Here is a 57,671-nt window from a genome sequence, read left to right as displayed (position 1 = left end):
GTACCGCGCAAAAAATACTGCGTCCCTGCAAATTTGCAGGGGCGTTTTTTATTTTTAAGGAGGAAAAAATAATGAATTTATTAGAGGATTTAAAATGGAGAGGCGTTATTTACCAGCAGACAGATGAAGAGGGGTTAAAGGAAACACTTGAAAAAGAGAAAATATCCTTATACTGCGGAATGGACCCAACTGGCGACAGCATGCACATTGGCCATCTGCTTCCATTCCTTACCCTGAGAAGATTTCAAAACTATGGCCACCGTCCAATCGTGCTTGTCGGCGGAGCTACAGGACTGATCGGCGATCCAAAAATGACCGAAGAAAGAACGCTGCAGACCATTGAAACTGTTCAGCACAACGTTGATTGCCTGACAAAACAATTAAAAAGAATTTTTGATTTTGAGGGTGAAAACGGAGCGACGATGGTGAACAACTATGATTGGACTGCTCCAATGAATATAATCACCTTCCTAAGAGATTATGGCAAGCATATCGGTGTTAACTACATGCTTGCCAAGGATACGATTGCTAAGCGTCTGGATTCCGGTATTTCGTTTACTGAATTCACCTATACCATTATGCAGGGGATGGATTTTAAGCTTTTATACGAAAATTATCAATGTAAGCTTCAGATTGGCGGAAGCGATCAATGGGGAAACATCACAACAGGTCTTGAGCTAATCCGTAAAATGGTTGGCGAAGGTTCAAAGGCATACGGGTTAACCATTCCTCTTGTGACAAAAGCAGATGGAACCAAATTTGGAAAGACAGAGGGAGGAGCTGTTTGGCTTGACCCTGAAAAAACTACACCTTATGAATTCTATCAATTCTGGATTAACACAGCAGATGCGGATGTTGTTAAATATCTAAAATACTTCACATTCCTTTCAAAGGAAGAAATTGAAGGTCTTGAAAAATCTGTAGAAGAAGAACCGCATTTACGCAAGGCACAAAAAGCGCTGGCAGAAGAAATTACTCGCCTTATTCATGGCCAGGAAGCATTGGACCAAGCGATTAAAATTACTGAGGCTCTCTTTAGCGGGGATGTAAAAAACCTTTCAGCAGCTGAGATTAAGCAGGGCTTTAAGGATGTTCCATCCTATGAACATGCTGCAGGTGAGGAAATCAGCATTATCGATTTGCTTGTAGCTGCCAAAATTAGCCCGTCCAAGCGCCAGGCTCGCGAAGATGTTGGAAATGGGGCGGTCTCCGTTAATGGTGAACGAATAACTGATCTCGAATATGTTTTGTCTGATCAGGATAAAATTGAAGGGCAGTTTACAGTCATTCGCCGCGGCAAGAAAAAATACTTCCTGATTAAATACATGTAAGAGAGGTCATTGTTTTGAAAAAGTCCGATATTGAATACCAAATTCAGGAGTTGAAGTCCGATTATATCAGGCTGCAGAATGATTTGGAAAAAATGGAATCAGTCGGGGGCAATATTGCCCCTTTAGAAAGGCAGCTTGAAGAGATTGAAAAACAGTTAGCTGAATTAAGGAAACAATTATAAAAGAAAAAGGCTGCCATTTGGCAGCCTTTCCTTATTAACGAGAGTAGAACTCAATAACATTATAAACCCTTGATACATCAATGTTTACGGGGCATTTATAAATGATTAGCCCCAAAATCAGCCCCATTTGCCTCTAAAACCTGGTTAAAAAGGGCAACAGATTTTGATTCGGATTCCTTCAAAATATGGCCATATACACTATAAATCATTTGTGCGGTGTTCCCTAATCTTTCAGCGATAACCTTTACATTTTGACCACTATTTAATAGGATTGTACAATGTGTATGTCGTAACCCATGTATGGTGACACCATGAAGATTTGCTTGTTTCAGTACGCGTCTAACAGCATATAACACGCCATTATCTGTAACGGGTTCACCGGTCTGATGTGAAGTGAAAACAAAAGAATCGTTTTGTAATTTATGGCCAAAGGATAGCATGGTTTCCATACACCATTTACGATAGTTTTTTAATTGCTGGATAAGCAGCTCATCAATTAAAATGGTTCGATAGCTGTTTTTCGTCTTGGGTGTCCGTACCCCTTTATTATCACGTGTTCTTTCAATGGTGATGGTTTTATTCCTGAAGTCGATGTTTCTCCATTGGATTCCCAGGGCTTCCCCTTTTCGCATGCCCGTATAAGCCACCGTTAAGATAAAACTGTAATTCGTGATGTTTTCAACTTGTTTAGCGGTAGATAGAAACTTTACTAATTGGTCAGGGGTGAAATAGTTTAGCTTTTCATCCTTTTGCATTTCATCTTCATTATAGATACTAATTTTCGTGAAACGATTCCGAGACAGGATTTCATCATCCACCGCAGCATTAATGGCGATTTTAAATAAATTATGGAACAATTGAACGGTACTCGGTTTATATTTCTTTTTAAGCACATTGATATAATCACGTACATATGTGGTTTTATCTAACTTTTGAAGCTTGTAATTCCCGAGTAATGGCTTCATTTGTAATCGAATGGCCATTTCTCGCTGTTTCCTAGACGTTTCTTTCCAGCTATTCTTATTTGTTTCATACCAAATGTCTAACCATTGACCAACATTTAGCTGGTCATACTCAATTTGTTTGGTATGTCCTTGCAGCGTTTGAGCTTTCACCTCTAATAAGGCTTTGATCGCTGCTTTATCTGTTTCAAACCCGCTTTTCTTCTTCTCTTTCCGCTTTCCCAGTGCGTCATAATATTTATGGCGAAACATCCAACGTTTTTCCCCTTGAGTATTGGAATAAGAATAAACCTCCGCTTCCTTTGGATGCTTTTTTAATTTCACCTATACCATTCCTTTCATTGCTGGCGAGCGTGTGCATAGGAACGGGTAAGTAGTTGTTATTCCTCTCCTTCCTTGTTGGCTTCTCTTTTGGTAATGAGATAGCCCACATAATTCAAGAGTTCTTTTCTTTCATCCATTGTTATCTTTTTTCCCTTATAAGAAAATTCGTATATTTCATCTAGCAAATGCAGTTCCAGATCAATGTAATGCTTAGAGGTTTTTCCGTCTTGCCATTCGTAGCCTATCCCGAACTTGTTCAAATCTGAAGCGAAAGCCGCACGAGCCTCATGATCTAAATAACCCGCTTTATTAAGTAATTCCAAATACTCCACACCGTAATGGTCAGCAAGTTTTTTAAGCACATCAAAGCTGGGCTTTCGTTCTTTGTTTGTTCTTGGATCGAATCCTCTTTCTAATGTACCTAAATAGGAATGGCTTATCCTGGTGGCCTCTGCTACATCCCTTAATGAATTTTTACCCCTTAATTTTTTCAGATAGTCTCCAAATTCACTCATTTTATCACCTCTGGTGTTGCTAATTTCTATTAACATTGTATATCATGGTTGACAACTATGCAAGTTGTGATATACAATCATAATCAAACGGAGGTGTATATCATGATGGACAATCGTTTAAAGGAAATTAGGATACAAAGAGGAATGACAATATCAGAACTGGCAAGACGTTCTGAGTTGAGTCGTATTACAATCAGTAATATCGAAAACAAAAAGAGTAATCCTACGCAATCAACAATCGTGGCTATAAGTTCGGCATTAGGTAAAAATCCAACTGAAATTTTTTTTGGTGTTTTGTATACCATGATATACAGTGGTAAAGGAGGGTAAGGAGAAATGGACATACTGAATGCTCAAAACTTTAACAAGATGGCTTATGAACAGATTGAAAAGCGGTTAGATGCTGTTATTCATGAAACATTGCTCCTCATTGATGTAAAAAGTTTGGCCAAAAGATTATCCATGTCAGAGCGATTTATTGAAGATGAATTTCTAAAAGATCCGAGGGTCAGACAGCACGAGGTTCGCAAAAACAAAAAGAGATGGTATTGGTACAAACCAACGATTAAAGCGATTGAAGAAATTATAAAAACGGAATGGTACTAAAAATAAAGCTGGCGGGCGTGTGCAAAGTACCAAAAAAGGAAGAATGGTAGTTTCGTAAAATTGTGTGGGCAGATAGGGTTAAAGAGGTTAATAAATTGAAGGAAGGAGCAGCAAAACATGGGTAAATTTCCAGCAGCAAAACATTTATCAGATGGGGAATATAGGCTTTTATTAACGGTTTATGCCGATCATAACAGTTCTATGGGACTGGAGGAGCGTAAAAACTATACCTTGTCCGATATTGTGAAAGTGAAGCGGAATCCGGAGGAAAATTGCTTAGATGTGCATTATCAAAATGGGGAATGGTGGCATTATTACGGTAATGGTACATGGGGTTAAGATTGATTGCTAACAAATCAGAATAGGAGAATGCTAGATGATTGCATGGTTATTTATTTCAACATTTACATTCTTGGTGGGATTATTTATTGGTATGGATAAAAGCGGTGCTTTAGATGAGGAAACAAAATCATAATCGTATTCATTTCGTTGTTGAGCAGATCAAAAATCGTATTGATATAAGAGAAATTGCAGAAGAGCACCTTAATTTGAACAGACAAGGAATGGCTTGTTGCCCGTTCCATTCAGAGAAAACACCGTCTTTTTCTGTTAGTTCTAAAAAGAAGCGGTTTAAATGTTTTGGTTGTGGTATTGGTGGTGATGTTATTGATTTATATGCAAAACTGAATAACCTATCGAATGGGCAGGCTATTGGCTATTTAGGGCAGCGTTTAGGGTTGTCTAGTAACAAACCTATACCGAAATCAATAGAACGAAAATATGCCGAAAAAACCAAGGATAAGAAGCTGGAACAGCGCTTCTTACAGGCATACAAACAAGTGTTTTATAACTTATGTTCCGTTCGGGATGTAATGAATGATTTAGCCAGGCAATATGAATTCATGGAAGATATGGAACTGGATGATTTATTGGTACAGTATTACCACGAACGGGCTTATCATGAACATTTACTAGAATGGCTGCTTGCTGGAATACTAGAAGAAATCAGTTTCAAACAACAAATAGACGTATTTTTGGAATAAGGACAAGGAGAATATCCACTCTCAAGTATTCTTTTTCCGCAAAAAAGGCTTTTCTTGCTCATACCTTGCATGGGTGAGAAAGCCTTTTTATTTTGCTGCAAATCCTGGATATTTAATTTCTAAAAATATGTTTTAAATCAAGTTCCAGTCCTCTTATGGTTTGAACTTGTATCATATCATCTTTTGTAAACACACCGAATGATTCAAATTTATTTTCATCAAATAAGAATACTTCTATAAACTCATTCATAGCGTCCACAATCCAGTATTCCTTAACTCCGACTTTCTCATATAAGTAATATTTTTCCCATTTATCTAATTTGATAGAGGAAGGTGAAAGTATCTCGATAATCATATCTGGTGTCCCTTGGCATCCTCTTTCGTCTAATTTACTTTTATCATAGATGACTGTAATATCTGGCTGCACAACATTATACACTTCATCATTGTCTTTATTTTCAGCTTGTAAACGCACATCAAATGGAGCGCAATATGCTTCACCTTCACTTGAATTTTCACGAAGAAAAAGTGTGAATTCAATCAAAAGTTCCCTTAAGATTTGTTGGTGTCTTCGGGAGTGAGGGGGAGCCAATTTAAAAATCTCCCCATTAATAATTTCAATTTTCTCTTTTTCATTATCCGACAGATAATCTTCATATGAATATCTTCTTTCACCCTGGTTAAAAACCATATATCATTCCCCCAACATTAGGAATAATTTTTCAAAAAAAGGGATTGGTAAAAACCGCTCTTTCCTAAATAACAGGTCGTCCATCAATTATTAAATAATATGTCAATCAAAAGGAAAAAATGTTATAATTAGTTTTTTTAGAAGGCATGAAAGACCTTTTTACTAATTATGATAATACGCTTCGAAATTTAGCGAATAGGTAGTTGCATGACCAGATTTTTAACCAAAAAAGAAGTTATTTTCATCAACGCCTTAGTAATTAAACGATATACACCAAAGGAACAAGCAGAAGTGAAAGACTATTCATTTGGAGAAGAAGCTTATCCGACTTTTTGGTTAAAGGCTGCTGCATTTTATGCGAGCATTCACAAAATCACGCTTTTCATAATGCAAATAAACGGACTGGATTTTCGGCTATGAAACAATTTCTTTGGGTGAATGGCTATACCTTAAAAGCATCCGAACAAGATGCAGAGGATTATACGTTGGGGGTGGTAAGGGAAAAGCCGCCCATTAAGGAAATAGCCGCTTGGATAGAAGAAAATGCGGTGGAAAGACTTCAAGAAAAATGATAGAATAACAACAACATAGAAAATTGTTTGAAGGACTTTTATTCTATGGTCTAACACTCGAAAGAAGCCCAATTCTGATAAGGAAGCAGGGCTTCTTTCATTTTGAAGAGAAGGTGCGTTGTTCCAGAAAAGGGCCATTTTCTGCAATACGGAAGGGGGTATTAAGGTGGTGGATTTTTCAAAGGTTTTTTTGTTACTTAGTATCTTGCTGATACTATTGGTTGGTTGTAATAATGTCAACAAAAACACTTCTACCAGTAACCCTACTCCAAAAGAATATTTGAAATATGATAATGCTGATATTTTTTTCCTTAATGAGCATGTGTTTTCAAATGCACAAAATATTGAATGGGTAACAGAGTTGGAATATGAATTAGGTGAGCAAATAGGCGAAATAAAAAAACTAACAGATAAGGCATCTAAATTTAAGAACGGGACGGCAAATAAATTACCAATTGGAACAAAGATATTTGAAACAGATACACCAGTATACATCGCAATTGTTGATGGAAGAGAGATACCATATTTAGAAATGATAGAAGGTTAGTACCTTATTCAATTATAGGGCCATTTTCTTGTTAGATTTATAACGAAAAGAGGGATTGTATATGAAGCAGTTATACTCATCGTTGCAAAAGGCAGGTTTGATTTTCACAAGTAAACTTTTTGATGAAGAAGAGACGTTTATTCTCATTGAAACAAGGAAAGATGGTTCATCACAAGTTGATATCCCCACATTCGAATCCATTTTTGGAGATGTAAAAGAGAATCCGACATATGAAGCCTTATCTGGTTCCCACACTTTTAAATTAGATGGAAAGCAATATACGATGACTGCTGAGGAAATGGGTTATCAAAAGTATTTCGACCAATGGAAAGAGCAAGGAATATTTAACTTCTGATCAACAAACGGGCGCTTTAATGTAGTAAGACAGTTGTTTTATTTGAGGACATGAACCATTTTTCGACAGAGCGTTGATAATCGAAACGTGGGTGTGAATGGCTTCATAAGGCGGTTTCGGAACCATCACGAAGAAATTCGGAGGTTCCGAGCCGTTTTTTGTTTGATTATAAAGAAATTTTAAAAGCGGAAGAGAGGTTTTTTCCAACGGTTAGCAAAAACCAAAAGAAGGCAGACCAAAAGAGAAAAAATAATTTCCGTCACCGATTGATCAAAAAAAGGCAACAAAAAACGCTTGTTTTCAAAATCGGAGAGCTAGGTATCGAGAAGTTGTAGTTTTTCCACTTTTTCCAAGAACGGAGAATTGTTACTTGCCTATTCCTATACACACGCCGCCATGATTATTTTTATCGTTTTGGGGATCGCCCCAATCTTGCCCCACTTTGCCCCAATTCCATTCAATTTTATGCTATATTTTGCATAGTGAAATAAAATAAAAAAGCCCGAGAACCTTGATATGACAAGGTTTCTAGGGCTTTTAATGTTATACTTTGCAAGGCGCAAAGATTAACGAGAGTAGAACTCAACGATTAGAGATTCGTTAATTTCAGCTGGAAGTTCAGAACGCTCTGGTAAACGAGTGAAAGTTCCTTCTAACTTGTCTGCATCGAAAGTTAAGAAATCAGGAACAAAGTTGTTTACTTCGATTGCTTCTTTGATGATATCAAGGTTGCGTGATTTTTCACGAACGCTGATTGTTTGTCCAGCAGCTAAACGGTATGATGGGATATCCACACGAGCACCGTCTACAAGGATATGACCATGGTTAACTAGCTGACGAGCCTGACGGCGAGTACGAGCTAAGCCAAGACGATAAACAACGTTGTCAAGACGTGATTCTAAAAGAACCATGAAGTTTTCACCGTGTTTACCAGCCATTTTACCTGCTTTATCGAATAAATTACGGAATTGGCGCTCATTTACTCCATACATATGACGAAGTTTTTGCTTTTCCTGTAATTGTAATCCGTATTCAGATAATTTTTTGCGTTGGTTTGGACCATGTTGTCCAGGAGCGTAAGGACGCTTTTCTAATTCTTTACCTGTACCGCTTAGAGAGATTCCAAGACGGCGAGATAATTTCCAGCTTGGGCCAGTATAACGAGCCATTGAAGACTCCTCCTTCATGTTTTTATTTTGGTAAAATAAAAACAGATGTGTACAACAATCATGTCCATTTTGTTTTCTAGTATCTTCGCCCTCGCAGCTGAGGGTTACACAATACCCCATCATCAGAAATCCCTGATTGAGGAACAAAATGAGTGCATCAGAGTGTTCACATAGGCTGCGATATTTTACACAAAGAATATTATATAATTTATCTGCTAGTAAAGTCAATCATTAAAAAGTTGTTTTTTTAGTTAAATCCCTATAGTATTCATAAATTATCCTATCTTTGTATGATATAATATGGGAAAGAAAAAGAATATTTGAGTGATAGCAGTGAAAGAAACGCTAAAAGAGAAACGAATCCGATTTATGCTAATCGGTTTTTTTGTTCTAATAACAGTATCTGCTTTCTTTATCCGTCAAGAAAAGGTGCAGCACGAGTGGCATGCACCAAGGGCAGCGGTTCTGCATGAAAGCATAGATGAACAGGATCATGCGATTGTAGCACTATATGAATATAAAGAAAAGCAGCATGTGTTAGGTATTTATGAAATGGATCGAACTAATCAATATAAATTTAATGCTATAACCATTTTATCACTGGACAAGTCTCCAGATGAACTCCGGCCAGATAAGAAAGGCATGGGGGTTTGGGTGCTTGCGGGAGATAAGTGGAGTTATTATACGAAACAGCTTGAACTGAAAAAGAAGGCTCTAAAAGCGGAAAATGTTGTTGATGATAAGGAGCCCTTTGTCTTTGATCAAAATAATTCAGCCATTATATTGAAAAGTGGGCAGTCAATTGCTCTTTCAGAGAAAGAACATCCAATTGAAGTGCATGCATTGTCGGCAGACTCCTCCCTCCTGCTTATTGTTACAGATGATGGCATAAAGATTGCTGCCAATAATTAATAATTTTTTGATTATTATGAATGTCTAGGGTGATGATAATGATGGGACCTAACGAGCATCAATTAATATTAACACTAAAAAGCCGCTTTTTAGATATTCTTGATGTAGAAGATGGCTTATTATCGTATGGAAATTTATTGTTTGAAATGCTCGAAGCCATCAGGGAAAAAGCGGATTCCAAGGCAGCTGCTTTTTACAGCTATCATAATTGTAAAAAACAATTAATCCTTGAATTGGCAACAGGAGATCAGGGCTATTTTTCAACTGTCCCTTCTGCCAGCTTTAGAGAAGACCTCGGGAGGATTAGGAAGGAAGGACAAGGCTTTATCCAAAGAGACTTCGCACTATCATTGGATAAAGGGGATTTAGGTTTTATCGTGCTGAAATCTCCAGGAAATGCAAGCATGATTTCAGAAAGCCTTGCAGAATCGCTCAGTATAGAAAGTGTTAAATTTATTGCTAAAGCAAAATATTTAGCGCGGACTATTTTAGAAGAAAAAAGGTATAAACAGCTTTTTCGGGTCACTGAAAAGTTCCATTCAACGATGAATATGGATGATGTGCTTGGAGAAATCATTGATACCCTAAAAGAGGTCTTTCCTTCCTTTACCTACTATTTGCTGCTTTCACATGACAGCCGAAATCTGGGGGGGCTGCCGATAAAAGATTTAGAGTATGACAGTGAAAATCTTGCTGCTATGCAGGCATATGTAACTGGTTCTGTTCAATTCGAAGACTCCCTGCAGGAGAAAAGGTCCATCATGTATGCGCCCCTAAAAGGAAAGCAGGGAGTTTATGGGGTTTTGCAAGTTATAGCGCCGAATACTATTACCTTTCCAAACAATGAGATAGAATATATTACGCTTCTTGCCAAAACAGCAGGAAGCGCATTGGAAAATGCGCAGCTTTACCAGCAATCAAGAAGATTTATTGCTGATTTAAAGCTGATCAACGAAACATCTCATCAATTAAATTTAAATTTAAGGCTGACAGATACGACAAACTATATGACAAAACAGATTGTCGCTTCTTTTGATGCGGAAGAAGTGGGGTTTATCCTGTTTTCTGAGGAATTTCAAATAACTACTGTTTTACATGGAAGCACTGAATTTTTCTTCAAAAAGGAAGCAGAGAAATATATAAAATTTGTTAAGAAAAAAATAACCGAGAATAATGAATCCATTTTCATTGGCGACTTTTCGCCGAATAATGGTTTAGAGTACAAATATAAATCCATCATTGCTGTACCGATGTCTCAGTCTGGGGTTTTAAGGGGATTTGCAATTGTCATGGGAATCGAAGCCTACCATTTTTCATTCGAATCTTTTAAGCTTCTTCAATCTCTTATTCATCATTCCACCCTGGCCTTTACCAATTCTATGCTGAGGGAAGAACTTGAGAAGATGGTGATTACCGACCATCTCACAAAATTGTATTCAAGAAGCTTCCTTGATGAGCGGATTCATCAGTCAATGAATCAGGATCGTGAAGGGACCTTTATTTTAATTGACATTGATGATTTTAAATCAGTCAATGATACGTTTGGACATCAGGTAGGAGATGAAGTAATCATTCAAGTGGCAAAAATTATTCAAGGAAATATCCGCGGAACAGATATTGGGGCAAGATGGGGCGGAGAAGAACTGGCAATCTATTTGCCTGGCGTATCCTTATCTGATGGTTTATTTATTGCCGATCGTATTGTTAATAAGGTAAATGAAAATACAGATCCGCATGTGACAATTTCATGCGGTGTATCCCATTGGAAAAAAGGTGCCAATGTTTCCTATTCCGTGTTATTTAGGTCAGCTGATCATGCACTATACACTGCAAAACAAACGGGAAAAAATAAAGTAGTTGTACAGGAAAAGGTCTTGTCGAATAGATAAATCGGCAAGGCCTTTTCTTATTAAACAAAAAAGGCTTGAAATCATATCCTATATAAAATGCAATCATTGCTAGCGGTTCTAAAAAAAGGGGAGATCATTGTGAAGGGGAAAACATCGGGGGAATTTGAAACAAAGCTGATTCATGGAGGCTATGATTCTTTCAAATATGATGGAAGCCTTGTTCCGCCTATTTTTCAATCATCCACATTTACGTTTGAGAATGCGCTTCAGGGGGAAAGACGTTTTGCCGGTGAAGAAGGGGGCTATATTTATTCAAGGCTGGGGAATCCAACGGTAAAGGTTCTTGAAGATCGGATGGCAGAATTGGAAAATGCGGAGGCAGCGTTAGCGTTTGGATCTGGCATGGCCGCTGTATCAGCTGTATTGTTTGCATTAACGAAATCTGGTGATCATATTCTTTGTTCGCAGGGGGTGTATGGCTGCACCTTTGGATTGCTCGAAATGATGAACGAAAAATATCATATTAGCCACGATTTTTCTTTAATGGAATCGAAAGAACAGCTGCTAGAAGCAATTAAGCCAGAGACAGCCTGTATCTATATAGAAACGCCCATTAACCCGACTATGAAGCTTGTGGATCTCGAGATGGCAGCAGAGGTCGGCAGGGAAAAAGGAATTCCAGTTATCGTTGATAACACCTTCTGTTCGCCATATTTACAAAATCCTATTTCCTTAGGCTGTGATGTTGTTATCCATAGCGCGACCAAATACATTTGCGGGCACGGGGATGTAATTGCAGGGATTGCTGCGGGTAAGAAGGAGTTTATGGATTCTGTCGCTAAGACAACTTTAAAGGATATTGGAGGCATCATTTCTCCATTTGATGCCTGGCTGCTCCTTCGCGGTTTAAAAACCCTTGCTGTAAGGATGGACCGTCATTGTGAGAACACCGAAAAAATTGCGGAATTTCTAATCCAACATCCAAAAGTAGAAAAGGTCTATTATCCAGGAGATAAAAACAGTCCTGAATACCATATTGCTAAAAAGCAAATGCGAAAACCTGGGGGCTTAATTTCCTTCTCTCTTAAAGGGGATAAAAAAACGGCCCAATCTTTTATGGACGATCTAAATTTAATTAAAATAGCTGTAAGCTTGGGTGATGCCGAAACATTAATCCAGCATCCGGCGACAATGACGCATGCAGTGGTTCCAAAGCAATCAAGAGAGAAAATGGGGATTGATGACAGTCTATTAAGGCTTTCGATCGGATTGGAAAGCTGGGAGGATATTCGGAATGATCTGAAACAGGCTTTAGATATTCTTTAGGAGAAGGGGCTGTCAAAGTGACAGCCCCTAAAACTGCTCAATTCAGAAGGCTTCTGGAGCCTTCTGAAACCTTGCAAATTATAAATAAGACACAAGGATTCTTACGAAATCTTCCAGTTCTCTTTTGTCCAGCTCATCGAAGCGGCTTTTTTCCGGCGAGTCAATGTCGAGCACACCAATCAGAACCTGATCTTTAACAATTGGCACGACAATCTCTGATTGAGATGCCGCATCACAGGCAATATGGCCTGGGAATTGGCTGACGTCCTCTACTAGCTGTGTTTCCACTTGTTTGGCAGCAGTGCCGCATACACCCTTTCCAAATGGAATTCGGACACAGGCTGGAAGTCCCTGGAAGGGCCCCAGAACAAGTTCATTATCTTCGGCTAAATAAAACCCCACCCAATTAATTCGGTCAAGGAATTGATTCAACAGTGCACTGGCGTTGCTTAGATTAGCTATACGGTTCGGTTCACCGTCAAGAAGTGCAGCCAATTGCTTTTTGACGAGTGAATATTTTTCTTCCCGTGTTCCCTGATAGGAATCGACTTTAAACAATGCTATTCACCTTTTTTCTTAAGAAATTACCTATTATTTTAGCAAAATCACAGGAAATGCCCATCATTTTGTCGAGAAATATATAAAGGATAAGGTGATTTTAACAAGAATATTTTAATGTAACAAGAAATCCGTTTGTTTTTGTCTAAAGATTTGGGGGAAATTCTAAGGGGGTGTCAAAAAATGAAAAAGACTTCTAAGGAGTTAATTGTTGAAGCGGCCGTTTCGTTGTTTAATTCAAAAGGATTTAATGGAACCTCTATCCGGGATATTGCAGAAAAGGCAAAGGTCAATGCGGCAAATATTGCTTATTATTTTAAAAACAAACAGGGGCTCCTGGAACACTGCTTTACCATGTATTTTGAGGGATATGTTGAGGAAATTGAAAAGGGATTTGAACTGATTGATGAGGGTGCGCCTGGCTGCCTAAAAAAGATTGCCGAAAATATTATGAATTATCATTACCATAACATTGCTTTAACTAGATTCGTTTTGCGTGAAATTTCCATAGATTCCCAATTTGTCCGCGAAATTATGTCTACTTATTTGATGAAGGAAAGGTACTATATTAGCAAGGTCGTTGAGAAGGGTGTGAAGACAAGGGAGTTTCGCCATTTAATGACCGATTATGTGATTCTTCAGCTCAAAGGCCTATTAAACATGCCATTTTTAAACGCCCAATATATGGCCGAAGTACTGCACGTTTTTCCCCATGAAAAGTATTTTGCCGAAAAATATTTACAGGAAGTTTTTAACTGGGTAGATGGTGTTTTGTGTAAACATGAATACGAAAAGACTGTATTAGCTGTCTACTGAGTTTCAAAATGCTGGAAGGAGGAAGCATAAAGAGTCCTTAAGCTTCCTGAATTTGCATAACATCCCGTCCCTGTCCCAGTTCCTTTATTTGGTGCGCGTCAGATCCATAAATGAGAGGAATCCCCATTATTAAAGCTTTTTCTGCGATCCAGCGGGGTGGATATGGCTCTTTGCAAAGAGGTTTAGAGGTGCCAGCACCATTATAATCAAGTTCGTAGCCCTTATCATTTATGGCACTAAGAATATTTGTTATTTCCTCAGTAAATTCCCTCTGTAAAGGGAATTTTTTTTGGAACTTTTTTACAATGGTCATATGACCTATACGCTTTGGTTTGTATGGGCCAAGGTCACACTCAATTGACTTAAGTAATGTACGGAAATAATTTGTATACACCTTTTCAATGCCCCTGTACTTTTCAATCATTTGCAAGAAGGTATCTGGACTGTAATCCAGGCAGTCATACATGTTATCATATTTCAAAAAATGGACAGATAAAATGGCATCATCCAAATATTTGCCATATTGATTAAGAAATGCTGTTGTCCCCTGCTCAAAGCCCTCAATATAGTCAACCTCAAGGCCAGTATTAATTTCTATTTTACCTTTATATTTTTGTTTAACTTTGGCCACTTCTTCGAAATAGGCTTCAAGTTCCTCTAGCCTCATTGAGCTATCCTTAGCAGGGACAGGGTCTATAAAGCCTTTTGGCAGAGGGGCATGCTCGGTAAAAGTAATTTCCTTAAATCCTAACGAAAGAGCTCTCTGGACATAACCTTCTATTGGGTCTTTTGTCCCGTGCGGGCAAAATGGTGTATGAATATGGCCATCCTTCACGGCGATAACTTCCTTTCCAGCGTAAGTATAGTGAATTAATTGGAAATATTAGGAGATTATTATTCAATTAAGATTACAAACATATTCTTTTCTTATATTTTATATAAAAAATTGAAATAAATAGTCAAAAATTGTCGTTTACATGGTATCATAAAAACATTGAAATGAACATCAATTCAAGTATATAGATCGTCATATTGCTCGGAAGGAACAGGGGGCTTTTAAAAATCATGGAGTACATTATTGGCGCTATCGTCATTGTCATAGGATTATTTATTATAGGTTTTATTTTAAAGAAGAAGAATTTTAAGGAAATTGACCGGCTGGAAAAGTGGAAAATGGATATAATGAATCGCCCTGTTCTTGAAGAAATGTCGAAAGTTAAGCAATTAAACATGACGGGACAGACAGAAGAACTATTTGAGCGCTGGAGAAGCGAATGGGATGATATCGTCACTGTCAAGCTTCCGAATGTGGAAGAATTTTTATTTGACGCAGAGGAATTTATTGATAAATATCGATTCAGAAAGGCCAAAGAAGTTCAAAGAGAAATTGAAAAGTACCTTGCTGATATTGAGGATAAAATTAAGATATTGTTATCTGAATTAAACGAGCTTGTAGGAAGTGAAGAAAAGAACCGGGTAGAAGCAGAAGATTTAAAAGATCATTATCGTGAGAGCAAAAAGCACCTATTGGCTCACCACCATACATATGGCAAAGCAGCAGATCTGCTTGAAAAGGAACTTGAAGGCATCTATAGCAAGTTTGAAGATTTTGATGTAAAAACTGAAATGGGCAATTATTTGGAAGCAAGAGAATTGGTAATGACAATAAAGCTTCAAATGAACGAGCTGGACCAAAAGATGGAAGCAATTCCGAACCTGCTTGCTGAATGTCAGTCGAAGATTCCGGCCCAGTTAAAAGATCTTAAAGAAGGATATAAGGAAATGGCTGAACAAGGCTATATCCTGGATCATATCGAAGTAGAGAAAGAAGCTGAAAAGCTTTTAGGTGAAATGGCTGTTCATTTAGGTGAAATTGAAGAAGCAAATATTTCTAATGCTCTCCCAGGTATTGAGGAAATTAAGGATAGAGTCAACACGCTTTATGACCTTCTGGAAGAGGAAGTACATTCGAAACACTTTATCATCCAGCAGGATCCAGTGACTAGAAATATGCTGTTTGCCAATTTGGACACAAATAGGCAGCTCAAGGAAGAAGTGGCGTTTGTTCAGCAGAGCTACCACATTTCTGAAAAGGATGCTCAAATACAAGCGGAGCTTGATAAAAAGCTTGTCCAGCTGAATAAGCGATTTGAGACTTTAGAATATAAGATCTTAGCAGAAGGCACCGCTTATTCGTTCTTAAAAGCCGAGCTTGAGGAAATTAAAAATCAACTGGAAGAAGTAACAGAAGAGCATGCTAAGTTCCAAGAGAAACTCCAAGCATTAAGAAAAGACGAATTAGCTGCCAGAGAAAGTGTCGCGGAATTGAAAAAGCGCATAGCTGAATGTGTAAGACTTGTTTCAAAAAGCAATGTTCCAGGAATTCCTCAGGATTATCAATATTTGTTAGAAGATGCAAGAGAAAGCATTGGAAATGTGATTGAAAAACTGAATGAAAAACCGCTCGATACGCAAATGGTTCAGCAGTATCTAGAACTTGCAGTATTAACTGTAAACAAGGCTGTGAAATCATCAGAAGAGATGATTGATACCATTATGCTGGCTGAAAAAGTCATTCAGTACGGAAACAGATATCGCAGCAGATATTCTTCGGTTGAAAAGGGTTTGCAGGAAGCCGAGGAATCATTTAGAGGATTTGATTATAAAACAGCGCTTGAACAGGCTGCCGCCGCTATTGAGAAAGTAGATCCAAGTGCTATGAGAAAAATTGAAGCAATTTTAAATGAAGATGATGATAACTAAAAAAGGAGCACCGTTCGAAAACGGTGCTCTTCTTTATATTAATTTGTCTGGATTGTCTTTTCGGATGCGCCCGCTGAAAGGGCAATGAAGTATCCGACAATGGCCCCGGCAATAGCAGGAACAATCCAGCCAATCCCTTGTGAAGATAGCGGAAGGAAACTTAATGCATCCATGATTCCCGACACATTGAGTCCAGCTGTATTTAACGCATCAATCAGACTAATGAATCCTGTTGGAATTATGGCACAGATATAAACTAGTGAGTAGCCTTTAAACCAGTTATGCACAAAAGATAATAAGATCATAACAATCGCAAGCGGATAGATAAAGGTTAGTACAGGAACTGAAAATTGAATCAGCTGTGTTAATCCGGCATTTGCAATGATCATACTAAAGATGGAAAAGGCAATAACAATAGTCTTATATGAATAGCGCGGTAAAAGCTTTGAAAAATATTCCGCACAAGATGATACTAATCCAATCGACGTTGTCAAACAGGCAAAAATAATGGCAAGACCTAAAATGACATTACCGAAAGAGCCGAATAAATGGTAAGCCGCACCCGATAAAATGGCACCGCCGTTTTCCTGAATACCTACAGAATCAGGGCTAGTAGCACCAATATAGGCAAGGGCAAAATACACTAATCCAAGACCGGCTGCAGCAATTAATCCTGCCTGAATACAAATCTTTGTAATGTTCTTTTTATTAGCAACCCCAAGACCTTTAATTGAACTTATAACAATGATCCCAAATACAAGCGCCGCAATGGTATCCATGGTTAAATAACCTTCTACGAATCCCTTAAAGAAAGGACCGCTGACATATGCATCAACTGGTGCTTGTGGTGTGCCTAACGGTGTAATAAAGCTTTTGACAACTAGTATAGCCAGGATAATTAATAAGGCTGGTGTTAGGATTTTCCCAATGGTGTCAACTAGCTTTGTTGGGTTCAATGCAAGCATCGCTGTTATTGCAAAAAAGATTACAGAAAAGATGGCAAGAGACAAATGGCTGTTGGAAGCGTTTTCAGACAAGAAGGGCATAATCCCAATTTCGAATGAAACGGTACCTGTACGTGGAATCGCAAACAGCGGTCCAATAACCAAGTACATAACAACTGTAAAAATAACACCATATACTGGATGCACCCGACTGGCCATTGTTTGAACATCCCCAGTTTTAGCAATGGCAATAATACCTAATAGCGGAAGGCCTACACCAGTAATTAAGAAACCTATAATCGCAGTCCAGACATGTGATCCAGCATTTTGCCCAAGGAATGGAGGAAAAATCATATTTCCTGCTCCAAAGAAAAGAGCAAAAAGCATAAGGCCAACGGCTAAGATCTGCTTAGTAGATAATTTGTTCATAACTATATCCCCCTGAATCGTATCGAATGTTTTGAACATTGACCATATTAACATAGAATTTTTTATCCATGTCGAAAATTATCGAAGTTGTAATATTAAATATATTACAATAATTACCTTTTAACTCCCCATCCCCATTCTATTGTAATTATTTGCAATAATAAAGGGATTTTATTATTGTCAAAATAGAATTACTATTCAAAATGAGGCGCGTTGAAAACTGAAATATATTCCATTGCTTTCATTGAACGTACAAATATGGTAAGATTTTTAGTTGGCAACGGAGGGTTTTCGACAAATGATAAGGAGAAGGCCATGATATATTTTGACAATAGTGCAACAACCAAACCATATAAAGAAGTGCTTGATTCATTTACAAAGGTTTCCACCAGCTTTTTTGGGAATCCATCGTCATTGCATAGCTTTGGAGCGCAATCAGAAAAACTGATTTCACAAGCAAGAGAACAAATGGCTAAGCTTATGAAGGTTCAGTCAAATGAGATATATTTTACTTCAGGCGGAACGGAAAGCAATAATTTAGCAATTAAAGGATCGGCTCTGATGTATAGAAACAGGGGTAAGCACATCATTATTTCTGAAATAGAGCACCCATCAATTAAAGAAGCCGCCTTGCAGCTAAAAGAATTAGGCTTTAAAGTCACCTCTATTCCTGTGGATCAAAACGGACACGTAAATGTAAAGGATATTCAAAAGAAAATAACCGATGAGACCGTCCTTGTATCGATTATGCACGTGAATAATGAGGTTGGATCTATTCAGCCGATTAAAGAAATCGGCGATTTTCTAAAGGACTATCCTAAAATCTTATTCCATGTTGATCACGTACAGGGGATTGGAAAGGTTCCGTTAGATTTCCATAATTGCCATATAGATCTTTGTTCGATATCTGCCCATAAATTCCATGGCTTAAAAGGCGTAGGTGCGCTTTATATTAGAAATGGCGTAAAAATTTCACCGCTTTTATCTGGGGGCGGGCAAGAGAACAGACTTCGAAGTGGGACTGAAAATACAGCAGGAATTATTTCTATGGCAAAAGCACTTAGAATCACTTTGCAGCAGCAGGAAAGTCATCAAAAATTAATGATTAGAATAAAGGATTTTTTAAGGAGTCAATTGGAAAAGATAGAAGGGGTTGTCATTCATACACCTATTTTCCAATCTGCTCCGCATATTTTGAATTTTTCAATCGAAGGCTTTAAAGCGGAAGTTTTTGTTCATGCGCTTGAAGAAAAGAATATTTATGTGTCAACGACAAGTGCATGTTCCTCTAAAAAGGCAAAAGCAAGCTCCACCTTAATGGCAATGGGAGTTAAAGAAGAAACAGCATTAAGTGCAATAAGGGTCAGTCTTGCTTATGAGAATACAATTGAAGAAGCTGATAAATTTATTGAGGCGGTAAATCAAGCTGTTACAGGGCTAAGAAAGGTTATGAATTGAATGAATTATGATCGTATACTTATTCGCTATGGTGAGCTTTCTACAAAAGGCAGAAACCGGAAGCATTTTATTGATAGATTAAGAAGAAATATTAAAAGTATCCTTAGAGATTTCCCTAATGTGAAAATTGAAAGCAATCGGGAAAGAATGTTTGTTTTATTAAATGGTGAGGACAAGGATGCTGTCCTAGACAGCCTTACAAAAGTATTTGGCATTCAAACCTTCAGTCCGGCAATTAAAGTTGAAAAAGATATAGAGAAAATGAAACAGGCAGCGTTAGAGCTTTTTCAGATGAATGATACTGAGGGTATTACCTTCAAAATCACAACAAAACGGTCTGATAAGGAGTTTGAATTTGATACAGGCGAGCTGAACCATATTTTTGGCTCACATTTGCTCAAGAATATTCCAAATCTTAAGGTTGATGTAAAGAATCCGGATATTAATCTTTTAGTTGAGGTGCGTAAAGAAGCTATCTATATGTCTTGTGAGACTGTTCATGGGGCAGGCGGTCTTCCTGTTGGTTCCAGCGGTAAAGCAATGCTTATGCTCTCAGGAGGGATTGACAGCCCTGTAGCTGGCTTTCTATCCATGAAAAGAGGAGTGGAAATAGAGGCTGTTCACTTTTTCAGCCCGCCATTTACAAGTGAGCGTGCGAAACAAAAGGTCATTGATTTATCCGAAAAATTGGCGAATATCGGAGGAACTGTTAAGCTTCATATTGTTCCTTTTACAGAAATTCAGCAGCTCATTCACAAACAAGTTCCAGAGAACTATTCAATGACAACAACAAGACGTCTCATGCTGAAGATTACTGATGAAATTAGAAGAAGAAATGATGGCCTGGCAATTATCACAGGGGAAAGCCTTGGGCAGGTTGCAAGCCAGACGCTTGAAAGTATGTTTGCCATCAATGATGTCACAAACACACCCATCTTGCGACCGCTAATTACAATGGATAAAACAGAAATTATTGAGCTATCACAGAAAATTGATACGTTTGAGATTTCCAGCCGGCCTTATGAGGATTGCTGCACCATCTTCGTGCCAGCCTCACCAAAAACTAAGCCAAAAAGAGATAAAGTAAGATACTATGAAAGCTATACAGACTTTGAACCGTTGATAGCCGAAGCGGTTAACAATACAGAAACGGTTGAAATCAAACCACAGAATAAAAAAGAGGACCAATTCGCGGATTTGTTTTAAAACAGAATCGCCATAAATTAAAAGATGCAAGATTTACCAATAAATTTTTGTATATAGCCATGTGATTCTACACATTCTATACTCACAAGGAGGTGAAGTTCACATGGCAAACAACAACAGCGGTAACTCAAACCAACTTTTAGTTCCTGGCGTAGAGCAAGCTCTAGACCAAATGAAGTATGAAATTGCTAATGAGTTCGGCGTAAACCTTGGTGCAGATACAACTTCCCGTGCAAACGGTTCTGTTGGAGGAGAAATCACAAAGCGTTTAGTGCGTGCAGCACAACAGCAAATGGCTGGTGGTTTCGGAGGCGTTCAATAAAAATAAATAATATGGCTACAAGGAGCAGGAATCTTTCCTGCTCCTTTTTCATGTGCAGCAAACAACTCATAACAATTAATAATTTTAAATTTTTTCATTTTTTAGTATAATTTTATTATCACCATGATTGGCTTGATGGAACTATAAATGATCAGGGGGAGTTAGAATGAAGCGAGAAGATTTATTAGCACCGGAAAAATACAATTTGGTATCTGAGTTTGAACGTTTTACAGGTGATAATGAAAAGCTTGCCATTAGATGGGAAAATGAAATTGGGGATAAAAAGGAAATTACATATAACGAATTAATCGGTAATGCCAATCGTATAGGCAATGTTTTTGCACAATACGGACTGAAAAAGGGCGATACTCTTCTGGTCATTGTTCCTCGGCTTATTGAAGCCTATCAGGTTTATATTGCTGCGTTAAAATCAGGCATTGTAGTCATTCCAAGCTCTGAAATGCTTCGGACAAAGGATCTTCAATATCGAATCTCTCATGGAGATGTAAAAGGAATCATCAGTTACTTCCCATACACAGACCAATTTTTATCAATTAATGAAATCAGTCATTTGCCAAAATTTGTTATTGGAGGACAAAAGGAAAATTGGATTGACTTAGATGAAGAAATGAAGCATGCCTCAGCCCAGTTCCCGTTAGCAGATACCACAAAAGACGACATGGCTTTTCTTTCTTATACTTCAGGGACAACAGGTAATCCTAAAGGTGTTGTCCATACACATGGCTGGGCGTTTGCTCATTTGAGAACTGCAGCCCCGCACTGGATGTGCATTGAAGAGGGAGATACGGTCTGGGCTACTGCGGGCCCTGGCTGGCAAAAGTGGCTTTGGAGTCCGTTTCTGTCTGTTCTTGGCTCAGGTGCAACAGGATTTGTATATAATGGGAAATTTGAACCGAAGAAATATTTGCAGCTTCTTCAGGATTACGATGTAAATGTTTTATGCTGCACACCTACAGAATATCGGATCATGGCAAAGGTGGATAATCTTCACGAATATCAGCTGCCGAACTTAAGAAGCGCTGTTTCCGCTGGAGAGCCCTTAAATCGTGAAGTTATTGATACATTTAGGAAGTACTTTAACATTGATGTTCGTGATGGGTATGGCCAAACAGAAAATACGCTGCTTGTAGGTGTAACAAAAGATATGGAAATCAAGCCTGGTTCCATGGGCAAGCCGACTCCGGGAAATCGTGTGGAAATTATTGATGAAGAGGGAAATCCATGCGGGATTGATGAAATCGGTGATATTGCTGTTCATATTGAGACACCGGCACTTTTCAAAAATTATTATAAAGATCCCGAAAGAACCGCCATGCAATTTAGGGGCGATTATTATGTAACTGGAGATAAAGCAATGAAAGATGAAGAGGGATATTTCTGGTTTGAGGGCCGGGGTGATGATATTATCATTAGCTCAGGCTATACGATTGGACCCTTTGAGGTAGAGGATGCCCTTGTAAAGCATCCTTTTGTGAAGGAATGTGCTGTTGTAGCAAGTCCTGATGAAGTCCGCGGACATATCGTAAAAGCTTTTGTTGTTCTGCAGGATGGAGTCGATGAGAAAGATCCAGATCTTGTTAAAGCACTTCAAGACCATGTCAAAGAACTGACAGCACCCTATAAATATCCAAGAAAGATCGACTTTATTTCAGAACTGCCAAAAACAACTTCTGGAAAAATTAGAAGAATAGAGCTGAGAAATAAGGAAATCGAAAGCGCATCGAAAAAATAACCGCTAAAAGTGCAGGCAACTCGGCCTGCACTTTTCCTGTTAACAGGGCCTAATAAAAAAGGATTGCAGGATTCTTGTCCTTGCCTCTATAATATATTTCGATACTAGAAAGAATTGAGGGAAAGGCTTATGAATCAAAATGAGATACAAAAAGGTGTTATTTATGCAGGCTTTTCCTATTTTTTGTGGGGTTTGCTGCCGATTTACTGGAAACTCCTTCACCATGTGAGGGCTGATGAAATTTTAGCCAATCGAATTTTTTGGTCGTTTTTCTTCATGATCGCCGTTCTTTTAGTAACAAAAAAATGGGGATTATTTATGGAAACCCTCAAGAGTTTTCGAACACAGAAAAAGCTAATGATTGCATTAATCACAGCTTCTTTGCTTGTAAGCTGCAACTGGTTTATTTATATATGGGCAGTCAATAATGACCGCCTTGTTGAGGCTAGTCTTGGCTATTACATTAATCCGCTTGTAAGTGTTCTGCTTGGAATGATTGTCTTCAGAGAAAAATTGTCTATAGCTCAATATGTTTCGTTTGCTCTTGCATTAATTGGGGTTTTGATTATTACAATCTCTTATGGGAGCTTTCCTTGGGTATCTATTTTACTTGCCCTTAGCTTCGGACTTTATGGCTTATCTAAGAAGAAAATTAAACTTGACGCTGATGTTGGCTTAGCCCTGGAAACGTTGGCTGTTACACCTATTGCTTTTCTCTTTATGGTGTTTCTATCATTTAAAGGGGTCGAGTCTCTTTTTGCTGTATCCATTGGAACCGATCTTTTGCTGATAGGAGCAGGCGCCGCTACCGCCATACCGCTGCTTTATTTTTCCAAGGGAGCCCAAAGAATTCCTTTATCAACTCTCGGGTTCTTGCAATTTTTATCACCAACCATTACTTTAATTCTCGGTGTATTTGTTTATCATGAACTGTTTTCGAAGATCCACTTAATATCTTTTATGTTTATTTGGGCTGCAATCACGTTATTTACGATTTCAAAAACGAAATACTTTACACATCATGAAGGTAAGTTTAAAAAGGGAAAAAGCCTGGGAGTGTAATGATCAGTAAAAAAGGAAAAAGCCTTTGATGAGCTTTTTCCTTTTTGCCATTTATGGGAAGATCTTTCCGGGATTCATAATATTTAATGGATCAATTAGGTCTTTTATATCTTTCATCAGATTAAGTGCTTCGCCGTGCTCATGCTCCTGGTATTTCATTTTTCCTAATCCAACCCCATGCTCTCCTGTACAAGTTCCACCGAAGGAAAGAGCAAGATGTACGATTTTCTCATCAATATTCTTGATTGCCTCAATTTGTTTTTGATCATTAGGATCATACATAAAAATAGAGTGGAAATTTCCATCTCCGATATGTCCAAGGACTCCGCCTTCCATCCCTGCTTCATCAATCATTTTCCGCGCTAAAACGACCACTTCAGCAAGCTTTGAAATCGGTACGCAGATATCTGTAATGCCCGCTTTATAGCCCTTATTTTGATGAAGAAAAGCATAGGCTAACTCATGACGGGCCTTCCATAATTGAGCCCGGGCTATAGAATCTGTTTCTGCAACCCAATCGGAGCTGCCAAATTCTTTAACAATGGATTGAACCAGTGAAGCGTCTTCTTCAAGTCCAGCTTGGTTTCCGTGAAATTCAAAAAATAATGACGGTGCAACAGGGTAGGAAGTGCCGCTATATTCATTGACCTTTTCCATGCTGACAGGATCGACTAATTCGATTCTGGCAATTGGCACTCCAGCCATTAAAATTGAATGGGCAGCCTTTACACAAGCTTCTACATCGGGAAACGAGCAGCGGGCGGCTAACATAAATTCGGGAATTCCCTGTAATTTAAGTGTGATTTCTGTGAAAACACCGAGAGTGCCTTCTGAACCGACAAATAAGCTGTTCAGATTATAGCCAGATGAGGACTTTTTCGCCAAGCTGCCTGTTTTTATTATCCTCCCATCCGGAAGTACAGCTTCAATACTCAGTACTTGATCTTTCATCGTTCCATATCTGACTGCAGCTGTGCCGCTTGCATTGGTTGCTGCCATTCCTCCAATGGTTGCATCTGCCCCTGGATCAACAGGGAAAAATAAGCCGTGTGGATTGAGCATGTCATTTAATTGCATGCGGGTGACTCCAGGCTGGACCGTGACAATAAAGTCCTCCGGCTGAAAAGAAATGATTTTATTCATATTTTGAAAGCTGATGCTAATCCCTTTATTAATAGGAATTGCCTGACCTTCAAGGCCAGATCCTGCCCCATAAGGAACAACTGGAATACGATTTTCATTAGCGAATTTCATAATGGCAATGATATCTTCCCTGGATGAAGGAAAAACAACTGCATCAGGTTCAACAGGTGTATGGTATGATTCATCTTTGCTGTGGTGGAAAAGCTGTGATTCGCTTCTGCTGACCTTGTCTTTTCCTAATAATTCGATCAATTTTTCAAACATTTCCCCGCTCCCTCTCACCTCAAAGTATTATTTTTGGTCTCTAAAATTATATTAGCAGGCTTGAAAATAACTGTATACAATCTTTTCAGCAAACAGTACTTGTCAGCAGGTTCTTCCGATGTTTATTTTTCATCTCCTGGAACATACTATTAAGCTGAAAGGTTGTGAATTTTTTGAAGTGGCTGCTTATCATTTTAATTGCTCTTATTGTCTTATTGATTATTGTTATGGCAACAAAGGTACATATTAAATTTCGTTATGACCATCATAATGATAATGATCATCTGAAGGTGGAAATCAAAGCTTTATTTGGTCTATTTAAATATAAGATAGAAATGCCGCTTATTAAAATTGATGAAGATTCGCCAACCATTCAAATAGAACAGGAGAAAACATCCGGCGGCCATGGAAATCCTGTTGAAAAAGAAAATAAACAATACTCACCGGAAGATTTCCTGGATAGGATTAGAGACTTTAAAGAGCTTTTGCAGCATGTCGTCTCATTTTACGTGATTATCAGGAAGTTTTTGCGGAAGGTTTCTATTAAAGAATTTCAATGGCATTCTGTCATTGGCATTGGAGATGCAGCCTATACAGGGATATTTACAGGTGCTCTTTGGGCTATTAAAGGCGGTCTTGTTGGCTTTCTCAGCCAATATATCAGATTTCTTGATCTCCCGGAAATGTCGATTAACCCAAGTTTTCAGCATGCCATCTCACAAACGTCAATTTCGTGTATGTTTCATTTTCGAATCGGACATGCTATGGTGGCAGGATTAAAAATAATCAAATATTGGAAAGGCGGAAAGCCAAAATTAAGATCAAAACCGCTTTCTTCCTTATCTAATGATAAAACAAAAACTGTATAGGAGGCGCGTAGAATGGCAGAACATCCAATACAAGGGCTAATGACGACCGCTATGGAAAGCTTAAAAGAGATGATTGATGTCAATACAATCATTGGTGATCCTGTTGAAACACCGGATGGCAGTGTGATATTGACAGTTTCCAAAGTTGGCTTCGGATTTGCTGCCGGCGGAAGTGAATTTAATGCTAGCGGCGGGTCTGGCGGAGGAGATAAAGGCGGCGGATCTGGCGGTGATGATAAGGGCGGTTCAAAAGGCCTTCCGTTCGGCGGAGGAAGCGGCGGCGGAGTATCTATTACACCAATTGCCTTTTTAATTGTTAATTCCAGAGAAGTAAAGATGGTCCATCTAGATGAAAGCACTCATTTGTATGAACGGATATTAGACCTTGCGCCGCAGGCCGTCGAAAAAATTCAGCAGATGATGAATAAAAAGAACCAAAACTCTGGCAGCCAGAATAATCATAGCGGACAGAATGGCCAAAATCAGCATAGCCAGCAAAATCATGAACAGCCGAAACAAGAATTAGACTTTTAGCCTTATAGCAATGTGAAGGTTAACTTTCCAGAAGTGTGGAGAGTTAACTTTTTTCATGGTCTTAGCCGGTAATTTTTCTAGGACAATATCTTTGCAAAAAAGATTCTGAAAAGTTATTATTTAAACTGTACATATGATATTAAGGAGGAAATTATAATGGCATCTATTACATTTAAAAACAATCCAGTTACCTTATTAGGAAATGAAGTAAAAGTTGGGGAAAAGGCACCTGACTTTAAAGTATTAGCAAATGATTTATCCCCAGTAACATTAGCAGATACAAAAGGGCAAGTACGCTTAATTAGTGTGGTTCCTTCACTTGATACAGGCGTTTGTGACGCACAGACACGCCGTTTCAATGAAGAAGCTTCCAAGTTAGATAATGTAAAGATTCTAACAATCAGTGTTGATCTTCCATTTGCCCAAAAACGCTGGTGTGCAGCAGCAGGCATTGAAAATGTTCAAACATTGTCCGATCACCGCGATCTTTCTTTTGGTAAAGCATACGGAGTGGCCATTGAAGAACTTCGCCTGTTAGCCCGTGCTGTTTTTGTTGTCGATTCTAACGATACAGTAACCTATGCAGAATATGTCAGCGAAGCAACAAATCATCCAAACTATGAAGCGGCAATTGAGGCAGCAAAACAAGCTAATTAATAACGAATAACGAGAAAGGCATTTGCCGGATAATGGGCAAATGCCTTCTTACTTGTTATTGGGTTAAATCCTCGCTAAAATGAAGACTAGAAGTCATGGACGGGAGGAAAATGTATGAAAACCACTCCAGTAGAGGATTTATTTTCGGTTTTTAATGAAACAGCAGTCATGATGCAGGAGGAATTATCCTGTACATATTTAGAGGCATTGGCCGAGACAGGCGAAAATCTCTTTCAGGGAAGCGTTCTTCAGGAGGAGCTTAGCGAATTGACTGTTAAAAGGCTTAAAAAGAGCTACGAAAATATCCGCTTAGACCACTTTACCAATGAGGAAATCCGCAAATCCTTTCAGCTGGCTATCCTCAAAGGAATGAAGGAGCTTATGCAGCCTAATCATCAAATGACGCCAGATTCAGTTGGCTTGCTGCTAGGCTATTTGGTTGGCAAATTTGTTCAGGAGGAAAAGATCCGCCTGCTCGATCCTGCTGTTGGCACAGGGAATTTATTAACAACTGTTATGAATCAGGGAAAAGATAAACAGATTGAGGCCATTGGAATCGATATAGATGATATTTTGATTAGGCTTAGCTATGTAAATGCTAATTTGCAGCAGCATCCAGTTGAGCTTTTTAATCAGGATAGCCTTGAACCATTGTTTATTGAAAAGGCAGACGTGGTTGTTACTGATCTTCCTATCGGCTATTATCCGAATGATCTAAGGGCAGCTGACTATGAAATTAAGGCTGATGAGGGCCATACCTATGCACACCATTTATTTATTGAGCAAAGCATGAGACATACAAGGGATGGCGGCTATTTATTTTTTATTATTCCAAATGGCCTTTTTGAAAGCGAGCAAGCGCCAAAGCTCCATGCCTATATAAAAAAGCACGGACATATCCAAGGGGTATTGCAGCTCCCTCTATCATTATTTAAAAATGAGAAAGCGGCAAAAAGCATATTTATCATGCAAAAGAAAGGTGAAAATATCAAACCTCCAAAGGAAGTGCTCCTTGCTAACCTGCCAAGCCTTTCTAACATAAATGAAGTTGATAACATCTTAAGAAAAATTGAAAAGTGGATCAAAGACAATAAATAAAGTAAAGTATGAAAGAAGCTAGTATAAGGCTTCTTTTTTTCATATTTCCACTATACTCAATATTAATGTAAGTCATTGTGCAAAATAAGAAATGATTTCTTTAAAAGGGGCGAGTGAAATGGCCAAAATCCTTGCAATAAACGCCGGCAGTTCCTCATTAAAGTTTCAGCTTTTTGAGATGCCCAGCGAAGAGGTACTCACAAAAGGCTTGATTGAACGAATTGGACTAGATGATGCCATTTTTAATATCTCCTTTGATGGCCAGAAGAAACAAGAAGCAGCAGCCATCCCTAATCATGAGGCGGCTGTAAAGCTCTTATTGAATAAATTGACATCTGTTGGGGTCGTTCAGTCATTAGATGAAATACAAGGCATTGGCCATCGGGTGGTCCACGGCGGAGAGACATTTACTGATTCCGTTTTGATTACTGATAAAGTATTAAATAAAATAGAGCAGCTATCCGATCTGGCACCTTTGCATAATCCTGCTAACGCAACAGGGATCCGGGCATTTCGTCAAGCCTTGCCCAATGTGCCGGCCATTGCTGTTTTTGACACTGCCTTTCATCAGACTATGCCGGAAAGCTCGTTTTTATATAGTTTGCCATATGAGTATTATACAAAGTATCGGATCCGCAAATATGGCTTCCATGGGATCTCTCATAAATATGTTTCGCAGCGTGCAGCGAAATTGCTTGGCCGCCCCGTTGAGCAATTGCGGCTCATTTCTTGCCATCTTGGCAACGGGGCCAGCATCGCTGCCATTGAAGGCGGCAGGTCTATTGACACCTCCATGGGCTTTACGCCCCTTGCAGGGGTGCCGATGGGAACCCGATCGGGAAATATCGATCCTGCTTTAATTCCGTATATTATGGAAAAGACGAATCAGACAGCTGAAGATGTCATTGAAATTCTTAATAGAAAGAGCGGTTTACTTGCTATTTCAGGCTTTTCCAGTGACCTTAGGGATATTGAAGAGCAGGCTTCGGAAGGAAATAGCCGAGCGCAATTGGCGCTCGAGGTGTTTGCTAATCGCATTCATAAATATTTAGGCTCCTATGCAGCGAGAATGTATGGGGTGGATGCGATTATCTTTACTGCAGGCATTGGGGAAAACAGTGATGTCATCCGTGAACGCGTGCTGCGGGGACTAGAGTTTATGGGTGTCTACTTCGATCCGGCCTTAAACAAAATTCGCGGTAAGGAAGCGTTCATCACTTACCCGCACTCGCCAGTAAAGGTTATAGTCATCCCAACCAATGAAGAAGTCATGATTGCCAGGGATGTTTTTAGACTTACCGAGGTGGGGTCAATTTAACACTTTAAATCAGTGGGGGCCTGTCCCCCGATGGTTTAATGCGCTAAAGGGGGGCTGGAGATGGCCCTCTTTTTTGTTGAAGAATTTGCCATTCTTGTTGTGTTATACTGTAGCAAAAGACGGTTTTGTTTGTGAATGGAGGAGTACATATGGGATTAACGGAACGGGAGAAGATGGTATTAGCAGAGATACGTGAATGGGAAAGTGAGTTATTGAATTATGTTCCCAATGATTTTGAATTAACCTATGAAAAATATTTGGAGCGTACCTTTTCTTTGCTTCCTGAAAGGGTGCAGCAGGAATTTTTTGCTAAATTAGATAATTGGATGTTCCATCTGAATGCACTGATTCAGGGATCACAGCTGCACATGGATGCCAGAGATAGAATATTAACAGCGGCCCGGGTATTCAAATCAGATATTCAAACAGTGGAAGATTTAACGTACTTAACCATTGATCAGCTTAAATATATTGCCCAGCAGCAAATTGCCAGGCACAGGATTTATTCGTTTGTGCAGGGCGGTTTAGCGGGATCAGGCAGTTCAATCATGCTTGGAGCTGATATCCCTGCAATGGCTGTGATTAATTTGCGAATTGTCCAGCTTATTGCTGCTGCCTACGGTGTTGAGGTTAATACCCCGTATGAAATGATGAGCTCCTTAAAGGTTTTTCATGCAGCAACATTGCCGCCAAGGCTGCAGGGGGCTTATTGGGAAGAGCTTAAGCGTGAGGCAAAGTCACAGGATGATTATTACTTTTATGAAGGCAGCGAGGAAGTGGCTGATGTATCCTGGCTGGAGCTACCCATTAAGCATTTATTTAAGGGACTGGCCATTTATATGTTCCGCAATAAATCCTTGCAGGGAATGCCTTTAATCAGCATGGCCATTGGAGCGGGAACCAATTATCAGCTGACAAGAAAAGTCACAGACTTTGCACAAAAGTATTATCAAATGAGATATTTTTATGCAAAAAGAGGTGAAAGCTAATTGAGCCTGACAGAGCATAAAAAAGATGCCCCTAAGCATATTGGATGTAAGGTGATCACGGTCAGTGATACTAGGGATCAGCAGACAGATAAAAGCGGAAAGCTGATGATTGAGCTTTTAGAAGAAGCCGGACACAGGGTTGTCGACTATTGTATCGTTAAGGACGAGGCTGGAGCCATTGAGGCTGCTGTACGATCGGGATGCGATAATGAAGAAGTAGATGTGGTCCTGACAAACGGAGGCACGGGGATTGCTCGGAGAGATGTTACAATCGAAACCGTTTTGGGCCTATTTGAAAAAGAAATAACTGGATTCGGCGAGCTTTTTCGGCTCCTTAGCTATCAGGAGGATATTGGCTCAGCGGCAATTTTATCAAGAGCTGCGGCGGGTGTAGTTGGCGGTAAGGCGGTCTTTTCCACTCCAGGTTCATCAGGGGCTGTCCGTCTCGCTATGAATAAACTCATCCTGCCTGAACTTGGCCATATTGTCAGGGAATTGAAAAAATAGAATATTTTATTATACAAAAAGACACGGGACATCCCGTGTCTTCAATTAAAAATGCGCTTTTTCTGAAACATCCTGATTTGTCCGGTACCATAGCCATAGGTCATTAATAATGGAGGCAAGATCTGCGATGTCGCTGTTAAGTTCACATGACTTTAGAAAGTTATCCTCATTTGACAGCTGGGCTTGTTTTTGATTAATCATATCCTCTAATTCTTTAATTCGGTCAGGAATTCTCCCCCTGATTTTTTCCCAGTGAAATAATATCTCCTGCTGAGTATTTCCTGTATATTGTTCCCATTCCTTTTCAAGTGCCGGGATTGGAATGCCAAGCCTCTTATCAAATAAAAAGTATTCAATTACCATTTGAACTTTCCTCCAAGGATAGGATACTCCCATTCTACTATACTTTTATTTGACCTGCTATTGGGTCTTTTCAAAAGAGCAAAATTGATGTATACCTTAGTTGATCTTCACTGCAGGCACGTAGACTCCTTGGGGATCAGTGTTGAAGTGAGACGTGAGCAGGCGCGTCAGCGCAAGGAGGCACTCAAAACTCCCTCAGGAAAGCGAAGTGCTTAAGTGGAAATCAACGGATACTATACAAAGCTATTCTAATAAATTTATAAACATTTTTCCGAATAAGTATTGATTTCTCTTAAATATGTGGTATCTTATACAATATAAATGAATAAAAACAAATGTTAATGAATATTTATTCGTCATATAGAGGAGGAAATATAAAATGTCAAATCCTAAAGTGGTGTTAGCTTATTCCGGAGGTTTAGATACCTCTGTTGCAATTAAATGGTTAGAACAAAAGGGATATGCAGTTGTTGCCTGCTGCTTAGATGTCGGTGAAGGTAAGGATTTAAACTTCATTAAAGAAAAAGCCATAAAAGTCGGCGCTGTCTCATCCTATGTAATCGATGCTAAAGAAGAGTTTGCCAATGACTATGCATTAATATCTCTTCAGGGTCACACTCTTTACGAAAATAAGTACCCGTTAGTTTCGGCTCTTTCACGTCCGCTTATTGCGAAAAAGCTAGTAGAAGTTGCAGAACAAGAAGGAGCAGTTGCGGTTGCTCACGGATGTACAGGTAAAGGAAACGACCAAGTGCGTTTTGAAGTTTCCATCAATGCATTGAATCCAAATCTTGAAGTTCTTGCACCAGTACGTGATTGGAAATGGTCACGTGAAGAGGAAATTGAATATGCAAAGCAAAACGATATTCCTATTCCGATTAACTTAGATTCTCCTTACTCCATCGACCAAAACTTATGGGGAAGAGCGAATGAGTGCGGTGTTCTTGAAGATCCATGGGCTGCTCCGCCAGAAGATGCATACGACCTTACTGTAAGCATTGAAAAAGCACCTGACACTGCTGATATCGTTGAAATCGACTTTGAACAAGGTGTTCCAGTCAGCTTAAATGGCAAAAAATATCCTTTATCAGAGCTTATTCTAGAATTGAATACCATTGCAGGCAAACATGGTGTTGGACGCATTGACCATGTAGAAAACCGTCTTGTTGGAATCAAATCACGTGAAGTTTATGAGTGCCCTGCTGCGATGACGCTAATTAAAGCACATAAAGAATTAGAGGATTTAACTTTAGTTAAAGAAGTAGCACACTTCAAACCAGTGATTGAGAAGAAAATTTCTGAACTAATTTACGAGGGATTATGGTTCTCTCCATTAAATAATGCCCTTCAGGCTTTCCTTAAAGAAACACAAAAATATGTTACTGGTACTGTAAGAGTCAAGCTGTTTAAAGGACATGCGATTATCGAAGGCAGAAAATCTCCATATTCTTTATATGATGAAAAGCTTGCGACCTATACATCTGATGATGAATTTGACCATAATGCAGCTGTTGGCTTTATTAAACTATGGGGTCTGCCAACAAAAGTACAGAGCATTGCGCAAAAAAATGAGAAGGTGACAGTGTGAAAAAGCTATGGGGCGGAAGATTTACAAAATCCGCTGAAGAATGGGTAGATGAATTTGGAGCATCCATTTCATTTGACCAAGAACTTGTATTGGAAGATATTGAGGGGAGCATTGCGCACGTCACAATGCTTTCCAAATCAAATATAATCACTGAAGAAGATGCAAAGCAGATTAAAGAGGGACTGTTGCAGCTTAAGGGAAAAGCTGAACAGGGACAATTGGATTATCAAGTGAAGCTTGAAGACATCCATTTAAATCTAGAAAGCTTTTTAACAGAATTAGTTGGCCCGGTTGGCGGAAAGCTTCACACAGCAAGAAGCCGAAATGATCAGGTAGCAACCGATATGCATTTATTTTTGCGCAAGCAGGTACATGTGATCATCGAATTAATTGAGGAGATGCAGCAGGCATTGGTTGCGCAGGCAGAGGAAAATGTTGAAACAGTCATGCCTGGCTATACACATTTGCAAAGAGCCCAGCCGATTTCATTTGCCCATCATTTAATGGCCTATTTTTGGATGCTTCAGCGTGATAAGGAACGCTTTGAAGAGAGCGTTAAGCGCATTAATATTTCTCCATTGGGAGCGGGTGCTCTTGCCGGCACTACATTCCCGATCGACCGCCATTTAACTGCCGAATTACTTGAATTTGGCGGGATTTATGAAAATAGTCTTGATGCAGTTTCTGACAGGGACTTTATTTTAGAATTTTTATCAGACTCATCCATCTTAATGATGCATTTATCAAGATTAAGTGAGGAATTTATTCTATGGTCCAGCCAGGAATTTAAATTCATTGAACTTGATGACAGCTTTGCAACAGGAAGCAGCATTATGCCGCAGAAGAAGAACCCTGACATGGCTGAGCTCATTCGTGGGAAAACGGGAAGAGTATATGGAAATCTAATGGGCTTGCTGACCGTTCTAAAGGGCTTGCCGCTAGCCTACAATAAAGACATGCAGGAAGACAAAGAAGGCATGTTCGATACTGTGAAGACTGTTACAGGTTCCTTGAAAATATTCGCTGGAATGATTAAGACAATGACTGTGAATAAAAACCAGATGGATAAAGCAACAAAAAGCGATTTTTCCAATGCAACCGAGCTTGCTGATTATCTGTCAGATAAGGGAATTCCATTCAGACAAGCACATGAGATTGTCGGGAAGCTTGTGCTGACTTGCGTCCAGCAGGGATGTTTCCTTGTTGATCTGCCGCTGGATGAATACAAAAAAGCTAATCCGCTGTTTGAAGAGGATATCTATACAGTGTTAGACCCGGTTACTGCCGTAAAACGACGCAATAGTGCAGGCGGCACAGGGTTTGCCCAGGTTTTGGCTGCCATTGAGAAGGCAAAAACGATTATTCAGAAATAACTGTAAAAACAAAGGGGAATTTCCTTCTAAGAAGAAATATATAGGTAATACATTTCTGTTTAGAGGAGGTTTCCCTATTGAACTATTTTATTGCACTTATGAAAACGCTCGATTCAAAAAAAGATGAAGCGATCCGGAAAGAGCATATTGATTATCTAAATGATTTAATAGAGAAGGGAAAAATTATTGCCAAAGGACCCTTTACAGATCATACAGGCGGACTGATTATTTTTCGTGCTGCCTCATTGGATGAGGCTAAAGAGCTTGCATATAATGACCCTGCTGCAATTGAAAACACGAGAGAATTTATTATAAAAGAGTGGAAAAGTACACTGGACATATAGAAAAGAGTGCCGATATTATTCCGGCACTCTTTTTACATTTATTACTCTGCATCTTTTTCTGTCCGGACAACCAATACATCACAGCTGGAATGGCGGACGATATTTTCAGATACGCTTCCAATTAGAAAACGTTCAACGGCATTCATACCAGTTGCGCCGCAGATGATTAAATCAACTTTATTATCCTTGGAAATTTCTCTTGGAATTCTGTATTTTGGTGAACCGTAATCAACTACGTAATCTACATTGGCTACACCAGCATTGACGGCTTCATTTTTATATTTTTCCATTAACTCTTTTGCGAACATATCTGCTCTTTCAGCAATTGTGCGGTCGTACGCTTCGACTGTGGCAAACGTTCTAGTATCGATGATGTGCGCAAGAATAATATGAGCATCGTTGCGTTTGGCAATTTCGATGGCCTTCTTAAACGCCCATTCAGCCTCTGTTGATCCATCTACTGCAACCAATATGTTTTTATATTTCATCCCCATAAAAAATCCTCCTCCTTTTCCTTTATTATACATCTTTAATTTAAGTATATCTGTGGCGGAAAATCGAACAATATAAAAGGCAAAAAGTAAAATGTAAGGAGAGAAATGACATGGAAAAAAAGGAACCAAATTCACAAATGAACTTGTTTTTTGATGAGGAAGGCACCTCGCAAATCAGCGATCAAATCATGGATGTTTATAACAGCGGTGTTATTGATCAGTCCAATGCCAATTTTGACTTGGACTTAAATGTGGATCAAGATGATTTTAAATGAGAAAAAAGCTGCCCAATATGTGGCAGCTTTTTTTAAAGATGATTATTTAATCTTCTGCAGTTCTTTCGGGAATTTTGTCAGAATTTCTACGCCGTTTGCTGTTACAGCAAGGTCATCCTCAATTCTTACTCCAGCGACTTCCGGTACATAAATCCCCGGTTCAATGGTGAAAACCATGCCTTCTTCAAGCATAAGCGAATTGGTTTCTGTCAATGACGGGTATTCATGAACGCTGATTCCAAGCCCATGGCCTAAGCGGTGCGGAAAATATTCACCATATCCAGCATCGGCAATGATGTTTCTAGCAGTCAAATCAATTTCTGCACATGTGACACCAGGTTTGCATGCTTCAACAGCAGCCTTTTGTGCCTTTAGGACCGTTTCATAAATTTCCAGCTGTTTTTCATTTACCTCTCCGAAAGCGACAGTTCTTGTAATATCAGAACAATAGCCATCAACAATGACCCCAAGGTCAAATAAGACGAAATCGCCTTTTTTAATTTTTGTTAATCCTGGATTGCCATGCGGAGATGCCCCGTTTGCCCCGGTTAAAACCATTGTGGCAAAGGACATTTCAGAAACACCCTTTTGCTTTAAAGCATATTCAACAGCTGCAAGAACCTCAAGCTCTGTTTTCCCTTCTTTAATTTCTGCGCATCCTGTTTCAATAGCGAAATCAGCAAGAGCACACGCCTCACGAATAATGCTTAGCTCTTTTGCATCCTTAATCATTCGCAATTTACGGAGCTTTTCTTCGGCAGAAACAAATTCAGCACCAGAAAACATATCGGCGATAATCTCATATCGTTCGACATTCATATGCTCCTTTTCAATGGCAACCCTTTGGGCTTTGCCGATTCGCCGGCTGATCGCTTTATCTATAAGTTCCCATGGGTTTTCGATATCCGTATGGGAGATAATTTCACTGCTCCATCCAGCATTTTGAGCATCTGTTTTATCAAGGGCCGGACATACAAGAAAAGGCTCTTCCTCCTGAAAAACAGCGAGACAGAGCAGGCGTTCATGAGGGTCACTTAAAAATCCGCTAAAATAAAAAACATTTTCAGGTGATGAAACAAAGCAGACCTGAATATCCTTTTCTTTCATCCAATCAGTTAATTTCTGTAAACGGGCATTCATGATATTTCCTCCAATTTAACAAGACTTGACATAAAGAGCTTAGCAATTCAGTTCTTAAAAGTAAACTTATACAAAAACTAAAATAAGAATATAAAGAGAATGTTTAGCAGGATTATCCATTTACCCGTTGAAGTATTACATAGCAGAAACATAGAAAGGGGAATACATAGTGAAGGTATCTTTTCATGGACATTCATTTGTAAAAATTGAAACTGGCGAAAAAACGATTCTAATCGACCCGTTTATTACAGGCAACGGCATGACAGATTTAAAGCCGGAAGACGTTAAGCCTGACGTTATTATTGTTACCCATGGACACGGAGATCACCTTGGCGACACCGTTGAACTTGCAAAGGAGCATCAGTCTTTAGTTATTTCTAACTTTGAGCTTGCCACCTACCTTGGGTGGCAGGGTGTGAATGCCCATGGCATGAGTATTGGCGGTGCCTATCAATTTGATTTTGGCAAAGTAAAGCTAACCCCAGCCTTTCATGGAACAGGACTAGAGACAGAAAATAATGAAATCATTTATTTAGGAATGCCTGCCGGCGTTCTAGTAACGATTGATGGAAAGACAATTTATCACGCAGGTGATACGGGTCTTTTCTCTGATATGAAATTAATTGGCGACCGTCATCCAATCGATCTTGCCTTCCTTCCTATTGGGGATAATTTCACAATGGGACCTGAGGATGCTGCTTATGCAGCCCAGCTTTTAAGCGCGAAGAAGGTTGTTCCGATTCACTACAATACTTTCCCGCCGATCAAACTGGATCCGCAGAAATTTATTGATATGCTTGATGCAGGTGTGGGCAAGATCCTTGAAGCGGGAGAATCCATTGATTTGTAAACCTTAAAGCACGGGAGCCGCAGAGCAAATCGGCTGCGTTTTTCGTAATGGCAAAATATCAGCATCTCTCGTCTTTTTCTATGCCTGTCCGCATATAGTGATATGAACAGGTTGACGAGGAGGAGATATTTTGAATAAAAATCGCTATCTATTGTGTCTATTAGGATGCGGATTTCTGCTCTACTTTGCTATACCGAGGGTAAATATTTTTGGCGAGGGTCTGGAGGGGATATTTGCTATATCCTGGCTTGCCTTTGCTCTTATCGTTGTTGCGGGAAATCTCTCAGCATTGCTTTATGCACCTAGAAAACGCCGTTCAGGTGCTGCATCGGTCCAGAAATTGAACGAAAGAAAGCGTGCACGTTCTTTTTACAGATAAATATAAATGGAAATGCTTACAATCAGACGGCTCAAACCTTATAATAAGAGTAGGATTATGAAAAAAGGGTGAACGTCGTGGCAACTAAACATGAACAAATATTACAATATATTGATGACCTGCCGATAGGAGAGAAAATTTCTGTCAGACAGATTGCCAAGGAGCTGGCTGTCAGCGAAGGCACTGCTTACCGGGCCATCAAGGATGCAGAAAATAAAGGCTATGTCAGTACCATTGAACGGGTCGGCACCATTAGAATTGAGCGAAAGAAAAAAGAAAATATTGAAAAGCTGACATATGCTGAAGTGGTTAATATTGTTGATGGGCAGGTATTGGGCGGAAGAGAAGGGCTCCATAAAACCTTAAATAAGTTTGTTATCGGGGCTATGAAGCTAGAGGCGATGATGCGCTATACTGGAGCGGGGAATCTATTGATTGTCGGAAACCGCACAAAGGCACATGAGCTTGCCTTAAAAGCAGGTGCAGCTGTCCTTATCACAGGAGGATTTGATACAGAAGATGAAGTGAAAAAGCTCGCTGACGAGCTTGAGCTTCCGATCATTTCAAGCAGCTATGATACTTTTACAGTTGCAACAATGATTAACCGGGCCATCTATGACCAGCTGATTAAAAAAGAAATTATCCTGGTTGAGGATATCCTAACTCCATTGGATAGCGCTGTTTACTTAAAATCAAACCAAAAGGTGTCCGATTACCTTCAGCTGAACCGTGAAACGATGCATAGCCGTTTTCCTGTCGTTGATAAAAACTTAAAGGTTATCGGAATCGTAACCTCAAAGGATATCATGGGACATGAACCTTATACATCGATTGATAAAATTATGACTAAAAGCCCAATGACGGTAGGGAAACAGACAAGTGTCGCCTCATCATCCCATCTGATGGTTTGGGAGGGAATCGAGGTTCTTCCTGTTGTGGATGAATCGAATCGGCTAGAGGGAATCATAAGCAGACAGGACGTGTTAAAAGCGCTGCAGATGATTCAAAGACAGCCGCAGGTCGGTGAAACCATTGATGATATCGTTACCAATCAGCTTGTTTTTGCCAGCGGAAAAAATAAGGGAGATGAAATCTACCGGTGTGAAGTAACACCGCAAATGACTAACCACCTTGGTACCATTTCCTATGGGGTTTTTACAACCATTGTTTCCGAGGCGGCAAGCAGGGTACTAAGAAACTATAAAAAAGGTGATTTAGTCGTTGAAAATATGACGATCTATTTTTTAAAGCCTGTACAGATTGAAAGTATGCTGGAAATTAATCCAAGGGTCCTTGAAGTCGGCAGAAAGTTTGGGAAGGTCGATGTAGAGGTTTTTAACGAGGGAGTCCTCGTTGGCAAAGCGATGATGATGTGCCAGCTGATTGAAAGATAAAATAGCGTAAAGCTAAGGGCTGTCCCACGTACAGGAGACAGCCCTTTAACAATTCAATATTAATAGTTTTTCGCTTCATCGGCAGCCAGCGGCAGATAGTGTTTATAAGCTTTTAGTCCATTAATAGCTGAGAACGCTCCTAACAGAATAAAAATGGCAGCAATGATATAAGTAATGGTATTGCCATTTAAGAACAGTTGATTTAGCCCAAAAAGTCCCACAAATAGCCCTAGAGCTATACTTGATTTAGAAGAAATCCATCTTCGTTCAATGGGACGTTTGCTTCTGACATATTTAATTTTATAGAATAGATAGAACGAAAAAGAAATGGTAATTAAAATAACTAAAACAGGCATGTAAATGACCCTCCAGTTTTAAGTAAATCTCCTACTATTTTAACTTTATTCTCAGGAAAATGCTATAGTGGAGTGAGTGGCTGATGTTTAACGATGCTGATGGGTGCAAATCGCCTGGGGCTGAAATTTTGCAGGCGAAAATGACAGAGATCATTTAAAAAGGAGCAAGACGACAGTGAAACAAAAAATATTAGATACTATTAGGTTGTATGAAACGATCATCATTCATAGACATGTCCGTCCTGATCCGGATGCATACGGCTCGCAGGGAGGGCTTGCAGAAATTCTCAAAGCCTCATTTCCAGAAAAAAATATTTATACAGTTGGGAAAGAAGAGGAAACGCTAAATTATCTCCGCCGGCTTGATCAAATTTCAGATGAAACCTATAAAGGTGCCCTCGTGATTGTTTGTGATACAGCAAATGCAGAAAGAATTTGCGATGATCGCTATCATTTAGGGGAAAAACTGATTAAAATTGATCACCATCCAAATGAAGATCCATATGGAGATTTGTTGTGGGTAGATACAGATGCAAGTTCAGTAAGTGAAATGATTTATGAATTTTACCTTTTTGGCAAGGATCAAGGGCTGAAAATGTCTGATGAGGCGGCAAGGCTTATTTTTGCCGGAATTGTCGGGGATACAGGAAGATTCTTATTCCCTAGCACAACCAATAAAACCTTTGCCTATGCCGGGGAATTAATTCATTATGATTTCTCGAGACCTGAGCTATTCGATAAAATGTATGAACTGTCTCCGAATGTCGTGAAATTAAAGGGCTATGTCCTGCAAAACTTTGACATGAAGAACAATCACGTGGCAGCAATGGTTCTGACAAAGGAACTGTTAAATCAATTTGAGGTGAAAGCGTCTGAGGCCTCTCTCCTGGTAAGTGAGCTGGGAAATATCGCAGGAATCAAGGCCTGGGTATTCTTTATTGAAGAAGAGGATCAAATTCGCGTCCGCCTCCGTTCTAAAGGACCTGTGGTCAACACTGTGGCAAGACAGTACCGCGGCGGCGGCCATCCGCTGGCAGCTGGCGCCTCCATCTATTCCTGGGATCAAATGGAGTCCGTCATCAGTGATCTCGAAAAGGCATGCGAATAAGGCAACGCATTAAAGCAGCGGGGGCCTGTCCCCCTCTGGTTTAACGCGTTAAAGAGATGGGGGCCTGACCCCCGATGCTTTAATGCGCCAAAGGGAATGCTAGAAAAGCTAATCCAGTTTTATGTCTACCTGGATGGAAAGGGTTGTGTAGATGACCATTTCCTTTACTTCGGCACGGTAGCGTTTTTCGTTAATTTTGAACACTTTGTTTTCGATGATTTTTTTGATTAGCTCCCTGCTTTTGTAGACGGTATCTAGATCTTTGGCTTCCATTATATTGATATCTTCTTTAATTTGCTTCTCAATTTCAAAAACACTAAAGGAATCAAGCTTGTACTTGTCACTGTTCTTTACTTTTATCTTAATGTCCTGGATCGTCAGCTGCTTTTGGTTTTTCTTATTCAGTTCTTTATACTCTTCCTGCCAGATTTTTTTATCCTGTATTAGGTCAGCGATGTCCTCTTCCTGTTTCTTAATTTGCTTGCTGTACTTTTCCTGCCATTCTCCAAAAATATATAAAAAGATGAACCAGCTGATTAGTCCGCCAATCGCTACTCCTGCCAGAAAACGCTGCCATGAGCGCTTGCGGTAGTAGGGTGGTATTCTCATGATGTATGCTCACCTGTCAGCATATTAATCAGCAGGGCACCCGTCTGTGCGCCGCCTAGGGCGGCCAGTATTAATAGAAACTGTTTGAAAAGGTCTTTTGTCTGTCCATCAAGAACCCCTCTTTCAAAGCTATAAACGGTATCAAAGGTACCCCCAATAGCGGCAACAATGGCCCATACCCGTATATAATTTGAAATGCGATAGGCTTCAGTCAATGGCGGTTTTCCGGTCAAGAATGCTGCAAGACTTCCAATAATAGCTCCGCCAATTAGTACCCCAAAAGCAATAAAATAACTGTCAATCAAAGATGCAATAAAGGGCTGTACTTTCATCATCATCATCCTTACGCCAGGCACTGGGGCAGTCCAGTCCTGTCAAATTGTCCCTGTACTTCATCATATGGACAAACTTTTCATAATATGTTAATTTGCCAAAAGCAAATTTTTCGTTCCGAAAGGTAAATGGGAACGTATTTTCCTTTTTTCATTGTTTTTTCTATAATAGTCTGTAAGAGAGATAAATTAAAGGCGGGGAGTGTAATGTCATTTATACACCTTCATGTATATAGTGCGTATAGTCTGTTGACGAGCACAGCAACCATCAGGCAATTAGTTGGAGAAGCCAAGAGCAGGGGGTTTGAGGCTCTGGCTTTAACCGATAGAAATGTCATGTACGGTGCTGTGGAGTTCTACAAGGAATGCCTCAAGCAATCAGTAAAGCCAATTTTGGGGCTAACGGCTGATGTTTTAAGCGAGCATAACCAAAAAGAGGCATATCCTCTTGTTTTATTAGCAGAAAATCAGACTGGCTTTGAAAATCTATTAAAAATTACAAGTGTTTTAATGACTCAATCAGAAGAAGGTATTCCGACGAAATGGCTGAAAGCCTACTCGGAAGGACTGTTCGCTCTTAGTCCTGGATTAAACGGGGAAATTGAACAATGTCTTGCAAATGACAGCTACGACAAAGCAAAGGAAATCGCTTTAAGGTATGATGGATTGTTTGAAAAACATCATTTTTACCTGTCACTGCAGGACCATTCTATTGCTGCTGAAAAGAAGGTAAACGAGGGGCTCTTGCGGATATCGGAAGAGACAGGCATAGAATTGGCCGCAACAAACGAAGTATTCTATTTATCCAAAGAAGACGCCTTTGCCCATGAATGTCTGCTGGCAATAAAAAATGGAGAAAAATTGCAGGATGAGACAAGGGTGCGGCTGCAAAGCGGTGAGTACTATTTAAAAACAGCAAAGGAAATGACAGACCAATTATCATCCTATCCTGAGGCACTGGAAAATACGCTGAAAATCGCAAAACGATGCAATGTCATGCTTGAGCTCAATCAGCAAAACCTTCCTAAGTATCCTGTTGAAGAAAACAAAACAGCAGATCAGATGCTTGAGGAGCTCTGCTGGAAAGGCTTTAGTGAAAGGTATGAATCAGCAGAGGAAGAACATCGCAATCGTCTTCTATATGAGCTTAAAATCATTAAAAAAATGAAATTTAGCGATTATTTTTTAATTGTTTGGGATTTTATGAAGTATTCAAGAGAAAACGACATATTGACTGGTCCTGGACGGGGATCGGCAGCAGGTTCGATGGTCTCCTATGTTTTGTATATCACAGATGTTGATCCGATTGAACACCATTTATTATTTGAACGTTTCCTTAACCCGGAGCGGATCACGATGCCAGATATTGATATTGATTTTCCCGATCATCTAAGGGACAAGGTAATCAAATATGTCGCAAATAAATATGGTGAGCTGCATGTTGCCCAAATCATCACATTTGGAACGCTTGCGGCAAAAGCTGCATTAAGGGATGTTGGACGAGCATTTGGACTGAATCCTAAGGAATTAGACAGCTTATCAAGGAAAATTCCTGGAAAATTAGGCATTTCATTATCTCATGCTCTAAAGGAATCAGAAGCATTGAGAATGTTTGTAAAGGAATCAAGCTACAACCAGAAATTATTTGACACCGCTCTTAAGCTGGAAGGGCTTCCGCGCCATACTTCCACACATGCTGCTGGAGTTGTCATAAGCGAAAAACCTTTAGTTCAAGTGATTCCGATTCAAAAGGGCCATGACCATGTTTACTTAACTCAATATTCAATGGAGCATCTAGAGAATGTTGGCTTATTAAAGATGGATTTCCTTGGTTTGAGAAATCTATCATTGATAGAAAATATCCTGGCATCCATTCACAGAAAATCGGGGAAAAAACTTAATATTAAGGCTATTCCATTAGACGATGAAGCTACCTATCAATTATTAAGCAGAGGAGATACAACGGGGATTTTTCAGCTGGAAGCAGACCAGGTGCGGAAGGTACTTACAAAACTGAGGCCGACATGCTTTGAAGACATTGTTGCTGTTAATGCCTTAAACCGGCCTGGACCAATGGAAAATATTCCTCTTTATATTGAGAGAAAGCATGGGATCAGTAAGGTTTCCTACCCTCACCCTGATCTTATCCCTATTCTTAAAGACACGTATGGGATTATTGTCTATCAGGAACAGATTATGCAGATTGCAGCCATTATGGCTGGGTTCTCACTGGGTGAGGCCGATTTGCTTAGAAGGGCTGTAAGCAAGAAGAAGAAAGAAATACTTGACCAGGAACGAAGCCATTTTGTCAGCGGAGCATTAAAAAAAGGCCATGATGAAAAAACGGCAAATGATATTTATGATTTAATAGTCCGCTTTGCCAATTATGGTTTCAACAGAAGCCATTCCGTGGCATACAGCTTTATATCCTATCAGCTAGCCTATTTAAAATGCCATTATCCATTGCACTTTATGGCTGCATTGCTTACATCTGTAATAGGAAATGAAGAAAAGATTTCACAGTACATTAAGGAACTAAAACAGATGGACATAGCTATTCTGCCCCCATCTATTAATCGCAGCGGGTTTTCCTTTACTGTTGAAAGAGATGCCATCAGATATAGTCTGGCGGCTATAAAGGGTATTGGCGCCTCGGCATTAAGGGATATTTTTCAGGCAAGAAAAAATAATCATTTTGATGATCTGTTTGACTTTTGCATCAGGGTTTCATCTAAGACGGTCAATCGAAAGGCTTTAGAGGCGCTGGTTCATTCCGGAAGCTTTGATGAATTTGGCCAAGACCGGGCTGTATTGCTGGCAAGTCTGGACGCTGCCGTTGAGCATGCCAATTTGATGCGGCCAAATGACGAACAAGTAAATTTCTTTACTGAAGGCGACTTTTTTCCAAACCCAAAATATACAGAGGTTGACCCAATACGTATGGAAGATAAGCTGGTTTTTGAAAAAGAGGTGCTGGGACTGTATCTATCAGACCATCCGGTTTCCATTTACGAAGATTCATTGCCGCTGCTAGGGGCCGATCAGCTAATTAATATGAAATCGGAAAGGAAAAGAAAACGAGGACTTGTCTATTTGACGGAAGTAAAAAAAATCCGAACGAAAAAAGGCCAGGCGATGGCATTTTTAACAATCAGCGACCAGTCAGATGAAATGGAGGCTGTTGCTTTTCCTGAAACCTTTAACCGATTTTCTGTATTTTTTAAAAAGGGCACTATTATTGTAATCAATGGAAACATAGAGGAAAGGGATGGCAGGCGCCAATTTATTATTCAATCCTGTGAGGAAGTAAAGTCGGCCATTGAAGCTGCTGAAAAAAAAGATCCGGTTCTTTATTTAAGAATCACTAAGGAAAAGGAAAATCCCGAAATCCTTTACAAGCTAAAAAATATCTTCAACGAACATGGAGGGAAGATACAGGTCCTATTATTTTACGAGAGTACCAATAAAAAAATTCGCTTGGGTGAAGAGGACCTGATAAATCCGACAGAAGAGTTCATGCAAAAGCTGAAAGGACTGCTGGGAGAAAAGAACGTCGTTCTGCAGTAAAATTAATACATTCGTATACTATCAAGTACTTTACATCATCAGCAAATGTGGTATATTGGTAAAAAGAGACTGGTCAGACCACCTGATAAAAGAGAGAAATTACGGATGGCCGATATAATTAATTGACCAGGAACTAAAAAATCATCCCGTAGCGGAAAAGGCAGCGGCGGCATTTCGCCGCATTGTTGAAGAAAAAGGAGAGATAGAGATGACTTTGCGTGAAGAAGCCCTTCATATGCATAGGGTAAATAAAGGAAAACTAGAATCTAAATCAAAGGTTCAGGTTAAGGATGCTAAGGACTTAAGTCTTGCCTATTCCCCGGGGGTAGCTGAACCATGTAAGGAAATTTATGATAAACCTGAAATGGTCTATGAATATACAATGAAAGGAAACATGGTCGCGGTAGTTTCTGATGGAACAGCTGTTTTGGGTCTCGGCAATATCGGTCCTGAGGCTGCTTTGCCAGTTATGGAAGGAAAAGCTGTACTATTTAAGAGTTTTGCCGGTGTTGATGCGTTTCCGATTTGTTTAAATACAACTGACATTGATAAAATTGTTGAAACCGTAAAATTACTTGAGCCATCCTTTGGCGGTGTGAATCTTGAAGATATTGCTGCACCGCATTGTTTTGTAATTGAAGAGCGTTTGAAAAAAGAAGCAAATATTCCTGTATTCCATGACGATCAGCATGGAACTGCGATTGTTACTGTTGCAGGTCTTGTTAACGCATTAAAAGTCACAGGAAAGAAAATGAACGAAATTCGTGTGGTTGCCAGTGGTGCTGGGGCAGCAGGCATTGCGATTATTAAGCTTCTTTATACATATGGAGTGCGTGACATCATTATGTGTGATACAAGAGGCGCTATATATGAAGGCCGTCCAAATGGAATGAATGATGTAAAGAATGAAGTGGCTAAATATACAAATCGTGATAACAAACAGGGCTCTTTGGCTGATGTTATTCAAGGAGCGGATGTGTTCATAGGTGTATCTGCAGCTGGTGCCTTAACAGCAGATATGGTTAGTTCAATGAATCCAGATCCAATTATTTTCGCCATGGCTAATCCAAATCCTGAAATTATGCCAGATGAAGCTAAATCTGCAGGGGCTGCCGTCATAGGAACAGGCAGATCTGATTTTCCTAACCAGGTAAATAATGTATTGGCTTTCCCAGGCATTTTCCGCGGTGCGTTAGATGTTAGGGCAACTATTATCAATGAGGAAATGAAAATTGCTGCTGTTGATGCCATTGCAGGTCTTATCACAGAAGAAGAGCTTAGTGAAGATTATGTGATTCCTGGTCCTTTTGATCCAAGAGTGGCTCCTGAAGTAGCTGCAGCTGTAGCAAAAGCAGCAATGGAAACAGGAGTTGCTAGGCTGAAAGCTGATCCCGAGGAAATAAAAGAGCGTACAAGAAAACTTGCAGTTATCGGCAAAAGTGAGTGATCCCAAAGCTGTGAATGAAAGACAGAAGGATTCAAAGATTTATGTTGAAATTGTCAAACAGCTTAGGCTGATGATTGAAAGAGATGGGTTAAAACCTGGTGACAAACTGCCATCCGAACGTGAACTTTCCGAGCGCCTCATTGTTGGGCGCTCTTCTGTTCGAGAGGCACTCAGAGCACTCGAGCTGCTGGGGCTGATCGAGACAAAAAGAGGGGAAGGAACGTTTATCCGTGATTTTAAAGGAAATCAGCTTGTACAGCTGCTAAGCACCTTTGTCCTTCAGGATGAAAAAGCGAAAAAAGATGTAATAGAAACGAAGCATTTAATTGAAATGGATTGCTTAATCCTTGCTTTATATCATGCTGATGACCAGCGGATTGATCGGTTTAAAGTATGGGCAGAGACAGCGGATTTTACAGATGACGAATTTTTTTATAAGATTACAGAGATGGCTGAAAATCATTTGTTTCAGAGAATATGGTCCATTTTAAATGATTACTATCATTCCTTGATTACTCATAAGGCAGAATTCATCAGGGAAGATTATCTGGATATCATTGTTAATTTAATATCCCGCGATGAGCAGGGACTAAAGAACGCTTATTGTAAGCTAAGGAAATTGTCGAAGGTATAGCGACAAATTATGGCAAAAATTCCGCTGCGTTTATTCTATGATTAAATGATAGGTTTGGACAGGCATTACCTATTTATTTTTTGCCCAAGTGGCCAGACCACTTACTTTTTTTATAAAGGCAAGAATATCATGAATTGTCTTTGATTCAAAACAGGGAGGTTTCACCTTGCTTAAAGAGATTTTCACAAAACCAAAAAAGAAGAAATATGCGACCATTCCTTCAGAATCAGCGAAGCAAGACGTGCCTGAAGGAATAATGACAAAATGCCCGAATTGCAAAAAAATCATGTACACTAAGGAACTATTGAAAAATTTAAAGGTTTGTTTAAACTGCCAATACCATCATTCAATGGATTCAAAAGAGCGGATAGAAAGTTTTCTTGACCCAAATAGTTTTGAAGAATTGAATGCTGGTATGATTTCGGAAAATCCTTTGAATTTCCCAGGCTACCTTGAGAAGCTTGAAAAGGATCAGAAGAAGACAGGAATTAATGAGGCGGTTGTGACCGGTATTGGTTCTATTGAAGGACACCAGGCAGTTATTGCTGTTATGGACTCAACCTTCCGTATGGGAAGTATGGGATCTGTAGTGGGAGAAAAAATTACGCTAGCCATTGAAAAAGCGGATGAACTTTCTGTGCCTTTTATCATTTTTACTGCGTCCGGCGGAGCACGCATGCAAGAGGGAGTACTGAGTCTTATGCAGATGGCCAAGACCAGTGTGGCATTGAAAAAATTCAGCGATAATGGCGGATTAATTATCTCTATCATGACTCATCCAACCACAGGAGGGGTTTCTGCAAGCTTTGCGTCTCTCGGAGATTATAACTTAGCAGAACCTGGAGCTCTTATTGGATTTGCCGGCAGAAGAATTATTGAGCAAACGATTAGAGAAGAACTGCCTGAGGATTTCCAAACTGCAGAGTTTTTGTTAAAACATGGACAATTAGATGCCGTCATACCAAGGCTTGAACTGAAAGAGAAGATTGCATCTATTTTATCAATGCACCAGCAGGAGGGTGATCTTGAATGGTAGGAGAACTTGAATTTGAACGTCCCGTGACAGAACTTAGAAAGAAAATCGCCGAGCTCAAGGAGTTCACGAAAAATGCTGACGTTGATCTGTCAGATGAAATCGGTAAACTTGAAAATCGCCTCGAAAAGCTGGAAAAAGAAATATATGAAAATATAAAACCTTGGGATCGTGTGCAAATTGCCCGCCATCCTGCAAGACCGACAACACTTGACTATATTTCATATCTTTTTACAGATTTCTTTGAATGTCATGGGGATCGGACCTTTGCTGATGATGAGGCCATTGTCGGAGGAATCGCGAAGTTCAAGGGTCTTCCCGTTACAATAATTGGCCACCAGCGCGGTAAGGATACCAAAGAGAATATCCGGAGAAACTTTGGCATGCCGCATCCTGAAGGGTATCGAAAAGCATTGAGGCTGATGAATCAGGCAGAAAAGTTCAAGCGGCCAATCATTTGTTTTATTGACACAAAAGGTGCTTATCCAGGCAAAGCGGCTGAGGAACGCGGCCAAAGCGAAGCGATTGCCCGCAATCTCTTTGAAATGGCGAGCCTTCATGTTCCGGTCATTTGCATTGTCATTGGGGAAGGCGGAAGCGGAGGCGCCCTGGCATTGGGTGTCGGAAATCACATTCATATGCTGGAGAATTCAACATACTCTGTTATCTCCCCTGAAGGTGCGGCAGCTATTCTTTGGAAGGATGCCACTCAGGCAAAAAGAGCAGCGGAGAGCATGAGAATTACTGCACCAGATTTAAAGGAGTTAGGTATCGTTGACCAGATTATTCCTGAGGTCAAGGGTGGAGCACATAAGGATGTTCAAAAGCAAGCAGAGGAAATTGGAAAGGTATTGCTGACATCTCTTAAAGAACTTAGAACGTTAACAGAAGACCAATTAGTAAGCCACCGATATAACAAATTTAAATCAATTGGACAATATTCATTTATTAAAGATGTCATTGGTGTAAACTAAAAACGTGCTTTTGCAGCACGTTTTTCTTTTATTAGTTGAGATATATGTCCTAGGCATGCTATTTTAGATGAGGAACTTTAGAAGTCAGACAGCCTTTATAAAAAAGAATAAATGCTGCAAATAAAATTCACATTAATTCCGTGAGAGGTGATTTGTTGTGAAGAAAATTGGAGTACTTACCAGCGGCGGCGACTCTCCTGGGATGAATGCAGCGGTGAGGGCGGTTGTTAGGAAAGCAATTTTTCATGATTTAGATGTTTTTGGAATATATGGCGGCTATTCCGGACTGATTAACGGACAAATAAAACAGCTTTCACTAGGGTCTGTCGGCGACATTATTCATCGCGGCGGCACAATGCTGCATTCGGCAAGATGCGAAGAATTTAAAACAAAGGAAGGCCAGCAAAAAGGCATCGAAAAGTTAAAAGAGTTCGGGATTGAAGGTCTGGTTGTTATCGGCGGAGACGGGTCATACCGAGGGGCAAAAGCTTTGACTGAGCTCGGATTTCCATGCTGCGGTGTGCCCGGCACGATTGACAATGATATTGAAGGCACGCAATTTACAATCGGATTCGATACTGCGCTGAATACAGTTATTGATGCTGTTGATAAAATAAGAGATACAGCAACTTCGCATGAACGTATTTTTATTATTGAAGTAATGGGCAGAAATGCTGGAGACATTGCCCTATGTTCAGGGCTTGCCGCAGGAGCTGAAACAATTCTGATACCTGAGGAAAAATATGCTATGGACGAAATTGCAGCAAGGCTTATCAGCGGCCATGATCGCGGTAAAAAGCACAGTATTATTATTGTAGCTGAAGGTGTGGCAACAGGAATGGATTTTGCCAAAGAGCTGGAGGCTGCAACCAATTTCGAAACGCGTGTTTCCGTACTTGGCCATATACAAAGAGGCGGCTCTCCTACTGCCTTTGATCGGGTACTGGCAAGCCGCTTAGGAGCTAGAGCAGTTGAACTGTTAATTGAAGGCAAAGGCGGCCGTGCAGTTGGAATCATGAATAATCAAGTGGTTGATCATGATTTTAATGAAGTTTTGGGAGCAAAGCATACAATCGATCTAAGCTTATATCAGCTTTCAAAAGAACTATCCATTTAAGATTTTTAAGGAGGAACTATCATATGCGTAAAACAAAGATCGTTTGTACCATTGGTCCGGCAAGTGAAAGCGTGGAAAAATTAGTCCAGCTTATCGAAGCCGGCATGAACGTCGCAAGATTAAATTTTTCACACGGTAATTTTGAAGAACATGGCCAGCGTATAAAAAATATTCGTGAAGCTGCGGCAAGGACAAAGAAAACCGTAGCGATTCTTTTAGATACAAAGGGACCTGAAATCCGTACACATAATATGAAAGACGGAGCGATTGAATTAACGGCCGGTAATAAAATGATTATTTCGATGAATGAAGTTGAGGGAACTAAGGAGAAGTTTTCCATTACATATTCAGAGCTGATTCACGATGTCCAAATTGGTTCAAAAATTTTACTTGATGATGGATTAATTGGGCTTGAAGTAACGAAAGTTGATCTTGAGGCGAAAGAAATTCATACAAAAATTTTAAACAGCGGCGTATTAAAAAATAAAAAAGGTGTTAATGTTCCTGGAGTTTCAGTTAATTTGCCTGGAATTACCGAAAAAGATGCCAGTGATATTTTGTTTGGCATTGAACAAGGCATTGACTTCATTGCTGCATCTTTCGTCCGCAGAGCATCGGATGTTCTGGAAATCAGAGAGCTTCTTGAAAAAAATCAAGGGAACCATATTAACATCATTCCAAAGATTGAAAACCAAGAGGGTGTCGATAATATTGATGAAATTCTTGAGGTTTCAGATGGCTTAATGGTTGCAAGGGGAGATTTAGGAGTTGAAATTCCTGCCGAGGAAGTCCCATTAGTACAAAAAGAGCTGATTAAAAAGTGTAATGTTCAGGGCAAGCCAGTAATTACTGCTACGCAAATGCTAGATTCCATGCAACGCAATCCACGTCCGACTCGTGCTGAAGCGAGTGACGTTGCTAATGCTATTTTTGATGGGACAGATGCCATCATGCTTTCAGGTGAAACGGCTGCTGGATCATATCCAGTCGAAGCGGTGCAAACCATGCATAATATTGCATCAAGAACGGAGTCAGCTCTTAACCATAAGGAAATTCTTTCAACACGAAGCAAGGATAATGGACATAATATGACGGACGCTATTGGGCAATCTGTTGCCCATACGGCAATGAATCTTGATGTAGATGCCATTATTGCACCGACAGAAAGCGGTCATACAGCGAGAATGATTTCAAAGTACAAGCCAAAAGCTCCAATTGTGGCTGTTACATCGAATGACTATGTTTGCCGCCGGCTTTCATTAGTTTGGGGAGTCTATTCGCAAATCGGCAAAAAGGCGAACACAACCGACGAAATGCTTGACACGGCTGTAGAGGAAAGTTTAAACGGCGGTATTGTGTCCTCTGGAGATATCGTTGTAATTACGGCTGGTGTTCCAGTTGGGGAAACTGGAACAACGAATTTAATGAAAATCCATGTTGTTGGTGATGTTCTTGCTAAAGCACAAGGAATTGGCAGAAAGTCTGCTTTTGGTAAGACGGTTGTCGCACGCAATGCTGAGGAAGCACTTGCCAAGGTGACAAAAGGATCCATTTTAGTAACGATTGGAACGGATCGGGATATGATGCCAGCAATAGAAAAATGCAGTGCATTAATTACTGTAGAGGGCGGTCTGACAAGCCATGCGGCAGTTGTGGGACTCAACGTTGGAATCCCTGTCATTGTAGGAGTTGAAAATGCTCTGACCTTGTTTAAAGATGGCCAGGAAATTACAGTAGATGCCAACCGGGGTGTTATTTACAACGGACACGCGAGCGTTCTTTAAGGCCTAATGTCCGTCAAAGCCTGGAACTAAAATTCAACAGCTACCAAAAAAAAAGGCTGCTCATTGAGCAGCCTTTTTTTTATGAAGGATTTTCTTTGCCCTTTATATAAGCCCAAATGTCCCGGAACACATTTGCCTTATGTAAGGTTGTTATAATCACTAGAATGACAGGTCCAAGAATAAGTCCTAAGAAACCGATTAGCTTAAACCCGACAAACAAAGCGACTAATGTAGCGAGCGGGTCCATTCCTATATTGGATGAAAGGATTTTTGGCTCCATAACCTGCCGCTGGACTAATACAATAATATACAAAATACCTAGGCCAATTGCCATGCCCATTTGTCCTGCTATTGCTTCATAAATGATCCAAGGAACAAAGATCAGTCCTGTGCCAAGGTATGGAAGCACATCGACAATTCCAGTGATTAATGCAATGGTTATAGCATAATCAATCCGAAGTACAAGAAGCCCAATTAAGATAATGACTGTCGTAATAGAAATTAATGTTGCTTGAGCTTTGATAAATCCTAGTAAAGCCTTTCTTAAATCTGCAAAGACGGTCTTCCCGCTGGATTTTGCCCGTGTTGGCAAGAGATTGTTGGCCATATCGGATAATCGGTACCAATCCTTGCTGATAAAAAATGTTGCTAATAAAGAAAAAATAAGCACTGTAGCAGCATTCGGGAACCAGGAGATAATATTCGGGATTTTTCCAAAGAAATTCTGAATGAAAGACCCAATTGTAGACCCGATTTGTTTACCCGCTGTCTCAATATTTGATAAGATTGTATCCTGCTGTCCTGTATCCAGACTGTTAAACATACTTGTCAGCTGGTTGTACATTGGAATGAGCTGCGCAGCAACAAACTGTTCTGCATAGTCGATTAAAGTTTCTAAATGTTTTGGAACGACTTTTGCAAGGTAATCGGCACCCGAAACAATTTCGGCGATCAGTAAGGTAATTAATCCGGCGAAAATGCCAATTATTAAAACCAAACTTATTAACACAGCTAAGGCTCTTGGCATTTTGCCTTTTTTCGCAAGGAAATTGACAAGCGGATTAATTAAAAAGGCAATGATAATCCCGATTAAAAATGGATAGGCTAACTTAGCAATGAAATAAAAACCGAAAAGAAGAAGCAGAAATACTCCAATAACTAGGAAAAACCTTAAAGTCCTGTACACATAAACATGATTCAACACCCTGCCTCCTTACCATTTAGGACTTTGATGAATATTTTACCATTTTACCGTAAGAACTTCATCCAATTTCCTGTTAAGAAGTATTACGAAGAGATAAAATGAAAAGTTTCACTCGAAATATTTAGAAAAAGGCTGTGTTAAAGCTTAATGTTGATTTTAGCGCTTAGTTGATTGGAGTGGAAGGTGCGTAGACTCCTGGGGGATCAGCGTTGAAGGGAGACCCCGCAGGAACGGTAGTTCCGAGGAGGCTCGCAAAACGCCCCCCGGAAAGCGAAGCACCTGGAACGGAAATCAACGGTCAAATTTAAAAGAGCCCTAAAAAAACAGAAAAAATAAAAGAAATAATATAAAAATAATGAGCTTTGTATTTTTAATATTTGTAAAGCTATGGTAGAATAGTATCATCGCCGAATAGGTGAGTTATCATATCAAATAAATTGTGTTTTTATTTTACACATCTGCTAGAAAAATGAATGCTTGCGGAAAATAGCAAAATCTTTTCTGGGAAAATATTATTTTTTTCACATTTTCCGCGTATATCGTTCACAAAAGTCTGATAATTGTTTATAATAGGACTTGTAAATGCAACCGTCAGATAACATAGTATCCAAAAAAATTATTAATTCTATTGAAATATTTTTAAACTAGATATATTATTGTGTTTTCTTTTTTTTGCATGATTGTTGAGCAAACGCTCGATTAAATGATCACTTTTTGCAAAAAAATATGTTTTGTACAAAAGGTTGCATTTTTAATCAACTTGATTTAAGTCTGCGGCAGGGGATGTACATATAAAACCTTTGGTTAAATCATTGATTTTTCTGAAAAATCGGTATATTTGCCAGCCAAACTAATTACAGACAAATGGGTATGGGGAAATTGAATATTTATAATGAAAAGGAGAGATTCATGATGACAGCAACACGCGGTCTTGAAGGGGTAGTAGCAACAACTTCATCAATCAGTTCAATCATCGATGATACATTAACGTATGTTGGGTATAATATTGATGATTTAGCTGTTAATGCAAGTTTTGAGGAAGTTATTTATCTTCTTTGGCATAGAAAGCTTCCAACACAATCTGAACTTGATGAATTAAAGAGTCAATTAGCAGAAAGTGCTGACCTGCCAAAAGAGGTTTTAGATCATTTCAAAATGTACCCGATTGATAAAGTACATCCAATGGCAGCGCTTCGCACAGCTGTATCTTTATTAGGTTTGTATGATGAAGAAGCTGATGTTATGGAACCTGCAGCCAACTATAGAAAAGCGATTCGCCTGCAGGCAAAACTCCCAACACTTGTTACTTCTTTTGCAAGAATTAGAAAAGGTTTAGAACCAGTGGCCCCAAGAAAAGATCTTGGATTTGCTGCAAACTTCCTATATATGCTATCTGGCAAGGAGCCGGAAGCTATTGCAATTGAAGCATTTAACAAGGCACTTGTTCTTCATGCAGATCATGAGCTAAATGCATCTACATTTACTGCACGTGTATGTGTGGCAACACTATCCGATGTTTATTCCGGTATCACGTCTGCAATCGGCGCTTTAAAGGGACCATTACACGGAGGGGCTAATGAAGCGGTAATGAAAATGCTGACTGAAATTAGCACACTTGAAAATGTTGAGCCTTACATCCGCGAAAAGCTTGATAATAAAGAAAAAATTATGGGCTTTGGACATCGTGTATACAGAAAAGGTGACCCTCGTGCAAAGCACTTGCGTGAAATGTCCAAGAAGCTTACTGAGCTTACTGGAGAGCCTCATTGGTATGATATGTCCACTAAGATTGAAAACATTGTAACAGGCGAGAAAAAACTTCCGCCAAATGTTGATTTTTATTCAGCATCTGTTTATCATAGCTTAGGAATTGATCATGATCTATTCACACCTATTTTCGCTGTCAGCCGTGTTTCCGGATGGCTTGCACATATTTTAGAACAGTATGAAAACAATCGCTTAATCCGTCCGCGTGCAGAATACACAGGCCCTGGCATGCAGAAATATGTACCAGTTGAGCAAAGAGGATAATAACCGATCCCTTTATATTGATCATATTTAAAACAGTAATTTTACTTAAAAATTGCTGTTATAAAGATTGCGGAAAAAGGTTAGGGGCATGTGCCTTCTAACCTTTGATTCTGATATAAACTTTGTCACCCCATATACATACAAAAATGGCTTTTGCCAGGGGATTAAAAAATGGAGGGAAAAAACATGCAAGGTGAAAAAATCACAGTTACAAATGGAGTTTTAAACGTTCCAAACAATCCAATTGTTCCATTTATCGAAGGTGACGGAACTGGTCCTGATATTTGGGCATCTGCTTCCAGAGTATTGGATGCTGCCGTAGAAAAGGCATATAAAGGTGAACGCAAAATTGTCTGGAAAGAAGTTCTTGCTGGAGAAAAAGCCTTTAATCAAACTGGTGAATGGCTTCCTTCTGAAACCTTAGATGTTATTAATGAATATCTAATTGCAATCAAAGGCCCTCTTACAACACCAATCGGCGGAGGAATCCGTTCATTAAACGTTGCACTGCGCCAAGAACTAGATTTATTTGTCTGCTTGCGTCCAGTCCGCTGGTTCGAAGGAGTGCCATCTCCTGTAAAACGTCCTCAGGACACTGATATGGTCATTTTCCGTGAGAACACAGAGGATATTTATGCTGGTATTGAATATCAAAAGGGCTCTGATGAGGCTAAAAAATTAATTTCTTTCCTTCAAGATGAGCTAGGCGTTAAGAAAATTCGCTTCCCTGAAACATCAGGCATCGGGGTGAAGCCAGTTTCTGAAGAAGGTACAAGCCGTTTAGTGCGTGCTGCAATTGAGTATGCAATCAAGGAAGGCCGAAAGTCTCTTACTCTTGTACACAAAGGCAACATCATGAAGTTTACTGAAGGTGCATTTAAAAACTGGGGTTATGAGCTTGCTGAAAGAGAATATGGCGATAAAGTATTTACATGGGCTCAATATGATCGCATTAAAGATGAGCAAGGAATTGACGCTGCAAATAAAGCACAGGCTGATGCTGAAGCAGCTGGAAAAGTCATTGTTAAAGATGCTATTGCTGATATCTTCTTACAGCAAATTCTTACTCGTCCAAAAGAGTTTGACGTTGTAGCAACAATGAATCTTAATGGTGACTATATTTCTGATGCGCTTGCTGCTCAGGTTGGCGGTATCGGTATTGCTCCTGGAGCAAATATTAACTATGTAACTGGACATGCTATTTTTGAAGCAACACACGGAACTGCTCCAAAATATGCTGGCTTAGATAAAGTTAACCCTTCATCTGTTATTCTTTCCGGAGTGCTAATGCTTGAGCATCTAGGCTGGAAAGAAGCTGCTGATATGATTGTTAAGTCAGTAGAAAACACAATCGCATCAAAAGTTGTTACTTATGACTTCGCCCGTCTAATGGATGGTGCAACAGAAGTTAAATGCTCTGAGTTTGGTGACGAACTTATCAAAAATATGGAGTAATCCTATAGAAACTGAGGCTGATCTTTTTAAAAGACCAGCCTCGTTCTATATTGAGTTTTAACTTTCTTTGAGTCAAAGGAGGAACTGATAATGTCATTAGCACGTAAAAAGATTTCAGTCATTGGCAGCGGGTTTACTGGTGCAACAACTGCCTTCCTTTTAGCCCAAAAAGAGCTTGGGGATGTTATCCTTGTTGATATTCCGCAAATGGAGAATCCAACAAAAGGCAAAGCCTTGGATATGCTTGAAGCTAGCCCGGTTCAAGGATTTGACGCAAACATTACAGGCACAGCAGATTACGAAGACACAAAGAACTCTGATATCGTTGTTATTACAGCCGGCATTGCCCGCAAACCTGGAATGAGCCGTGATGATTTGGTACAGACCAACCAAAAAATTATGAAAAGCGTTGCACAGGAAGTGGAAAAACACTCTCCTAATGCATTGATTGTTGTTTTGACAAACCCTGTGGATGCCATGACATATACAGTATTTAAAGAATCTGGATTCCCCAAAAACCGTGTTATCGGCCAATCAGGTGTCCTTGATACTGCCCGCTTCCGGACTTTTGTTGCACAGGAATTAAATCTGTCTGTTAAAGATATAACCGGATTTGTGCTTGGCGGACATGGGGATGATATGGTGCCACTGGTCCGCTATTCCTATGCAGGCGGAATACCGCTAGAAACTTTAATTCCAAAGGAGCGCCTTGAAGCGATTGTGGAACGTACACGAAAAGGCGGCG

Annotated in this window: 61 protein-coding genes and 1 other annotated feature (2 of these 62 cut by a window edge); of the genes, 46 read left to right on the top strand and 15 right to left on the bottom strand. The window is 39.6% G+C overall.

What is annotated here, in order from left to right:
* Positions 1-30 (top strand) — a binding site (T-box leader); it begins 202 nt to the left of the window's first position.
* A gap of 41 nt (positions 31-71) precedes the next feature.
* Together tyrS and AC1Q59_RS16760 are read left to right on the top strand one after the other, a co-directional pair.
* Positions 72-1,331 carry a tyrosine--tRNA ligase gene (gene tyrS / locus AC1Q59_RS16765; RefSeq protein WP_492366993.1) on the top strand — a complete coding sequence of 420 codons (1,260 nt, stop codon included), beginning with the start codon at positions 72-74 and terminating at the stop codon, positions 1,329-1,331.
* 14 nt (positions 1,332-1,345) lie between these two features.
* A complete protein-coding gene (locus tag AC1Q59_RS16760) occupies positions 1,346-1,513 on the top strand; it encodes an SE1832 family protein (RefSeq protein ID WP_492366992.1) in 168 nt (55 codons plus the stop codon).
* A gap of 95 nt (positions 1,514-1,608) precedes the next feature.
* Here AC1Q59_RS16760 and AC1Q59_RS16755 read toward each other — a convergent pair whose 3' ends face one another.
* Positions 1,609-2,799: a site-specific integrase gene (locus AC1Q59_RS16755; RefSeq protein WP_492366991.1), complete on the bottom strand. Its 1,191-nt coding sequence runs from the start codon at positions 2,797-2,799 to the stop codon at positions 1,609-1,611.
* 56 nt (positions 2,800-2,855) lie between these two features.
* Positions 2,856-3,314 carry a helix-turn-helix domain-containing protein gene (locus AC1Q59_RS16750; protein WP_492366990.1) on the bottom strand — a complete coding sequence of 153 codons (459 nt, stop codon included), beginning with the start codon at positions 3,312-3,314 and terminating at the stop codon, positions 2,856-2,858.
* 102 nt (positions 3,315-3,416) lie between these two features.
* On the opposite strand from AC1Q59_RS16750, the gene AC1Q59_RS16745 reads away from it, so the two are divergent.
* From AC1Q59_RS16745 to AC1Q59_RS16730, 4 genes are all read left to right on the top strand, one after another.
* On the top strand, positions 3,417-3,644 hold the full coding sequence (locus tag AC1Q59_RS16745; RefSeq protein WP_492366989.1) for a helix-turn-helix transcriptional regulator: 228 nt from the start codon (positions 3,417-3,419) through the stop codon (positions 3,642-3,644).
* 6 nt (positions 3,645-3,650) lie between these two features.
* Positions 3,651-3,920: a hypothetical protein gene (locus AC1Q59_RS16740; protein ID WP_492366988.1), complete on the top strand. Its 270-nt coding sequence runs from the start codon at positions 3,651-3,653 to the stop codon at positions 3,918-3,920.
* 117 nt (positions 3,921-4,037) lie between these two features.
* Positions 4,038-4,259 carry a hypothetical protein gene (locus AC1Q59_RS16735; protein ID WP_492366987.1) on the top strand — a complete coding sequence of 74 codons (222 nt, stop codon included), beginning with the start codon at positions 4,038-4,040 and terminating at the stop codon, positions 4,257-4,259.
* A gap of 116 nt (positions 4,260-4,375) precedes the next feature.
* Entirely contained in the window at positions 4,376-4,963 is a 588-nt protein-coding gene (locus tag AC1Q59_RS16730) for a CHC2 zinc finger domain-containing protein (protein ID WP_492366986.1), read from the top strand.
* A gap of 112 nt (positions 4,964-5,075) precedes the next feature.
* Here AC1Q59_RS16730 and AC1Q59_RS16725 read toward each other — a convergent pair whose 3' ends face one another.
* Complete coding sequence (locus AC1Q59_RS16725; protein ID WP_492366985.1) at positions 5,076-5,654, bottom strand: Uma2 family endonuclease; 579 nt, start codon at positions 5,652-5,654, stop codon at positions 5,076-5,078.
* A 207-nt stretch (positions 5,655-5,861) separates the two neighbouring features.
* On the opposite strand from AC1Q59_RS16725, the gene AC1Q59_RS16720 reads away from it, so the two are divergent.
* The 5 genes from AC1Q59_RS16720 to AC1Q59_RS16700 all read left to right on the top strand — a co-directional run bounded on the left by AC1Q59_RS16720 (position 5,862) and on the right by AC1Q59_RS16700 (position 7,463).
* A complete protein-coding gene (locus AC1Q59_RS16720) occupies positions 5,862-6,074 on the top strand; it encodes a hypothetical protein (protein ID WP_492367089.1) in 213 nt (70 codons plus the stop codon).
* A complete protein-coding gene (locus tag AC1Q59_RS16715) occupies positions 5,987-6,226 on the top strand; it encodes a type II toxin-antitoxin system death-on-curing family toxin (RefSeq protein WP_492366984.1) in 240 nt (79 codons plus the stop codon). The genes AC1Q59_RS16720 and AC1Q59_RS16715 overlap by 88 nt, the downstream gene beginning before the upstream one ends.
* Positions 6,227-6,392: 166 nt before the next feature.
* Positions 6,393-6,773: a hypothetical protein gene (locus AC1Q59_RS16710; protein ID WP_492366983.1), complete on the top strand. Its 381-nt coding sequence runs from the start codon at positions 6,393-6,395 to the stop codon at positions 6,771-6,773.
* Between the two features lie 61 nt (positions 6,774-6,834).
* Positions 6,835-7,128 (top strand): hypothetical protein, encoded by a 294-nt coding sequence (locus AC1Q59_RS16705; RefSeq protein WP_492366982.1) that lies wholly within the window; start codon positions 6,835-6,837, stop codon positions 7,126-7,128.
* A gap of 158 nt (positions 7,129-7,286) precedes the next feature.
* The gene (locus AC1Q59_RS16700; RefSeq protein ID WP_492366981.1) at positions 7,287-7,463 is read left to right on the top strand and encodes a hypothetical protein; all 177 of its coding nucleotides are present in this window, start codon (positions 7,287-7,289) and stop codon (positions 7,461-7,463) included.
* A gap of 231 nt (positions 7,464-7,694) precedes the next feature.
* On the opposite strand, the gene rpsD is transcribed toward AC1Q59_RS16700, so the two are convergent.
* The gene (gene rpsD, locus AC1Q59_RS16695; protein WP_492366980.1) at positions 7,695-8,297 is read right to left on the bottom strand and encodes a 30S ribosomal protein S4; all 603 of its coding nucleotides are present in this window, start codon (positions 8,295-8,297) and stop codon (positions 7,695-7,697) included.
* A gap of 333 nt (positions 8,298-8,630) precedes the next feature.
* Here rpsD and AC1Q59_RS16690 point away from each other — a divergent pair, with 333 nt between their 5' ends.
* The 3 genes from AC1Q59_RS16690 to megL all read left to right on the top strand — a co-directional run bounded on the left by AC1Q59_RS16690 (position 8,631) and on the right by megL (position 12,385).
* The gene (locus AC1Q59_RS16690) at positions 8,631-9,209 is read left to right on the top strand and encodes a hypothetical protein (RefSeq protein ID WP_492366979.1); all 579 of its coding nucleotides are present in this window, start codon (positions 8,631-8,633) and stop codon (positions 9,207-9,209) included.
* A 41-nt stretch (positions 9,210-9,250) separates the two neighbouring features.
* Positions 9,251-11,098 (top strand): sensor domain-containing diguanylate cyclase, encoded by a 1,848-nt coding sequence (locus tag AC1Q59_RS16685; protein WP_492367084.1) that lies wholly within the window; start codon positions 9,251-9,253, stop codon positions 11,096-11,098.
* Positions 11,099-11,197: 99 nt separating this feature from the next.
* The gene (megL, locus tag AC1Q59_RS16680) at positions 11,198-12,385 is read left to right on the top strand and encodes a methionine gamma-lyase (RefSeq protein WP_492366978.1); all 1,188 of its coding nucleotides are present in this window, start codon (positions 11,198-11,200) and stop codon (positions 12,383-12,385) included.
* 78 nt (positions 12,386-12,463) lie between these two features.
* Here the strand turns inward: megL and AC1Q59_RS16675 are convergent, their stop codons facing one another.
* The gene (locus tag AC1Q59_RS16675; RefSeq protein WP_492366977.1) at positions 12,464-12,943 is read right to left on the bottom strand and encodes a GAF domain-containing protein; all 480 of its coding nucleotides are present in this window, start codon (positions 12,941-12,943) and stop codon (positions 12,464-12,466) included.
* 183 nt (positions 12,944-13,126) lie between these two features.
* On the opposite strand from AC1Q59_RS16675, the gene refZ reads away from it, so the two are divergent.
* Positions 13,127-13,759 (top strand): forespore capture DNA-binding protein RefZ, encoded by a 633-nt coding sequence (gene refZ, locus AC1Q59_RS16670; protein ID WP_492366976.1) that lies wholly within the window; start codon positions 13,127-13,129, stop codon positions 13,757-13,759.
* A 37-nt stretch (positions 13,760-13,796) separates the two neighbouring features.
* Here refZ and hisJ read toward each other — a convergent pair whose 3' ends face one another.
* A complete protein-coding gene (hisJ, locus tag AC1Q59_RS16665; protein WP_492367083.1) occupies positions 13,797-14,600 on the bottom strand; it encodes a histidinol-phosphatase HisJ in 804 nt (267 codons plus the stop codon).
* A gap of 224 nt (positions 14,601-14,824) precedes the next feature.
* On the opposite strand from hisJ, the gene ezrA reads away from it, so the two are divergent.
* On the top strand, positions 14,825-16,522 hold the full coding sequence (ezrA, locus tag AC1Q59_RS16660; RefSeq protein ID WP_492366975.1) for a septation ring formation regulator EzrA: 1,698 nt from the start codon (positions 14,825-14,827) through the stop codon (positions 16,520-16,522).
* 38 nt (positions 16,523-16,560) lie between these two features.
* Here ezrA and brnQ read toward each other — a convergent pair whose 3' ends face one another.
* Positions 16,561-17,895 carry a branched-chain amino acid transport system II carrier protein gene (gene brnQ / locus AC1Q59_RS16655; protein ID WP_492366974.1) on the bottom strand — a complete coding sequence of 445 codons (1,335 nt, stop codon included), beginning with the start codon at positions 17,893-17,895 and terminating at the stop codon, positions 16,561-16,563.
* Between the two features lie 315 nt (positions 17,896-18,210).
* Between brnQ and AC1Q59_RS16650 the strand changes: the two genes are divergently transcribed.
* The 5 genes from AC1Q59_RS16650 (at position 18,211) to rarD (ending at position 23,696) form a co-directional block, all read left to right on the top strand.
* Entirely contained in the window at positions 18,211-19,353 is a 1,143-nt protein-coding gene (locus AC1Q59_RS16650) for a cysteine desulfurase family protein (protein ID WP_492367082.1), read from the top strand.
* Positions 19,354-20,559, top strand: coding sequence for a tRNA uracil 4-sulfurtransferase ThiI (gene thiI / locus AC1Q59_RS16645; RefSeq protein WP_492366973.1), 1,206 nt, complete (start codon positions 19,354-19,356; stop codon positions 20,557-20,559).
* A 103-nt stretch (positions 20,560-20,662) separates the two neighbouring features.
* Positions 20,663-20,881 carry an alpha/beta-type small acid-soluble spore protein gene (locus AC1Q59_RS16640; RefSeq protein ID WP_492366972.1) on the top strand — a complete coding sequence of 73 codons (219 nt, stop codon included), beginning with the start codon at positions 20,663-20,665 and terminating at the stop codon, positions 20,879-20,881.
* Between the two features lie 166 nt (positions 20,882-21,047).
* Complete coding sequence (mbcS, locus tag AC1Q59_RS16635) at positions 21,048-22,634, top strand: acyl-CoA synthetase MbcS (protein WP_492366971.1); 1,587 nt, start codon at positions 21,048-21,050, stop codon at positions 22,632-22,634.
* A gap of 129 nt (positions 22,635-22,763) precedes the next feature.
* Entirely contained in the window at positions 22,764-23,696 is a 933-nt protein-coding gene (gene rarD, locus AC1Q59_RS16630; protein ID WP_492366970.1) for an EamA family transporter RarD, read from the top strand.
* A gap of 51 nt (positions 23,697-23,747) precedes the next feature.
* Here the strand turns inward: rarD and AC1Q59_RS16625 are convergent, their stop codons facing one another.
* Positions 23,748-25,103, bottom strand: a complete 1,356-nt coding sequence (locus tag AC1Q59_RS16625) for an FAD-binding oxidoreductase (RefSeq protein WP_492366969.1) — start codon at positions 25,101-25,103, stop codon at positions 23,748-23,750.
* A gap of 173 nt (positions 25,104-25,276) precedes the next feature.
* On the opposite strand from AC1Q59_RS16625, the gene AC1Q59_RS16620 reads away from it, so the two are divergent.
* The 7 genes from AC1Q59_RS16620 (at position 25,277) to AC1Q59_RS16590 (ending at position 31,075) form a co-directional block, all read left to right on the top strand.
* Positions 25,277-25,972, top strand: a complete 696-nt coding sequence (locus tag AC1Q59_RS16620) for a DUF2953 domain-containing protein (RefSeq protein WP_492366968.1) — start codon at positions 25,277-25,279, stop codon at positions 25,970-25,972.
* A gap of 12 nt (positions 25,973-25,984) precedes the next feature.
* Positions 25,985-26,506, top strand: a complete 522-nt coding sequence (ytfJ, locus tag AC1Q59_RS16615; protein ID WP_492366967.1) for a GerW family sporulation protein — start codon at positions 25,985-25,987, stop codon at positions 26,504-26,506.
* 156 nt (positions 26,507-26,662) lie between these two features.
* The gene (tpx, locus tag AC1Q59_RS16610; RefSeq protein WP_492366966.1) at positions 26,663-27,163 is read left to right on the top strand and encodes a thiol peroxidase; all 501 of its coding nucleotides are present in this window, start codon (positions 26,663-26,665) and stop codon (positions 27,161-27,163) included.
* A 114-nt stretch (positions 27,164-27,277) separates the two neighbouring features.
* Entirely contained in the window at positions 27,278-28,261 is a 984-nt protein-coding gene (locus AC1Q59_RS16605) for a class I SAM-dependent methyltransferase (RefSeq protein WP_492366965.1), read from the top strand.
* A gap of 118 nt (positions 28,262-28,379) precedes the next feature.
* Complete coding sequence (locus AC1Q59_RS16600) at positions 28,380-29,579, top strand: acetate kinase (protein WP_492366964.1); 1,200 nt, start codon at positions 28,380-28,382, stop codon at positions 29,577-29,579.
* 149 nt (positions 29,580-29,728) lie between these two features.
* Positions 29,729-30,568 (top strand): EcsC family protein, encoded by an 840-nt coding sequence (locus AC1Q59_RS16595; RefSeq protein ID WP_492366963.1) that lies wholly within the window; start codon positions 29,729-29,731, stop codon positions 30,566-30,568.
* On the top strand, positions 30,569-31,075 hold the full coding sequence (locus AC1Q59_RS16590; RefSeq protein ID WP_492366962.1) for a MogA/MoaB family molybdenum cofactor biosynthesis protein: 507 nt from the start codon (positions 30,569-30,571) through the stop codon (positions 31,073-31,075).
* A 45-nt stretch (positions 31,076-31,120) separates the two neighbouring features.
* Here AC1Q59_RS16590 and AC1Q59_RS16585 read toward each other — a convergent pair whose 3' ends face one another.
* Positions 31,121-31,438: a hypothetical protein gene (locus AC1Q59_RS16585; RefSeq protein WP_492366961.1), complete on the bottom strand. Its 318-nt coding sequence runs from the start codon at positions 31,436-31,438 to the stop codon at positions 31,121-31,123.
* A 379-nt stretch (positions 31,439-31,817) separates the two neighbouring features.
* Between AC1Q59_RS16585 and AC1Q59_RS16580 the strand changes: the two genes are divergently transcribed.
* The 3 genes from AC1Q59_RS16580 (at position 31,818) to AC1Q59_RS16570 (ending at position 34,743) form a co-directional block, all read left to right on the top strand.
* Positions 31,818-33,026: an argininosuccinate synthase gene (locus AC1Q59_RS16580; RefSeq protein ID WP_492366960.1), complete on the top strand. Its 1,209-nt coding sequence runs from the start codon at positions 31,818-31,820 to the stop codon at positions 33,024-33,026.
* Entirely contained in the window at positions 33,023-34,399 is a 1,377-nt protein-coding gene (gene argH / locus AC1Q59_RS16575; protein WP_492366959.1) for an argininosuccinate lyase, read from the top strand. Before AC1Q59_RS16580 ends, argH begins: the two co-directional genes overlap by 4 nt.
* 77 nt (positions 34,400-34,476) lie before the next feature.
* The gene (locus AC1Q59_RS16570) at positions 34,477-34,743 is read left to right on the top strand and encodes a YciI family protein (protein WP_492366958.1); all 267 of its coding nucleotides are present in this window, start codon (positions 34,477-34,479) and stop codon (positions 34,741-34,743) included.
* Between the two features lie 41 nt (positions 34,744-34,784).
* On the opposite strand, the gene AC1Q59_RS16565 is transcribed toward AC1Q59_RS16570, so the two are convergent.
* Positions 34,785-35,237, bottom strand: a complete 453-nt coding sequence (locus AC1Q59_RS16565; protein WP_492366957.1) for a universal stress protein — start codon at positions 35,235-35,237, stop codon at positions 34,785-34,787.
* A 110-nt stretch (positions 35,238-35,347) separates the two neighbouring features.
* Here AC1Q59_RS16565 and AC1Q59_RS16560 point away from each other — a divergent pair, with 110 nt between their 5' ends.
* Entirely contained in the window at positions 35,348-35,512 is a 165-nt protein-coding gene (locus AC1Q59_RS16560) for a hypothetical protein (protein ID WP_492366956.1), read from the top strand.
* Positions 35,513-35,554: 42 nt separating this feature from the next.
* On the opposite strand, the gene AC1Q59_RS16555 is transcribed toward AC1Q59_RS16560, so the two are convergent.
* Positions 35,555-36,652: a M24 family metallopeptidase gene (locus AC1Q59_RS16555; RefSeq protein WP_492366955.1), complete on the bottom strand. Its 1,098-nt coding sequence runs from the start codon at positions 36,650-36,652 to the stop codon at positions 35,555-35,557.
* A 169-nt stretch (positions 36,653-36,821) separates the two neighbouring features.
* Here AC1Q59_RS16555 and AC1Q59_RS16550 point away from each other — a divergent pair, with 169 nt between their 5' ends.
* From AC1Q59_RS16550 to AC1Q59_RS16540, 3 genes are all read left to right on the top strand, one after another.
* Positions 36,822-37,502 carry a metal-dependent hydrolase gene (locus AC1Q59_RS16550; RefSeq protein WP_492366954.1) on the top strand — a complete coding sequence of 227 codons (681 nt, stop codon included), beginning with the start codon at positions 36,822-36,824 and terminating at the stop codon, positions 37,500-37,502.
* 130 nt (positions 37,503-37,632) lie between these two features.
* Entirely contained in the window at positions 37,633-37,881 is a 249-nt protein-coding gene (locus tag AC1Q59_RS16545) for a hypothetical protein (RefSeq protein ID WP_492366953.1), read from the top strand.
* 77 nt (positions 37,882-37,958) lie between these two features.
* Entirely contained in the window at positions 37,959-39,275 is a 1,317-nt protein-coding gene (locus AC1Q59_RS16540; RefSeq protein WP_492366952.1) for a DRTGG domain-containing protein, read from the top strand.
* Positions 39,276-39,334: 59 nt separating this feature from the next.
* On the opposite strand, the gene AC1Q59_RS16535 is transcribed toward AC1Q59_RS16540, so the two are convergent.
* Positions 39,335-39,631 (bottom strand): YtpI family protein, encoded by a 297-nt coding sequence (locus AC1Q59_RS16535; RefSeq protein ID WP_492366951.1) that lies wholly within the window; start codon positions 39,629-39,631, stop codon positions 39,335-39,337.
* A 175-nt stretch (positions 39,632-39,806) separates the two neighbouring features.
* Here AC1Q59_RS16535 and AC1Q59_RS16530 point away from each other — a divergent pair, with 175 nt between their 5' ends.
* Positions 39,807-40,739 carry a DHH family phosphoesterase gene (locus AC1Q59_RS16530; protein ID WP_492366950.1) on the top strand — a complete coding sequence of 311 codons (933 nt, stop codon included), beginning with the start codon at positions 39,807-39,809 and terminating at the stop codon, positions 40,737-40,739.
* 108 nt (positions 40,740-40,847) lie between these two features.
* Here AC1Q59_RS16530 and ytrI read toward each other — a convergent pair whose 3' ends face one another.
* Positions 40,848-41,348, bottom strand: coding sequence for a sporulation membrane protein YtrI (gene ytrI, locus AC1Q59_RS16525; protein WP_492366949.1), 501 nt, complete (start codon positions 41,346-41,348; stop codon positions 40,848-40,850).
* On the bottom strand, positions 41,345-41,680 hold the full coding sequence (gene ytrH / locus AC1Q59_RS16520) for a sporulation membrane protein YtrH (protein WP_492366948.1): 336 nt from the start codon (positions 41,678-41,680) through the stop codon (positions 41,345-41,347). The genes ytrI and ytrH overlap by 4 nt, the downstream gene beginning before the upstream one ends.
* Positions 41,681-41,887: 207 nt before the next feature.
* Between ytrH and dnaE the strand changes: the two genes are divergently transcribed.
* From dnaE to pyk, 7 genes are all read left to right on the top strand, one after another.
* Positions 41,888-45,247 carry a DNA polymerase III subunit alpha gene (dnaE, locus tag AC1Q59_RS16515; RefSeq protein WP_492366947.1) on the top strand — a complete coding sequence of 1,120 codons (3,360 nt, stop codon included), beginning with the start codon at positions 41,888-41,890 and terminating at the stop codon, positions 45,245-45,247.
* 208 nt (positions 45,248-45,455) lie between these two features.
* The gene (ystJ, locus tag AC1Q59_RS16510; RefSeq protein WP_492366946.1) at positions 45,456-46,694 is read left to right on the top strand and encodes an NADP-dependent malic enzyme; all 1,239 of its coding nucleotides are present in this window, start codon (positions 45,456-45,458) and stop codon (positions 46,692-46,694) included.
* 10 nt (positions 46,695-46,704) lie between these two features.
* Entirely contained in the window at positions 46,705-47,328 is a 624-nt protein-coding gene (locus tag AC1Q59_RS16505) for a FadR/GntR family transcriptional regulator (RefSeq protein WP_492366945.1), read from the top strand.
* 166 nt (positions 47,329-47,494) lie between these two features.
* A complete protein-coding gene (gene accD / locus AC1Q59_RS16500; RefSeq protein ID WP_492366944.1) occupies positions 47,495-48,364 on the top strand; it encodes an acetyl-CoA carboxylase, carboxyltransferase subunit beta in 870 nt (289 codons plus the stop codon).
* Positions 48,358-49,335 carry an acetyl-CoA carboxylase carboxyl transferase subunit alpha gene (accA, locus tag AC1Q59_RS16495; RefSeq protein WP_492366943.1) on the top strand — a complete coding sequence of 326 codons (978 nt, stop codon included), beginning with the start codon at positions 48,358-48,360 and terminating at the stop codon, positions 49,333-49,335. The genes accD and accA overlap by 7 nt, the downstream gene beginning before the upstream one ends.
* 157 nt (positions 49,336-49,492) lie before the next feature.
* A complete protein-coding gene (gene pfkA / locus AC1Q59_RS16490) occupies positions 49,493-50,452 on the top strand; it encodes a 6-phosphofructokinase (protein ID WP_492366942.1) in 960 nt (319 codons plus the stop codon).
* Positions 50,453-50,475: 23 nt separating this feature from the next.
* Positions 50,476-52,236 (top strand): pyruvate kinase, encoded by a 1,761-nt coding sequence (gene pyk, locus AC1Q59_RS16485; protein WP_492366941.1) that lies wholly within the window; start codon positions 50,476-50,478, stop codon positions 52,234-52,236.
* A 79-nt stretch (positions 52,237-52,315) separates the two neighbouring features.
* Here the strand turns inward: pyk and ytvI are convergent, their stop codons facing one another.
* Positions 52,316-53,437 carry a sporulation integral membrane protein YtvI gene (gene ytvI, locus AC1Q59_RS16480; RefSeq protein ID WP_492366940.1) on the bottom strand — a complete coding sequence of 374 codons (1,122 nt, stop codon included), beginning with the start codon at positions 53,435-53,437 and terminating at the stop codon, positions 52,316-52,318.
* A gap of 915 nt (positions 53,438-54,352) precedes the next feature.
* On the opposite strand from ytvI, the gene citZ reads away from it, so the two are divergent.
* The 3 genes from citZ to mdh form a co-directional block, all read left to right on the top strand.
* A complete protein-coding gene (gene citZ, locus AC1Q59_RS16475) occupies positions 54,353-55,471 on the top strand; it encodes a citrate synthase (RefSeq protein WP_492367081.1) in 1,119 nt (372 codons plus the stop codon).
* 186 nt (positions 55,472-55,657) lie between these two features.
* A complete protein-coding gene (gene icd, locus AC1Q59_RS16470) occupies positions 55,658-56,926 on the top strand; it encodes an NADP-dependent isocitrate dehydrogenase (protein WP_492366939.1) in 1,269 nt (422 codons plus the stop codon).
* Between the two features lie 90 nt (positions 56,927-57,016).
* Positions 57,017-57,671, top strand: partial view of a malate dehydrogenase gene (gene mdh / locus AC1Q59_RS16465; RefSeq protein ID WP_492366938.1) — the 5' portion only. It continues 284 nt past the right edge of the window; the window shows 655 of its 939 coding nt (coding positions 1-655); its start codon is at positions 57,017-57,019; its stop codon lies off the right edge, out of view.

It is taken from the genome of Cytobacillus sp. MT66 (assembly GCF_058792595.1).
Note: the sequence above shows the minus strand (reverse complement) of the source record. Positions and strands in the feature narration are given on the sequence as shown.

What these genes read in the sequence shown, in the direction of transcription:
- thiI (WP_492366973.1), top strand. Translation starts at nt 19,354, where the DNA reads ATGAATTATGATCGTATACTTATTCGCTATGGTGAGCTTTCTACAAAA.
- rpsD (WP_492366980.1), bottom strand. Translation starts at nt 8,297, where the DNA reads ATGGCTCGTTATACTGGCCCAAGCTGGAAATTATCTCGCCGTCTTGGA.
- ezrA (WP_492366975.1), top strand. Translation starts at nt 14,825, where the DNA reads ATGGAGTACATTATTGGCGCTATCGTCATTGTCATAGGATTATTTATT.
- accA (WP_492366943.1), top strand. Translation starts at nt 48,358, where the DNA reads ATGGTAGGAGAACTTGAATTTGAACGTCCCGTGACAGAACTTAGAAAG.
- ystJ (WP_492366946.1), top strand. Translation starts at nt 45,456, where the DNA reads ATGACTTTGCGTGAAGAAGCCCTTCATATGCATAGGGTAAATAAAGGA.
- AC1Q59_RS16650 (WP_492367082.1), top strand. Translation starts at nt 18,211, where the DNA reads ATGATATATTTTGACAATAGTGCAACAACCAAACCATATAAAGAAGTG.
- AC1Q59_RS16745 (WP_492366989.1), top strand. Translation starts at nt 3,417, where the DNA reads ATGATGGACAATCGTTTAAAGGAAATTAGGATACAAAGAGGAATGACA.
- AC1Q59_RS16750 (WP_492366990.1), bottom strand. Translation starts at nt 3,314, where the DNA reads ATGAGTGAATTTGGAGACTATCTGAAAAAATTAAGGGGTAAAAATTCA.
- AC1Q59_RS16600 (WP_492366964.1), top strand. Translation starts at nt 28,380, where the DNA reads ATGGCCAAAATCCTTGCAATAAACGCCGGCAGTTCCTCATTAAAGTTT.
- AC1Q59_RS16580 (WP_492366960.1), top strand. Translation starts at nt 31,818, where the DNA reads ATGTCAAATCCTAAAGTGGTGTTAGCTTATTCCGGAGGTTTAGATACC.
- citZ (WP_492367081.1), top strand. Translation starts at nt 54,353, where the DNA reads ATGACAGCAACACGCGGTCTTGAAGGGGTAGTAGCAACAACTTCATCA.
- AC1Q59_RS16730 (WP_492366986.1), top strand. Translation starts at nt 4,376, where the DNA reads ATGAGGAAACAAAATCATAATCGTATTCATTTCGTTGTTGAGCAGATC.
- AC1Q59_RS16705 (WP_492366982.1), top strand. Translation starts at nt 6,835, where the DNA reads ATGAAGCAGTTATACTCATCGTTGCAAAAGGCAGGTTTGATTTTCACA.
- AC1Q59_RS16720 (WP_492367089.1), top strand. Translation starts at nt 5,862, where the DNA reads ATGACCAGATTTTTAACCAAAAAAGAAGTTATTTTCATCAACGCCTTA.
- pyk (WP_492366941.1), top strand. Translation starts at nt 50,476, where the DNA reads ATGCGTAAAACAAAGATCGTTTGTACCATTGGTCCGGCAAGTGAAAGC.
- refZ (WP_492366976.1), top strand. Translation starts at nt 13,127, where the DNA reads ATGAAAAAGACTTCTAAGGAGTTAATTGTTGAAGCGGCCGTTTCGTTG.
- AC1Q59_RS16725 (WP_492366985.1), bottom strand. Translation starts at nt 5,654, where the DNA reads ATGGTTTTTAACCAGGGTGAAAGAAGATATTCATATGAAGATTATCTG.
- AC1Q59_RS16640 (WP_492366972.1), top strand. Translation starts at nt 20,663, where the DNA reads ATGGCAAACAACAACAGCGGTAACTCAAACCAACTTTTAGTTCCTGGC.
- tpx (WP_492366966.1), top strand. Translation starts at nt 26,663, where the DNA reads ATGGCATCTATTACATTTAAAAACAATCCAGTTACCTTATTAGGAAAT.
- AC1Q59_RS16560 (WP_492366956.1), top strand. Translation starts at nt 35,348, where the DNA reads ATGGAAAAAAAGGAACCAAATTCACAAATGAACTTGTTTTTTGATGAG.
- dnaE (WP_492366947.1), top strand. Translation starts at nt 41,888, where the DNA reads ATGTCATTTATACACCTTCATGTATATAGTGCGTATAGTCTGTTGACG.
- AC1Q59_RS16565 (WP_492366957.1), bottom strand. Translation starts at nt 35,237, where the DNA reads ATGGGGATGAAATATAAAAACATATTGGTTGCAGTAGATGGATCAACA.
- AC1Q59_RS16625 (WP_492366969.1), bottom strand. Translation starts at nt 25,103, where the DNA reads ATGTTTGAAAAATTGATCGAATTATTAGGAAAAGACAAGGTCAGCAGA.
- AC1Q59_RS16595 (WP_492366963.1), top strand. Translation starts at nt 29,729, where the DNA reads ATGGGATTAACGGAACGGGAGAAGATGGTATTAGCAGAGATACGTGAA.
- mbcS (WP_492366971.1), top strand. Translation starts at nt 21,048, where the DNA reads ATGAAGCGAGAAGATTTATTAGCACCGGAAAAATACAATTTGGTATCT.
- AC1Q59_RS16740 (WP_492366988.1), top strand. Translation starts at nt 3,651, where the DNA reads ATGGACATACTGAATGCTCAAAACTTTAACAAGATGGCTTATGAACAG.
- AC1Q59_RS16585 (WP_492366961.1), bottom strand. Translation starts at nt 31,438, where the DNA reads ATGGTAATTGAATACTTTTTATTTGATAAGAGGCTTGGCATTCCAATC.
- AC1Q59_RS16555 (WP_492366955.1), bottom strand. Translation starts at nt 36,652, where the DNA reads ATGAATGCCCGTTTACAGAAATTAACTGATTGGATGAAAGAAAAGGAT.
- tyrS (WP_492366993.1), top strand. Translation starts at nt 72, where the DNA reads ATGAATTTATTAGAGGATTTAAAATGGAGAGGCGTTATTTACCAGCAG.
- AC1Q59_RS16605 (WP_492366965.1), top strand. Translation starts at nt 27,278, where the DNA reads ATGAAAACCACTCCAGTAGAGGATTTATTTTCGGTTTTTAATGAAACA.
- AC1Q59_RS16535 (WP_492366951.1), bottom strand. Translation starts at nt 39,631, where the DNA reads ATGCCTGTTTTAGTTATTTTAATTACCATTTCTTTTTCGTTCTATCTA.
- icd (WP_492366939.1), top strand. Translation starts at nt 55,658, where the DNA reads ATGCAAGGTGAAAAAATCACAGTTACAAATGGAGTTTTAAACGTTCCA.
- ytrI (WP_492366949.1), bottom strand. Translation starts at nt 41,348, where the DNA reads ATGAGAATACCACCCTACTACCGCAAGCGCTCATGGCAGCGTTTTCTG.
- ytrH (WP_492366948.1), bottom strand. Translation starts at nt 41,680, where the DNA reads ATGAAAGTACAGCCCTTTATTGCATCTTTGATTGACAGTTATTTTATT.
- brnQ (WP_492366974.1), bottom strand. Translation starts at nt 17,895, where the DNA reads ATGAACAAATTATCTACTAAGCAGATCTTAGCCGTTGGCCTTATGCTT.
- AC1Q59_RS16735 (WP_492366987.1), top strand. Translation starts at nt 4,038, where the DNA reads ATGGGTAAATTTCCAGCAGCAAAACATTTATCAGATGGGGAATATAGG.
- AC1Q59_RS16685 (WP_492367084.1), top strand. Translation starts at nt 9,251, where the DNA reads ATGGGACCTAACGAGCATCAATTAATATTAACACTAAAAAGCCGCTTT.
- ytfJ (WP_492366967.1), top strand. Translation starts at nt 25,985, where the DNA reads ATGGCAGAACATCCAATACAAGGGCTAATGACGACCGCTATGGAAAGC.
- rarD (WP_492366970.1), top strand. Translation starts at nt 22,764, where the DNA reads ATGAATCAAAATGAGATACAAAAAGGTGTTATTTATGCAGGCTTTTCC.